This is a genomic window from Bradyrhizobium sp. SZCCHNRI1009 (genome assembly GCF_032487575.1).
GTDB lineage: Bacteria > Pseudomonadota > Alphaproteobacteria > Rhizobiales > Xanthobacteraceae > Bradyrhizobium.
Genome location: NZ_JAUEUL010000001.1, coordinates 169,252 through 226,922, shown reverse-complemented (window position 1 = coordinate 226,922; position 57,671 = coordinate 169,252). Strand labels below are relative to the sequence as shown.

Sequence of the window (57,671 nt, the reverse complement as noted above, 5' to 3'; positions counted from 1 at the left end):
TACCGCGTGATCTGTCGTGGGATGTCACTGCCAGTTGCCTGCCTCATGACGGCCGGTGGTTGTGGGTCCCGGCGTTCGCCGGGACGACACTGTTGGGTGAGGCCGCAACGCCGGCCACGCGAATAGTTCCCCTCAACTGATCGTCGCGCCGCCGTCGATCACCATGGTCTGGCCCGTCATGAAATTGCCGGCGGCGGAGCCGAGGAAAACCGCCGCGCCGGCGATCTCGTCGGGGATGCCGATGCGGAGCAGCGGCGAGCGCGCGGTGGAGGCCTTGAGGTTGTCCGGATTGTCCCACAGCGCTTTGGCAAAATCGGTCTTGATCAGGCCGGGCGCGATGCAGTTCACGCGCACATTGTGCGGGCCGTATTCGCAGGCGAGGTTGCGCGCGAGCTGCATGTCGGCAGCCTTGGAGATCGCGTAGGCACCGAGGATGGTCGAGCCCTTCAGGCCGCCGATCGACGACACGATGATGATCGAGCCGTCCTTGCGCGCGATCATCTGCGGCACGACCATGCTGATCAGCCAGTTGTTGGCGACGATGTTGTTGTCGAGGATCTTCCGGAACTGATCGTCGGAGATGCCGGCGAGCGGCCCGTAGTAAGGATTCGACGCCGCGTTGCAGACCAGCACGTCGATCTTGCCGTAGATGCGGTTGGCCTCGTCGACCAGGTTCTGCAGGTTCTCCTTGCTGGAGATATTGGCGGCGACGGCCGCCGCCGTGCCTGCACCGAAGCGGTCATTGAGCTCCTTGGCGACGGCATCGCAGACATCGGCCTTGCGCGACGAGATCACCACCTTGGCGCCATGCTCGGCCATGCGCTCGGCGATGGCGAGCCCGATGCCGCGGGTCGATCCGGTGATGACGGCGACCTTGCCGGTCATGTCGAACAGGGTCATGGGGAGTCCTCCTGGGTTGAGTTGTTATGAGTTGCGGAATGGCAGCCGCGAGCTCGGTCGCGTAGCCCGGATGAGCGCAGCGACATCCGGGGTCTCACGCGCTGCAACGGTGAACCCGGATGTCGCTGCGCTCGTCCGGGCTACGAAGTTCACTACGCCAGCTTGCTCGTCGTCACCTCCGGCCCGGCCGGCTGGTGCATCGCGCGGTGCGCGGCATCGGCGATCCATGGCTGCTGGTTGACCATCGGCAACCGCCAAGTGCTGATGTCGCCAGCCACGATGTGGTCGAGCCGGGTCACCGAGCAGTTGTCGATGTCGAAAGCCAGCCCCTTCTCGACCAGGCCGCCGAGCGCGAGGCCCACCGCAGCCTTGATGGTGCCGCCATGGCCGACGGCGATGACGTCGCGGCCGGCTTCCGAAACGGTGATACGAGCAATCGCCGCGGTGACGCGGGTGTACAGATCCATGTAGCTCTCGCCGCCCGGCGCCGGCTCATCGATGGCGGCGAACCAGTGGCTGCCCGCGGGACGGCTGGCCAGGAACGCGGCGCGGTTCATGCCCTGCCATTGTCCGAGATGCTGCTCGGCAAAAGCGGCCTCCCTGACCATCGCTGCGGGACGCGGGAAGCCGGCGGCCCAGATCGCCTCGGCGGTCTGATGCGTGCGCATCAGATTGCTCGCATACCACGCCGCACTGCGCGGCAGGATTTTTGCGACCGCCTCGAACACCTCGCGATCGGAGGTATCGCAGGCGATGTCGGACTGGCCGTAGATATTGCCGCCGTCGCTGCGCACCGGCGCGTGACGCACCCACCACCAGCGCGTGGTGACGACAGAAGGTTTCGTTGCATCAACCGACATCGCTCAACCCTTCCCTCCGCTCGTCTCCCGCTGTACGTGAAGGCCCAGATCGTCTCAAGCCGCTTGGCGATCTCAGCACGTTTGAAACTGCGTTTGAATTCCGTTGCGCGGCACGCAACTGATCACAATTGAAGCAGGAGGAAACATGGGCCGCCTCGAAGGCAAATCCGTCATCATCACCGGCGCCGGCAGCGGCATCGGCCGCGCCGCATCGCTGATGTTCACCAGGGAAGGCGCGCGGCTGATCGCGGTCGATCGCAGCGAAGGCGTCAAGGAGACGGTCGAGCTCGTCAAGCAGCAGGGCGGCATCGCGGAGGCCGTGATGGCCGACGCCGGTTCGGAAGCCGACGTGAGCGGCTTCATCGATCGCGCCGTTGCCACCTACGGCAAGCTCGACGTCATCTGGGCCAATGCCGGCATCTCCGGCGGCTTGATCCCGATTGCCGAACAGACCGTCGAGCACTGGCAGGAGATCCTGCGCATCAATCTGATCGGCCCGTTCCTCGCGGTGAAATACGCGATGCCGCACATGGTGCGGCAGCAGCGCGGCGCCATCGTCTGCACGGCCTCCGTTGCGGGCCTGAAGTCCGGCGCCTCGGGCCATCCCTATGCGGCGAGCAAGGCGGGCGTCATCAGCCTGGTGCAGACCACGGCCTACTCGCTGTCCGGCACCGGCGTGCGGATCAATGCGGTCTGTCCCGGCCTGATCGAGACCGGCATGACCAAGCCGATCTTCGACGGCGCCAAGGAGCGCGGCACCGAAGGCAAGATCGGCCAGCTCAATCCGTTGAAGCGCGCCGGCCAGCCGCATGAGATCGCCGCCATGGCCCTGTTCCTCGCCAGCGACGAGGCCTCCTACGTCAACGGCCAGGCCTTTCCGGTGGACGGTGGGCTGACCGCGTCGATGCCGTATGCGGGCAAGCCGATCTAATTGAATGGCTGCCTCGCTCTCCGCTGTCGTCCCGGCGAACGCCGGGACCCATAACCACCGGCCGGAGTGAGGCAGGTAACTGACAGCGACATCCCTCGATGGATCACGCGGTATGGGTCCCCGCGTTCGCGGGGACGACACCTGTTGTTGCCGCACGACTGCGGCCCCTAAACCACGATTGCCCGCCATCCCCACCGCTGTCGTCCCCGCGAACGCGGGGACCCATACCCCCAGGGAGCGGTTTGAGGCAGGCTGACGGTTGGCTTTTGGCCCAACACATCTGCTGCGGCGTATGGATCCCGGCTCTGCGCACCGCCAGCGCGTTCACGCTGTCGATGCTTGACCGCAATGAGGATATCCAAACATGCGCGTTCATTCCCGCGACGCATCCGCGCCCGAGTGATCCCAAGAAACTCACCGCCCTCCAATCGAAGGGCGCAGGGAAGGCCAGGCGTCGGCTGACGCCTGCGGCCCGCCTGCGAAAGAAATGCAGGCGGCAGGTACCACAGGTGCAGCCGAGAACACCCGGCCTTCCCTGCGCGATGGTCTTAACGCTTATACGCAGTCTCCCTGGTGCGCCGGGCTTGTTGGCCACCATCGCCGCGCGGCGCTCAGGCCAACGCGACTTGATACCAGCATCGGGGTATCAGGACCCTGCGACTTCACGTCCGCGAACTGCCGTTCGTCCGCGTAGCAAGCTACGCTGCGACATCTCCGCGGCCACCGCCTCCCCGCCTCGCGTGTCGTGACGATCGCGCGCAACGCCCCTCTCGTTGAGGCGGGATGGCGGCCATCAAATCACAAATTCCGAAAAAGCGAAAGTAAAATCTTTCGCCTGCCCAGGCTGAACGAGGCGATCACCTTGATCACGCTCGCAAACTTTCTTTGCCGGCGCGACCGCGTCGTGTCGCAGCGGACAGCGGTCTGGTTCAAGCGCAGGCATCGGCGCTCGCTGCGATTTTTTCAGCCCACGTCTTCGAACCGCCTGCTTCGAGCCTCCGTCGAACTTCGCAAGCGGACCATTCCGGCCTCGCCGAAACCGAAGGATGGATCAGATGTCGAGATTGTCGAAACTAGCCCTGCTCACCTTGGGCGCCCTGGCGGCCGGCGCGGCCATGACGGGCGCGAGCGCGCGCGAGATCCAATGGCCGGGCTGTGAGCTGGTCTCCTGGACGGCCTGCGGCACCGATGCACAGGTGCAGCAATCGCAGCGCCGCCAGAGCCGCGATACCTCGCCGATCTACATGAAGCAGACCGATCCGCGCTACAGCGGCGCGCTGACCGCGGCCGGTGGTGGTGGCGGCGGTGGTGGTGGTGGCGGCGGTGGGCGCTGAGCCCGCACCAACGCGGGCCTGATGAGGAGCCCGGATGCGCGAAAGCGGCATCCGGGTTCAGCACTTCTGCCGGTGAAGAACCCGGATGTCGCTTCCGCTCATCCGGACTGCCAAGCTACGCCGCTCCGGCCTTCTGCGCGTAGGCCCAGGCCTGCTTGGTCATCGGCACCATGCGCTTGACGGACTCGATGGCCTTGTCGTTGGCGGCGGTGCCGTCGCGGATGCGGCCGATGATGCCCTGCAAAATGCCGGCGAGCCGGAACAGATTGTAGGCGAAGTACCAGTTGAGGTCCGGCAGCTCGGTGCCGGTGACGCCGCAATAGATCGCGGCCGCCTCCTCCATGGTCGGGATGTTCAGCGCCTTCAGGTCGACCCCGTCGAGGCCCGGCATGATCCACTGCATCAAGAGATAGGTGAAATCGGCCATGGGATCGCCGAGCGTCGACAGTTCCCAGTCGAGCACCGCGATGACGCGCGGCTCTGATGCGTGGAAGATCATGTTGTCGAGCCGGTAGTCGCCATGCACGATCGAGACGCGCTGCTGCACCGGCAAGGTGCGCGGCAACCACTCGATCAGCTTCTCCATTTCCGGCAGGTGCTCGGTCTCGGAGGCGCGATATTGCTTGGTCCAGCGATCGACCTGGCGGGCGAAGTAGTTGCCCGGCTTGCCGAACTCGGCGAGGCCGATCGCCGCCGGATCATAGCTGTGCAGCTTCGCCAAGGTCTCGATCTTGCTGGTGAAGATCGCGCGCCGCTCGGGCGCTGCGACATGCGGCAGGGTCGGATCCCAGAACACCCGGCCCTCCTCCATCGACATGATGTAGAAGGCCGCGCCGATGACGCTGTCGTCGTTGCACAGCGCATAGGCCTTGGCGACCGGAAAGCCCTGCTTGCCGAGTGCTGCGATGACGCGGAATTCGCGATCGACTGCATGCGCCGACGGCAGCAGCTTGCCGAACGGCTTTCGCCTGAGCACGTAGGAACGCGCCGGCGTGTTCAGGCGATAGGTCGGGTTCGACTGGCCGCCCTTGAACTGGAGCACGGTCAGCGGGCCCTGATAGCCTTCGACATGCTCGGCCATCCAGGCCGCGAGCTTGGCCTCGTCGAAGCGATGCCGCTCCTCGACCGGCTTGGTGCCGGAGAATTCTTCGTCCTTCTTGACGCCGTCGGCCACGACGAACTCCCTTGGTGTTACGTCTCATCCTACGAGCCGCGGCGATTGCCGTCGCTCGTTTTTTTCGTCATTGCGGGCGTCGCCTGCGATGCCCGTGAGAGGGCTCAGTTACGTAGGGTGGGCAAAGCGAAGCGTGCCCACCCTCTTGCTTCGCGCTCGACAATGGTGGGCACGCCTCCGACTGCGCGCTTTGCGCACAGCCGGAGGCCTTGCCCACCCTACGAGTTCAGTGCCGCGGCTCGTTGGCGTATTTCTTCATTTCGAGCCGGGCGATGGCGCGGTTGTGCACCTCGTCGGGGCCGTCGGCAAGACGGAGCGTGCGGATGTTGGCGTAGTCCTTGGCAAGACCCGCATCATCCGACACGCCGGCGCCGCCGAACGCCTGGATGGCGTCGTCGATGATCTTCAGCGCCATGTTGGGGGCGGCGACCTTGATCATCGCGATCTCGCCCTGCGCGGTCTTGTTGCCGACCTTGTCCATCATGTCGGCCGCCTTGAGGCACAACAGCCGGCACATCTCGATATTGGTCCGGGCCTCGCCGATGCGCTGCTCCCACACCGAATGCTCGATGATCTTCTTGCCGAACGCGGTGCGCGTCATCAGCCGGCGCACCATCTTCTCCAGCGACTCCTCGGCCTTGCCGATGGTGCGCATGCAGTGATGGATGCGGCCGGGGCCGAGGCGGCCCTGCGCGATCTCGAAGCCGCGGCCCTCGCCGAGCAGGATGTTCTCCGCAGGCACCCGCACGTTCTCGAGCAGCACCTGGGCGTGGCCGTGCGGCGCGTCGTCGAAGCCGAACACCGGCAGCATCTTCTCGACCTTGATGCCGGGTGTGTCGAGCGGCACCAGGATCTGCGACTGCTGCTGATGCTTGGCGGCCGACGGATCGGTCTTGCCCATCAGGATCGCGATCTTGCAGCGCGGATCGCCGACGCCCGACGACCACCATTTGCGGCCGTTGATGACGTAATGATCGCCGTCACGCACGATCCGCGTCTCGATATTGGTGGCATCCGACGACGCGACCGCCGGCTCCGTCATCAGGAAGGCCGAGCGGATCTCGCCGTCCATCAGCGGGCGCAACCATTTGCGCTTCTGCTCCTTGGTGCCGTAGCGGATGAACACCTCCATGTTGCCGGTGTCCGGCGCCGAGCAGTTGAACACCTCGGAGGCCCACGAAATGCGGCCCATCTCCTCGGACAGCAGCGCATATTCGAGATTGGACAGACCGGCGCCGCGGAACTCGTCGTCCTCATGTGGCGACGGCGGCATGAACATGTTCCACAGCCCTTCGGCCTTCGCCTTGGCCTTGAGGTCCTCCAGGATCGGGATCACCTTCCAGCGATCGCCCTCGGCGTCCTGCTGCTTGTAGATCGGCACCGCCGGGCGGACATGCTTGGTCATGAAGCTGCGCACGCGCTCCAGCCATTCCTGCTGCTTCGCCGACATCGTGAAGTCCATGGGACTCTCCTTGGGTGTTTCCTCTGAAATTTTGGCCGCAGTGTCGGCCCGCCCACGGCGTCCGTGCAAGTGTGATCTTGCGCAACACGACCGCGCGAACCGTCGCTGCAGCGCCGAAATGTCGCCCCACGGAAGAACCGTGATTGACATTGCGGCCGTCTCAAACAATAGTTTCATACAATTGTTTGAAACGCAACTCCCCGCTTCATCGTTCGGGAGGACGAGCATGGCGACCGACCAGACCCGGACTGCGATCCTGATCGCCGCCGAGCGGCTCTATGCCGAACGCGGCTTCTCCGACGTGACCTTGCGCGACATCGTGGCGGAGGCGAACGTCAATCTCGCCGCGGTGAACTATCATTTCGGCTCCAAGGACGAGCTGATCGCCGAACTGTTCGTGACGCGCTCGATCGCGCTCAACCGCGAGCGCCTGCGCGAATTGCGTGAAGCCGAGGATGCCGGCGGCGGCCGCGCCGACATCTCCGACATCCTGCGCGCCCTCGTCGGCCCGATCCTGCGCGGCTGCCTCGGCCCTGAGAACCAGCGCTCGGCGGTGGCGCAGTTCATGATCCGCGCCTCGATCGAATCGGTGCCGCCAATTCGCCGTATCAAGACCAAGGAAATCGACCATCTGCGGAAGTTCGCAAGCGCAATGCAGCGCGCCCTGCCCGACAGCTCCGAGGTCGATCTGTTCTGGGGCCTGCATTTTGCGCTCGCCATGGCGCATCACACCATCCGCGAGAGTGAGCGCCTCACCAAGCTCTCCGACGGTCAATGCGACCTCGACGATGTCGAGGATGTGATCGCGCGGGTGGTGCGCGGCGCCGTGCTCGGCTTGACCGCGCGCGATCAGGCGGCAAAGTCGAAGGTCAAGATTGCAGCGCGCAGCCCGTAGCCGGGATCCCACCATCCACCATGGAGTCCACTCGTGACGTACCGACCGCACCTGTTACTCGCCTTCGTCGCGTCCACGCTCGTGATGGTGACCGCCAGCGAGCCGGTGCTGGCCCGCGGCGCCGCCGCCAGCATCATGAACTCGCCGGGCTATCAGCGCCGTCTGCAGGAATCGCGGCAGCAGCTCGGCGCGCCACCGCCGGCCGCGTACGTGGCAGAGCCGCGCTACCGTGCGCCGCGGCACAAGGCGAAGCGGCACCGTCATCACAGCCACAATTAGGAGCAAACTCTCTCCACGGGTCGTCCCGGCGAACGCCGGGACCCATACCGCATGATCCGTCTTGAGGCACGCGGAGAGATATCGAGAGTCAGCACGCCGGCCGGTGGTTATGGGTCCCGGCGTTCGCCGGGACGACACCGGAGAATGACGCGACTAGCGGTGCCCTACACGACGCCCTGCTGCTTCAACGCCGCGATCTTCGCCTCGTCATAGCCCAGCCCCGACAGCACGTCCTGGGTATGCTCGCCGAGCAGCGGCGGCGCGCGATATTCGGTGATCGGGGTGCCCGAGAAGGTCAGCGCGTTGCGGATCAGGGACAGCTGCGGCTCGAACGGGTGCTCGACCTTCACCTCCATGCCGCGCGAGCGGACATGCGGATCGGCGAACACGTGCGCAAAATCGTTGACCGGCCCGCATGGCACGCCGGCCTTCTCCAGCTCCTCCAGCCAATGCGCCACCGAGTTCTTCAGGAACAGGCCGGCGAAGATCGCCATGATCTCCTTGCCGTTGACGACGCGGTCGTTGTTCCTGACGAATTTCGGATCGGTGGCGAGCTGGGGCGAGCCGAGCACGGCGCAGGTGCGCGCGAATTGCGCGTCGTTGCCGACCACCAGCATCAATTCGCCGTCGGTGCAGCGGAACACGCCGGCCGGCATGCCGCCATTGCCCCAGGTGCCGCGGCGCGGCGGCGACTTGCCGTTGACCAGGAAGATCTGGGCGTAGTGCGACAGCGACGCGATCACGGTGTCGAACAGGCAGACGTCGATGTGCTGGCCGCCGCCGCCATTGACGTCGCGGTGATACAGCGCCGAAAGGATGCCGATCGAGGTGTTCATGCCGGTCATGTAGTCGACGATCGAGGGACCGACCTTCATCGGCCCCGCCCCCGGTTCGCCGTCCATGTGGCCGGTCACGCTCATCAGCCCGCCCATGGCCTGGAAGATCGCATCATAGCCGGCGCGCGGTGAATACGGCCCGGTCTGGCCGAAGCCGGTCACCGAACAGTAGATCACGTCGGGATTGATCGCCTTGATGGCCTCGTAGTCGAGGCCGTAGCGCTTGAGATCGCCGACCTTGTAGTTCTCCATGAACACGTCGCAGTCCTTGGCGAGCGCGCGGATGATCTCCTGCCCCTCCGGCGAGGCGATGTTGACCGTGACGGACTTCTTGTTGCGGTTGGCGCAGATGTAGAAGGAATTGTTGTTGTTGGCCTTGCCGTCGGGATCCCTGAGGTAGGGCGGACCGAACGCGCGCGCGTCGTCGCCGGTGCCGGGCCGCTCGATCTTGATCACCTCGGCGCCGAGATCGGCCAGCATCTGCGCGGACAGCGGTCCGGCCAGGACGCGGGTCAGATCGAGAATCTTGATGCCAGAAAGCGGCAGGGCCGACATGGAGTTCCTCCGGGAGTTCTTATTCCTTGGCGCGGACATGCCCTGGCGAGGGCCCCGCCCGTCACTCGCCGATACACCATTTCGCGACTCGGAGCACTGCGCTGGCGGCATGCCGCCTTGCCCGGCACAGGACGTCACCCCGAGCACCGCGCCCCGGGCGACCCAAATCCTGGGCGGTGGAAACTCGTCGCCGCTCCAAGACGGCCGCTCCGGCGCGGACATTGCCGGATTCGCGACGGCCAGCCACTTTCTTGCTTCATTTTGTGTGCGACCGGAGTCCAGACACATCCGGACACAGGGAACAAGGAGCCGTTAAGCGTTACAGCCACAGCTGGAGGCAGGTTTGATGTCTTACCCTCTGGAGCACGCCATGACGTCGATCTCTGCCTCCTCGATGAGCGGCTTTTCCCCGCTCGACCTGCTCAAGCAGGAGCTCAGCAAGGAAGTCTCGGCCGGCAAGGTCAGCTCGACCGACCAGACCGCCCTGTCGTCGGCGCTCGACGACATCGATTCCGCGTTGAAGAGCGGCAGCGGCAGCTCGTCCTCGTCGTCGACCTCCAGCACACCGCCCTCGCCCAAGGAGATGCAGTCGAAGATCGACGATCTCATCCAGAGCGAGGTCGACAGCGGCAAGCTGACGTCGGACCAGGCAAGCGAGCTGAAGAACGTGTTCGCCAACGCCTTCTCCGGCGGCCCGGGCGGCGCGGGTGGTGCCGGTGGCCCGCCACCCGGTCCGCCGCCGAGCGACGACAGCAGCAGCGACACCACCTCAAGCACCTCGTCCTCGTCGTCGTCATCGTCCTCGTCCCAGGTCGAGGAGCTCCTGAAGAAGCTGCTCGAGGCGCTGCAGAGCTCGAACAGCAGCACGACCTCGTCCTACGGCGCCAGCGGCACCAGTTCGTCGAGCTCGACCAGCAAGTCGCTGGTGGTGGACTTCTCGGCGTGACCGAACGAAGACGCGCCGCGTAGTCCGCACGGCCTGTGGCGCACCGTCTTCTCATCCTGGTCATTGCGAGGCAGCCGGGTTCTCCCAGCCAGCGCGTGAGCCCCGCATGTCGCTACGCTCATGCGGGCTACGGGGCTTCACTCCGGCGCGTTGAATGTCCGCGCAAAATACACCGGCGCGGCCGCCGCCTTCAGGCGGTAGAGCTGGGCCGGCCGGTTCGGTCCCTTGCGCATCTTGGCGACCGGCTCGATCAGGTCGGCCGAGAGCATGCGGGTGCGGAAGGCGCTCTTCTCCAGCGGACGATCGAGCACGATCTCGTAGGTCCGCTGCAGCTCGGGCAAGGTGAACTCCTCCGGCATCAGATAGGCCGGCAGCGAGGTGTACTCGACCTTGTTGCGCAGCCGCCGCACGGCGGCCTGCAGGATCTCGGCATGATCGAAGGCGAGCTTCGGCTTCACGCTCATGCCCGCGAGCGGAAACCATTGCGCATCGGCCGCGAGCGCGGCCTCCGCTGCTGACGCCGGGATCAGCGCGAAATAGGCGTGCGTCGCCGACCAGCCGCGCGGGTCACGGTGCGCGCTGCCCCAGCTGCCGAGCTGCTCCAGATAGGGACTGACGACGCCGGTCTTCTCGGCGAGCTTGCGCCGCGCGCAGGCTTCGAGATCGGCGTCCTTGGCCACGTCGACGAAGCCGCCTGGCAATGCAAAGGCGTCCGGGAACGGCTCCCCCTCGCCCTGGCCACGCCGCACCAGCAGCACGTGCAGCGCCTCCAGCCGGATCGTGAAGATGACGATGTCCACCGTCGTTAGCGGCCGCGGAAAATCCAGTCCGCCCGCTCTCGCGGCCGCTCCGCCGCCCTGCCCCTGCCGTGTTGCCATACCGCCCGCCCCCGAATTCGTCCCTTGACACTAGCATACTTAGTTGTACTGTCCAACTTACTAAGTTGGCGTGACACACTTATGCCATTCAACGTCAGGAGGCCGCCATGTTCGGCTTACGCTTCATCAAGGCCCAACCCACCACCTATCTCCTCAAGTACCGCGCCGGCAGCGTGGTCGAGGAAGGCGCCGGGCTCTCCACCTTCTATTATGGGCCCGCGACCTCGCTGGTCGCGATTCCGATCGGCAGCCGCGATGCCGCCTTCATCTTCCAGCAGATCGCCCGCGACTTTCAGACGCTGACGATCCAGGGCCAGGTGACCTACCGCATCGGCGAGCCGAGGAAGGCGGCCGCGATGCTGAACTTCACGCTCAAGCGCGACGGCAAGACCTACGAGTCCGATGACCCGGAGGAGCTGCCGCAGCGCGTGCTCGGCGCGGTCGAGGTGCTGGCGCAGCAGGCGGTCAAGGACATGACCCTGAAGGAAGCGCTGCGCGCCTCCGACCGCATCGCCGAGGCGATCGCGGCCGGATTGAAGCGCCGCGCCGACATCGATGCGCTGGGCCTGGACATCCTCGGCGTCGCCGTGCGCGCGGTGAAGCCGACGCCGGAGACTGCCAAGGCGCTGGAGGCCGAAGCGCGCGAGGCGATCCTGAAGACCGCTGACGAAGCCATCTTCGCGCGGCGCAATTTCGCCGTCGAGCGCGAGCGGGCGATCCGCGAGAGCGAGCTCGACACGGAGATCGCGGTCGAGCAGAAGAAGCGCTCGATCCGCGAGACGCAGATGGATGCCGAGGCCAGCGTCGCCGCAAAAAAGAACGAGCTGCGCGAGGCCGGCATGGTCGCCGATATCGGGCTCGAGGCCAAGCGCAAGGATTTCGTGTCGCTGAATGCGGCGAACACCCGCACTTTGGCGGATGCCGAAGCCTATCGCGTCGGCGCGCTGATGAAGATCTTCGAGGGCGTCGACACCCGCGTGATCCAGGCGCTGGCCGCGACCGGCATGCAGCCGGGCCAGTTGATCGCGCAGGCGTTCTCGGGCCTCGCCGAAAAGGCCGAGAAGATCGGGCAGCTCAACGTCTCGCCGGAGCTGCTGAACAGCCTGATGCAGAAGCCCGCGGAGGCGCCCCGTGTCCGGCAATGACCGCAAGGTGGTCTTGGTCGTCCGGAGAACGCGGCTCGAGGAGCTGATCGCAAGGTTCCTCACCGCGGACCAGGCCCGCTTCTATGTCGAGCATCTCGGCGCCGACTTCTCCGACTACGAGCGCGAGCACGCGGCCTACCAGGCCGCGCGCGCCACGGCGACGCAGACGCTGGAGCGCTGGGGCCGCTACCAGATCGTCGACCGCGGCTTCCTGCCGAACTTCATCTTCGGCCCCGCCGACATCGTCGCGGCGCTCGGCCCCGACGGGCTCGTCGCCAACACCATGAAATATCTCGACGGCCAGCCGCTGCTCGGACTGAACCCCGACGCTCAGCGCCATGACGGCGTGCTGCTGCCGTTCGCGCCGGAGGACCTCGCGAGCCTGCTGCCCGAGGTCGCCGCCGACAAGCGCGCCGCCAAGGCCGTGACCATGGCGCGCGCGAGTCTCGCCGACGGCCAGGCGCTGCATGCGGTCAACGACCTCTTCATCGGCGCGCGTACCCACGTTTCCGCCCGCTATGAGATCGCAACGCGCGACGGTCAGGAACGGCAGTCGTCGAGCGGACTGATCGTCGCCACCGGGCTCGGCTCGACCGCCTGGTTCAAGAGCATCGTCACCGGCGCGCTGGCCATAGCCGGCCGTTACGGCGGCCACGGCGACGGCGACTACACCGCCCTGCCCTGGGACGCCCGGAGCTTGCGCTTCGCCGTGCGCGAGCCGTTTCCGAGCAGGACGTCGCAGACCTCCCTGGTCTGCGGCGGGCTGAACGGCGCCGAAACCTTGCGCCTGCGCTCGCTGATGCCCGAGAACGGCGTGATCTTCTCCGACGGCATCGAGGCGGACAATCTCGATTTCAATGCCGGAACGGAAGCGGTGATCGGGATTGCGGAGCGGCAGGGACGGCTGATCGTGTGAACCGATACCGAACGCCGCTGCAGTTCGCTGCTGGATGGTGGGCACGCCGCCGCCTTCGGCGGCCGCTTTGCCCACCCTACGATCCTCATTTCCTCGCGAACACGAGCACGCCGTTCGCCGGGATCGTCACATCAGCCGAGCTCGGCTGGCCGTGCAGCGGCGGGCCGCCGGCGGTGACGGAGCCATTGTTGCCGACGACGCCCGGGTTGACCCAGTTGTCGTAGACGTCGCTGTTGAACACCTCGAGCCAGGTGCCGCCTGCCGGAAAACCGATGGCGTAGTCGCGCCATGGCGTCTCGCTCAGGCTCACGATCACCATGACGTCGTCGCCCTGGCCATCCCAGCGGTGGAAGGCAAGCACGCGGTTGCCGTCATGGACGTGGACGATGGCGCAGCCCTCCGCGGTCAGCGCCGGATGGGTGCGGCGGATCGCGGTCAGCTCTGACGTGAAGCGCATCGCATCCGCGGTGATCTTGTCCTCGCCGTCGAGCAGCGCCCAACTGATCGTCGTGTCCGGGCTCGGCGTGTCGCTCCATTGCTTGTCCTCGAACAGCTCCTGGCCCATGAACAGCATCGGGATGCCCGGCGCGGTCAGCAACAGGCCGGTGGCGACGCGGCTGCGGCTGCGCGCATACCAGCAGCGACTGTCGACGGGATCAGCGAGGCGCGGAATGCGCGGCTCGCGGCCGGCATAGACGATGTCGTGGTTCTCGATCGAGTTGACCGCGCGCCAGCGCTTGTCGAGGCTGAGATCGGCGATCGCCGCGGCGATCGGCTGCATCGGGACGACAGCGCCCGCGCCGCCGGCCGCGCTCGCGATGGCGCCGCGCACCGACAACCGCAGGCCGTCGCTCCAGGTCGCGTCGAAGCCGGCGCCGCCCTGCGCGATGTCCCTCACCACCCACCGGTTGACCGGCCAGTATTCCGCGATCTGGATCGCATCCGGCTTCTCGGCGCGCAGCGCCTCGGTGAGCTGCTGGCAGGTCGCCCAGCCGCCGAAGCGGTCCATCACGCTGACCTCGTCGAAGCGCAGGCCGTCGGCGTGATACTCGCGATACAGCATGATGGCATTGTCGACGAGGTATTGCCGCACGTCGGCGTTCCAATAGGCAAACACCTGGCCGCCGGCCCAGCCCTGGTCGGTGAAATACAGGCTGCGGTTGGGATCGCCATAGGCCTGGCGGTCGAAGAACCAGATGCTGTTCTCGTCGAACCCGCCGCCGGCGTGGTTGTAGACGACGTCGAACAGCACGGCGATGCCATGGACATGGCAGACATCGATCAGCGCGCGCAGCTGGTCGTCGCAATGACGCACCGCGCCGATATCGGCGTAAGGCGCGGCGCCGGCAGCCGTCAGGATTTCGTTGGTCCGTGCGAAATAGGCGGCGAGATGCGCCTCTTCGTGCTCGCCATATTCGGTTTCCGGGCTGAACAGGTCGGTGCCGTTGTAGCCCATGCTGAACATGGTCGGGAATTCCTGCACCGGCAGCAGCTCGATGGCGTTGACGCCGAGCTTCGCCAGATGCGGCACGCGCTCGATGACGTCGAAGAAGCAGCCGTCGGGATTGCCCGCCTTCATGTCGAAGGTGCCGACATGGAGCTGATAGATCACGAGCTCGTTGTTGGGCGGCGGCGTGAAGTCGGTGTCGTGCCAGGGAAACGCGCCGGGATTGCGTAGCACCGAGTGCGCCTGGGGAAACGGCGGATCGACGGTGAGCAGCCGCGCATGCGGATCGCGCTTGTAGCCGGACGAGCCCTCACCCTCGACGAAATACATGTAGGCGTCGCCGTCCTTGAGCGACGGCACGAAGATCGCCCAATGGCCGTTGCCGATCGGCGCGAGACGGCAGTTCGCATCCTGCGCCCAGTCGTTGAACGGGCCGGAGACGTAGACCGCCTTGGCATGCGGCGCGAACACGCGGAACGTGGCGCCGCCGGTCACCAGGGTGCCACCCATCGGAGCCTGGAGAAGATGCATTTGCCTGAGCGATATCCGTAGGCCTTCGGGAAACGGCGGCAGCGTAACAGGTTCGAGCAGCATATCCACGGCCGGCCCTCCGCTCAGAACAGCCGCGCGCCGTTCGGCACGGCCTTATCGGGCTGGAACAGCACGACGTTGCCCTGCTCATCGGGAAAGCCGAGCGTCAGGACCTCGGACATGAACTTGCCGATCTGACGCGGCGGGAAGTTGACGACGCCGGCGACCTGGCGGCCGACCAGGGTGGCCGGATCATACAGCGCCGCGATCTGCGCGCTGGAGCGCTTCGTGCCGATACCGGGCCCGAAATCGATCGTCAGCTTCAGCGACGGCTTCTTCGCCTCCGGATAGGGCTCGGCCGCGACGATGGTGCCGACGCGGATGTCGACGGCCAGGAACTGGTCAAAGCCGATCCCTGCTGCCGCCGGTGCTGTCGGATCGTGGGAGAGATGCATGGCGGCCTCATCAAACGCGGGACCGCGCGGGAAGGCTTGCGATCCCGACGCGGTTTGGGCCGGAATCTTTAATGGCCATACGGGCTCCTGACAATGCACCCGCCCGGCGACGGCACGGCATATGGACGATTGGCTGCGTTGGTGTGGCGGGCCGGTCGCAGGCTGAGAAGCCTCCAATCTCTGGCGAGCAAGCGGGGTACCGGCTTTCTGCATCGCCGAGCGGAGTTCCGTGAATCGCCATGGCGTGCTGCTACCCGCCACATCGTCGCATGCGCGCGTTTCCCCGTCCTGCAGCATGCCCGCCGCCGAGCGCAATGACCCTGACACGTCACCTGTAATGTCGCAGTTCGTTCGCTTTTGCCTCCAGACGCAGCACGGAGGCTCAGCCTGCCCGCGAATAGCGGACATCGTCAGCACCCGTCGCCAGGCACAACCTGCCTGCCGCGCGTTGCTGCCTCACTGCTCTTGCGCTCTTGGGATGGTCCTGGCCGGCGCTTCTGACAGGCGAGCTAGGCGGCGCGCCGCCCGCGCGAAAGAGTTTCGGATGGGAGCTCACCGAACATGTCGCGATAGTCTCTTGCGAAGTGTCCGAGATTTCCGAAGCCGCAATTGAAGGCGACTGCAGAGACGGAGGTACGCTGATTGGGCCCCTCGAGCATCTGCTTTGCCTGTCGCAATCGCACCGTTTTCGCAAACGCCATCGGCGAATATCCGCGGCTCTTCTTGAACGCAGCATAGAGCGCGCGGACGCTGACGCCCGTCTGCGAAGCCAGCCCCTCGATCGTGATGGCGCGGTCCCAAGAGGCCTCGATATATTCCTCGGCCAGCCGAACGATCCGCGGCACGACGTCCTTTTCGGCTCTCTCCAACAGCTCGCTGAAATTGTGGCGGTGAGCCGACAGGAAGGAAACGATGAGAGCCTGCTCCAGTTCGACGAGGACCGCGCGTGGCAGCTCTGTCGCCGTCGCATCCAACTGATGAGCGAGGAACATCGCCAGATCGCGCAGGACCAGAGCGTTCGGCTGAAACGCCGCGGCAATCGGATCAAACTTGAGAACACCGGCCGGCTTTGCACCGAGCAGCGTCGTCAGTGTCTGCTCCAACGCCCTCGCGCTTATTCGAAGAATGAGCTGCTCATAACCTGGCTCGAACACAATCCTGTTGGCTTCGCCCGGCGCAACTATGCAGGATTGCCGCTCGGTTATCGCGACCGCCGTGCGATTTAGAACGGTCAAAGCGCTGCCTTTGAGGCCGATTTGCAGGCGCGCGAAGTCGCTCTCCGGGAACTTTACGACCGACCTTCCCCCACCATATGCACAGAAGCCAAGGCCGATATTCGCAAGCTGAAGGTAGTTTCCTACCCCCTGGAATTCATTTGCGTTGGTGACTGCGAAGCCAGTTGCCCCATAGACCGTACGCAACGCGTGCTCCATCGCCTCCGGATCGTCTGTACGAATGACGGGAGCGCGGCTCAGCAGGCTTACGGATCGGTCAAGGTTCATCCAAAGATAGTATCTCAGATTGACCGAACTCAAACCTGGGAAAAACCCGGTCAGCGGCGCGGTGTCGCAGCTCGATCTTCGTGAAAGCCGATATAGCTTTTGAGGCTGTCCCAGCGCTCTTGAGAATGGTGTGGCCGACGCGTCTGTCAGGCGAGCTAGGCGGCGCGCCGCGCGCGCGACAGAGTTTCGGATGGAAGCTCACCGAACACGTCGCGATAGTCTCTTGCGAAGTGTCCGAGATTTCCGAAACCGCAATTGAAGGCGACTGCAGAGACGGAGGTACGCTGATTTGGCAGCGAGAGCATCTGTTTTGCCCGACGCAATCGCACCGTCTTCGCAAACGCCATCGGCGAATATCCGCGGCTCTTCTTGAACGCAGCATAGAGCGCACGGACGCTGACGCCTGTCTGCGAAGCCAGCTCCTCGATCGTGATGGCGCGGTCCCAAGAGGCCTCGATATATTCCTCGGCCAGTCGAACGATCCGCGGGGTGACATCTCTTTCGCCTCTCTTCAACAGCTCGCTGAAATTGTGGCGGTGAGCCGACAGGAAGGAAACGATGAGAGCCTGCTCCAGTTCGACGAGCACCGTGCGTGGCAGCTCTGTCGCCGCCGCATCCAACTGATGAGCGAGGAACATCGCCAGATCGCGCAAGACCAGAGCGTTCGGCTGAACCGCTGCGGCAATGGGATCAAACTTGAGAACACCGGCTGGCTTTGCACCGAGCAGCATCGTCAATGTCTGCTCCAACGCCCTCGCGCTTATTCGAAGAATGAGCTGCTCATAACCTGGCTCGAACACAATCTTGTTGGCTTCGCCCGGCGCAACTATGCAGGACTGCCGCTCGTTTATTGCGATCGCCGTGCGATTTAGAACGGTCAAAGCGCTGCCTTTGAGGCCGATTTGCAGGCGCGCGAAGTCGCTCTCCGGGAACTCGACGAGCGACCTTGCCCCGCTATATGCACAAAAGCCGAGACCGATGCTCCCGAGCTGAAGATAGTTGCCAACCCCCTGGAATTCATCTGCGTTGGTGACTGCGAATCCGGTTGCCCCGTAGCCCGTCCGCAACGCGTGCTCCATCGCCTCCGGATCGTCTGTACGAATGACGGGAGCGCGGCTCAGCGGGCTCACGGATCGCTCCAAGTCCATCGAAGGATCAGTCCTCGCTTATAAGGCTCGTGTCAAAATACTGGAGCGCAAGTCTTCCGGACTGATCCAAGTCAACATCGGAAAAGCTCCCGTCGGGCGGCCGGCGGCCGGGCGCAACAGTTCGATCACGTCCCCGATTTATCGCATGTTATTTTGAAGGCGGTAATTGGCTAATGATGCAGCAAATCCTGAGCGATGTTTGCAGAGTTTGGACTTGAGAATGACTTCAGAATCGCCGCGCGACGCGCTTCAATCTCGTTGAGAGGGGCAAGGCGGCCGTCTCTCCAGAATGCGGCGGCAAGCGAGGAGGCGAACGTGGCGGCAAAGGCCGAGCAGAACTCCACCATGAAGTCAAAGCTCGCTGCGCGCATCCTGGCAGCGGCAGCCAAGGGTGAACGTGACCCGAACAAGCTGAGAACCGCGGCACTTTTGGGAGACGATGATGTTCGGAACACTGACACACTTCCCATGGGACACAGTCCTCATGATTGGCTCTCAAGCTCAAGCCGGTCTCGCTCGCCACCTGCTCGACGGCTTTGAGGCGCAATGGGATCAGCAGAGCAAGACAAGCGCCACCCAACCGTCGACGCTGGGCGCTTGAGATACCCGATCTTGCGAAGCAGGTCACCGAGACGATGGACTTATGACTTCGTCACAACGCGAACCTGGCAACGTCCACACGCCTGTCGATATGAGTCGGTATGGAGTGAGTTCTGTCATGCTTATCAAGACGGTCACGTTGCATTCTATCACTTATCTTGTAGGCATTACCAGTTCAGTGGCAGTACACCATGCCATCCCCTCGCCAGGCACAGCGACCATCTTCCAATCTGGCACCACTGCAATACGTTATCAGCAGATCGCCAATCGCTCGACCAAAGGCGATAAGTTGCCGATCTGGCAAGCAACGCGTCAACTCAACAACAAAGCACCCGTACAGAGGCCAGCATACACCGTGCCAATTTCCAAATTCGGAAACGACTGTAAACCGCCAATTGATGTCCCTGGCCGCTGCTTTGCAGACGCCGGAGGGTACCGCAAGGTTGCGTCGTCCGCTCCCGCCCCAATTCGCGGCATACCGATTGCATCGAACCAAATCGGTCCTGCCGCGGCGGATCTGGTGTAGTCGTGGTGCAAAGATGACCAATATTCGAGGCGGCGACCTGTCCAATCCTGCAGTATTGAAATCGCTAAGTAGAATCCGCACAGCAAAGCTGCGCCTCGATCGGCCGACGTCGTGCCAGTCCCTAGAGGCCGACCTGTTGTCGCAGATCGCGCTTTGCGACGTTCTGTTGGACGAGATTCAATCGGTCGCTTGCAGCCTAAAGCTGGCGAGAGCCGTACCCGGTGAGCCGATGCCTGGTCGCAACCGGGCGCGGCTGCGATACCGTTCCTCAAAACATGATGGGCAGCGACGGCGCGCGGCGCAGCGATGTTGCGTGCCATCGAAGTTTCGTTCAGTCGCCACGTAGCGCGGATGGGCGCAGCGACATCCCGGTTCACCGACACGACACGTGAGGCCCCGCACGTCGGCTGGCGCCGACGTGTCCCACGGGCCGGCTGTCGCTCATGCGGGCTACGCGCCGCACCGAGATCCGCATGAGAAACGCACCGTCTCTCCTCCGTGATTGGCGCGGCGGTCGTGCATCAAGCTGTCATTGCACCTGCATAGTGGCCACGCCGCCGCCTTCGGCGGCCGCTTTGCCAATCCTGCGCAAGGACGTAACTACACATTCTCCAAATGGCACGCCACCCACTGGTCCTCGCCTTTCAGCCGCAGCTCGGGAGCCTCTACGCGGCAGCGGTCGAAGGCCAGGGGGCAGCGGGTGTTGAAGCGGCAGCCTTTGGGCGGGTTGACCGGGCTCGGAACGTCGCCCTTGAGGATGATCGGTGTGCGCTCGGCGCCGGGTTCGGGAATGGGCACGGCTGACAGCAGCGCCTTGGTGTAGGGATGACCCGGTGTGGCAAAGATCTGCCGCCTTGGCGCCATCTCGACGATCTTGCCGAGATACATCACCGCCACGCGGTGCGTCATGTGCTCGACGATCGCGAGGTCGTGGCTGATGAACAGCAGCGCCAGGCCGAACTCGCGCTGCAGATCCTGCAGCAGGTTGACGATCTGCGCCTTGACGGAGACGTCGAGCGCGGACACCGCCTCGTCGCAGACGATGAGATCGGGCTTGGCGGCGAGCGCCCGTGCAATGCCGATGCGCTGGCGCTGGCCGCCGGAGAATTCGTGCGGCCGGCGGTTCACGGCGTCGCGCGGCAGCCGGACGATCTCCATCAGCTCGGCGATGCGCGCGTCGCGCTCCGCGGCGGTCTTCGCGAGGCCGAAATTGTTGATCGGCTCGGCCAGGATGTCGCGGATCCGCATCCGCGGATTGAGGCTGGAGAACGGATCCTGGAAAACGACCTGGACGCGGCGGCGCATCTCGCGCAGGCTGCCAGGGGGAAGATCGTCGATGCGCTGGCCGTCGAGCACGATCTGGCCGGCGGTGACGTCGAACAGCCGCAGGATGGCGCGGCCGACCGTCGACTTGCCGCAGCCGGATTCGCCGACCAGGGAGAGCGTCTCGCCGCGCGCGATCTCGAATGACACGCCGTCGACCGCATGCACCTTGCTCTTGCTGCGGCCGAACAGCCCGCCGGAGATCGGGAAGTGCTTCTTGAGGTCGTTGACCTGGAGCAGCGGCATGGTCATGCGGCAGCCTGCTCCTTGGCGGCGAAATGACAGGCGGCGATGTGGTGCGCGGCCTTCTGCTCCAGCCCCGGCGCATATTGACGGCACAGGTCGGTCGCGAGCGCGCAGCGGCCGGCGAACACGCAGCCTTCGATGCGCTGCTTCAAATCCGGCACTTGGCCAGGAATCTCGGCGAGGCGTTTCGTCTCGCCCGACAGCGACGAGCCGAGCTTGGGCAGCGCGCCGAGCAGGCCCTGCGTGTAGGGGTGGCGGGGGGTGCGGAACAGCTCCTTCACCGGCGCCTCCTCGACCTTGCGCCCGGCATACATCACCATCACGCGCTCGGCGACCTCGGCGACGACGCCGAGATCATGGGTGATCAGGATGATCGCGGCGCCGACGCGCTGCTTCAGCTCCAGCATCAGCTTGAGGATCTGCGCCTGGATGGTGACGTCGAGCGCGGTGGTCGGCTCATCCGCGATCAGGAGCTTTGGATTGCAGGCCAACGCCATCGCGATCATCACGCGCTGGCGCATGCCGCCGGACAGCTGGTGCGGATATTCGCGCACGCGCCGTGCCGGCTCAGGGATTCCGACCAGCGTCAGCATCTCCACCGCGCGCGCCTCGGCTTGCGCCTGGTCGAGCCCCTGGTGCAGCCGCAGAGTCTCGCCGATCTGGCGGCCGACGGTCAGCACCGGGTTGAGGCTGGTCATCGGCTCCTGGAAGATCATCGAGATGTCGTTGCCGCGGAGCTGACGCATCTCGCGGTCGGACAGCGTCAGGATGTCCCGGCCCTCGAGCAGAATCGAGCCCGCGATCTTGCCCGGCGGCTCCGGAATCAGCCGCATCATCGACATCGAGGTGACGGACTTGCCGCAGCCGGATTCGCCGACGATGGCGAGCGTCTCGCCCGGGTTGACGTGGAAGGAGACGCCGTCGACGGCACGGTTGATGCCGGTCGGCGTACGGAAATGGACCTGGAGGTTCTCGACCTCGAGCAGCGGCATCAGATCGGCTCCCGGCCGCGGTTTGGGGCCTCATGCGGAGACATAGGGGCCTCATGGTTCGAGACGCGTCGCGCATTGCGACTGCCGAATATCACGACCAACTCGGCGCGGCGCTCCTCACCATGAGGCGTTAGCGCCGAGGCCGGTGCTGCACATCGGCGACGAGCAGCGTCGCCATGTGAAATGCTCCCACCCCTCACCCTGAGGAGCCCGCCGAAGGCGCGTGTCTCGAAGGGCCAGGCCCCTGCTCGGACCTCGTGGCTCGCCCGCCTCACTCCGCTGCTCATGGTGATTTGGCCATGCGCGGATCGAGCGCGTCGCGCAGGCCGTCGCCAACGAGGTTGACGGCGAGCACGGTCACCGACAGGAACGCGGCCGGGAAGAACACGATGTAGGGCTTGACCTGCCACAGCGCGCGGCCCTCGGCCATGATGTTGCCCCAGGACGGGATGGTGGGCGGCGTGCCGGCGCCGATGAAGGACAGGATCGCCTCGGTGATCATCGCGCTGGCGCAGATGTAGGTCGCCTGCACCAGCATCGGCGCCATGGTGTTCGGCAGGATGTGGCGCAGGATGACCATCGGCGTGCGCGTGCCCGACGCGACCGCGCCGTCGACATAGGGCTGCTCGCGCAGGGACAACACGACGCCGCGCACGAGTCGTGCGACGCGCGGAATCTCGGCGATGGTGATGGCGAGGATGACATTGCCGACGCTGCCTCGCGTGAGCGCCATCAGCGCTACCGCGAGCAGGATCGGCGGGATCGACATCAACCCGTCCATGCAGCGCATCAGCACGCCGTCGGCCCAGCGCAGGAAGCCGGCGACGAGACCGATCGAAAGGCCGATCAGCGATGCCGCCAGCGCCACCGACAGCCCGACCGTGAGCGAGACGCGCGTGCCATAGAGCACGCGCGAATAGACGTCGCGTCCCAGCGCATCGGTGCCGAACCAGAAATCCGCCGACGGCAGCCGCGTGCGCTTGGCCGGCGCGATCGCGGTCGGATCGACGGTGAACAGGAACGGCGCGAACACGCCGATGATGACGAGCAGCAACAGCAGCGCGCCGCCGATCGCGACCGTCGGATGGTTGCGCAGGAAGCCGATGGCGCCGCGCCGGATCTTTGGCGCGACCATCAGGTCCGGCAGAACAGGCGCGAGGACGAGGCCCGGCGGCGGCGATGTTGATGTCGTGACGGTCAATAGCGGATCCTCGGGTCGACCAGGGTGTAGGTGATGTCGATCAGGAGATTGACGAGCACGTAGACGAAGCTGAACAAGAGCACGATGCCCTGGATCACCGGATAGTCACGGCGCAGGATGGCATCGATGGTGAGACGGCCGAGACCGGGAATCGCGAACACGCTCTCGGTGACGACGGCGCCGCCGATCAGGAGCGCGATGCCGATGCCCACGACGGTGACGATCGGCACCGCCGCGTTCTTCAGCGCGTGAATGAACAGGATGCCGCCCTGCCCCAGGCCCTTGGCGCGCGCGGTGCGGATGTAGTCCTGCTGCAGCACTTCGAGCATCGCGGCGCGGGTGATGCGCGCGATCAGCGCGATGTAGACGCAGCCGAGCGCGACCGCCGGCAGGATCAGGTTCTGCAGCCACGGCCAGAATCCTTGGGACAGCGGCGTGTAGCCCTGCACCGGCAGCCAATCGAACTTCAGCGCAAAGACATAGGCGAGGATGTAGCCGACCACGAACACCGGCACCGAGAAGCCGAACACGGCGAACGCCATGATGATCCGGTCGATCCAGGTGCCGGCCTTCCACGCGGCGATGACGCCGAGCGGCACGGCGATGATGATGGTGAGACACAGCGTCACCATCATCAGCGACAAGGTCGGCTCGATGCGCTGGGCGATCATCGAAGCCACCGGGAGATTGGTGAAGATCGAGGTGCCCAGATCAAAGTGCAGCAGGCGCCACACCCAGCTTCCGAACTGGACCAGGAAAGGCTGGTCCAGCCCGAGATTGGCGCGGATGCGCTCGACATCGGCCGGGCTCGCCTGGTCGCCCGCGATCACCGCGGCGGGATCGCCCGGCGCGATGTAGAGCAGGCTGAAGACGAACAGCGCGACGATCGCCATCACCGGCAAGGTCGACAGCACGCGTCGGAGCGCATAAGCGAGCATGGATGTCAGTGCCTATGCGGTCTTCGACACGCCCCAGAACAGCGGGATCGGCCCCTTGGTCACGCCGGAGACGGTCTTGCGCCACGCGGTGTAGCCGAGGAAGAAGCCGGTCGGCGCGAACACGACGTCGTCGAGCGCGGCCTTGTTGATGCGCGCGGCGACGGTCTTCTCCTCGTCCAACGACTTGGCGTTGAACCAGTTGGTGATCTCCTTCTCCACCGGCTCGCTGTTCGGCCAGCCGAACCACGCCTTGTCGCCATTGGCGCGCAACGCGTTGTAGGCCGCCGGGTTGATGCAGTCGGCGCCGGCGTGCCAGGTGTGGAACATGTGCCAGCCGCCCTGCGCGGGCGGCGTCTTCAGCGCCCGGCGCGCGCCGACCGTACCCCAATCGGTCGCGACGAAATCCACGTTCATGCCGAGCTTCTTGAGCAGATCCGCGGTGACGTCGCCGAACGCCTTCGTGATCGGCTGATCCTGCGCGACGAGGCAGGTGATCGGTTCGCCCTTGTAGCCGGCCTCCTCCAGCAGCTTCTTGGCTTTCGCCAGGTCGCGCTTGCCCTTCAGGATGTCACCGCCCTCCTCGGTGTAGAGCGGCGTGCCGGGTGTGAACACGCCGGGCAGCGGCTTCCACAGCGCATTGTCGTCGCCGACCAGCGCGCGCATGTAGTCCTCCTGGCTCATTGCCATGAGGATGGCCTGCCGCGCCTTCACATTGTTGAAGGGCGGATACAGATGATTGATGCGGAACGCACCGACATTGCCGAGGGGATCGCCGATGTCGACGCCGATGTTCTTGTTGCCCTTCAGCACCGGCACGAGATCGGTGATCGGGTTCTCCCACCAGTCGACCTCGCCGTTCTGCAGCGCGGCCGCGGCCGTCGCCGGATCCGGCATGATCACCCATTCGACGCGGTCGACCAGCACCTGCTTGCCGCCGGCGAGCCACAGCGGCTTCTCCTGGCGCGGCAGGTAGTCGGCGAACTTCTCGAACACGGCTTTCGCACCCGGCACCCACTCGCCCTTGGCAAATTTGAACGGGCCGGAGCCGACATATTCGGAGATCTGCTTGAACGGATCAGTCTGCGCGATGCGCTCGGGCATCACGAAGGCGCACGGCGCGTTGCCCTTGCCGAGCGCGAACAGCATCTTCGGATAAGGCTGCTTCAGCACCCATTTGAAGGTCTTGTCGTCGACCGCCGTGAGCTCGTTCTGGATCGCCTTGAGCATCAGGCCCATCGGATCGCGCGCCGACCAGCGCGTGAGGCTGGCGACGACGTCCTTGGCGAGCACCGGCTCGCCGTCGTGGAATTTGAGGCCGGGACGCAGCTTGAAGGTCCAGGTCAGGCCGTCGGAGGACACCTCCTCCGATTCCACCATCTGGCGCTGCGGCACGAACTGATCGTCGATGCCGTACAGCGTATCCCACACCATCGCGGCTGCGTTGCGCACGACATATTGGGTGCCCCAGATCGGATCGAAATTGGCGAGATTGGCCTGTGGCACAAAACGCAAGGTGCGTGCGGCAGCGCCTTGGGCGATCGCCGGCGCCGCAAATCCCGTCAGCGCCAGACCACCCGCGCCCGCCAATCCCTTCAATACCGTTCTGCGATCCATGTTCTCTCCTGATGCAACATGCCCAAGTTCAATTGCCGAAATTGTAAGCAAGGCCCATGCCACGCGTGTGGAGCGCGTTCATTTGAACGCAAATGAGGCATGGGGCGCAAGCCTATCGAAGCCCGGGCGAGCGCAGCGACCCCGGGTTCTCCGAGACTCCTCGTGTGAACCCGCATGTCGCTGCGCTCATGCGGGCTACGGACTTGCGCGCGATTGCCGAACGCATCATGCCTTCCGCACCGGCGAGCCGTCGGCCATCAGCGTCTCGCCCTTGCGCTCGACGATCATGCCGTAAGCGTGCGGCTGGCGATGGACGTCGAAGTTGAAGATCGTCTGCTTGTAGGATCTGCACAAATCGAGGTCACAGCGTGCCAGCGCGATCTCGTCGCCCTTGGTGGCGCAGGCCGCGACGATCTCGCCTGAAGGGGCGATGATGCAGCTGCCGGCGATGTGGTCGATGCCCTCCTCGACGCCGCCCTTGGCGACGCCAATCACCCAGGTGCCGTTCTGATAGGCACCCGACTGCATCACGAGGCGGTTGTGAAACAGCGAAAGGTCGTCATGCTCCGGCGCCGGCGGATTATGCACCGGCGTGTTGTAGCCGATCAGCACCATCTCGACGCCCTGCAGGCCCATCACGCGATAGGTCTCGGGCCAGCGGCGGTCGTTGCAGATCGCCATGCCGATGACGCCGCCAAAGGCGTTGGCGACGCCAAAGCTCTTGCCCGGTTCGAAATAGCGCTTTTCCAGATGCTGGAACTTGCGCCACGGTTCGTGCTCGGCATGTCCCGGCAGATGCACCTTGCGGTATTTCGAGACGACGGTGCCCGTCTTGTCGACAAGAATGGCGGTGTTGTAGCGGTGCACGATGCCGTCCTCGACCGCGAGCTCGGCATAGCCTAAGCAGAAGCCGATGCGCAGATCCTTCGCGAGCGCGAACAAGACTTGCGTCTCCGGCCCCGGCATCTCGCGCTCGAAATATTGATCGATCTCGGCCTGATCGGCCATGTACCAGCGCGGGAAGAACGTCGTCAGCGCGAACTCGGGATAGACGATCAGGTCGCAGCCATTGGCGTGCGCCTGCCGCATCAACGCCATCAGTCGCGCAACCACCGCGGTCCGTGTTTCGCTCTTGGCAATCGGGCCGAGCTGACCAATGGCGACGTTGACGAAGCGCGGCATGTTTCCGTTCCTTATTTCGGAACTAAGTGGTCGTTCCGTGGCGCGCAGCTCTTGCACCGATCATGCCATGCTTGCTCAGTCGCGCAAGCCCGGCGCGTAGCCGAACGCCACCGCCGGCTCGGCCGCGGTCTCGACCCACACGCTCTTCACCTGCGTGTATTCGTACAGCGCCTCGATGCCGGAGGAGCGGCCATGGCCGCTGTTGTTGTAGCCGCCGAACGGCGAAGCGACGTTGATGGTCTTGTACGCATTGATCCAGAACGTGCCGGCCTTGACCTGTGCTGCGACGCGATGCGCGCGCGCGACGTCCCTGGTCCACACCGCGCCCGCGAGGCCGAACTCGCTGTCATTGGCGATCGCGATCGCCTCCGCCTCGGTATCGAAACGGATCGCGGCGACGACGGGTCCGAACACCTCCTTGCGCGCGATGCCCATGGCGTTGGTGACGTTCTTGAGCACGGTCGGCCTGACGAAATATCCGCCGTCCTGCGCCACGCCATCTGCGCCAGCGACGATCTCCGCGCCCTCGGCTGCGCCTTCGGCGATCAATGACAGCACATGGTCATATTGCCTGGCGTTGTTGATCGGCCCGATCTCGGTGTCCGCCGACAGCGGATCGCCGCATCTGATCTTCGTAGCGCCTTGCGCGACCAGATCGACGAAGCGGTCATACACCGCGCTCTGCACCAGCAGCCTGGAGCCGGCGACGCAGCTCTGGCCGGCACCGCCGAAGATCGCGGCCTGCGCGCCGATGGCGGCGCGTTCGAGGTCCGCATCGGCGAACACGATGTTGGCCGACTTGCCGCCGAGCTCGAGCACCGACGGCAGCAGCCTGCGCGCCGCGGCCTCGCCGATCAGCCGCCCCGTCGGCACCGAGCCGACGAACACGACCTTCTTCACGGCGGGCTGCGCCAGCGCCGCCTGCCCCGTCGTGTGGCCGAGACCCGCGAGCACGTTGACGACGCCCTTCGGCAATCCGGCACGTTCGGCGATCCCCGCCAGCGCCAGCGAGGTCAGCGGCGTCAGCTCCGACGGCTTCAGCAGCACGGCGTTGCCCATGCTGATCGCCGGTGCGATCTGCCAACCCGCGGTGAAGACCGGCGCGTTCCACGGCGTGATCTGCAGCACCACGCCCATCGGCTCGCGGCGCGTGTAGTTGAGATGGCTCGACGGCACCGGGATGACGTCGCCGTGGAATTTGTCGGCCCAGCCGGCATAGTACTCGAACATCTCCGCGACCTTGGCGACTTCGCCTTTGGTATCGCGGATCGGCTTGCCGGCGGACAGCGCTTCCAGATGCGCCAGCGGCTCGGCCGCGGCGAGGATCGCCCGCGCCACCGCCTGCATCACGCGGCCGCGGCCCGCGGCGGTCAGCTTCGCCCACTCCGCCTGCCCCGCCACGGCAGCAGAAGCTGCCTTGGCCGCGACGTCGGCGCCGGCATCGGCATAGGTGAACAGCAATCGGCCGGTGGCGGGATCGTTGACCGAGACCGTCGCGCCTTCGCCGACGATGACGTCGCCGCCGACATGGGAGCCGACGGCTTTCAGATCCGGCCATAACGGCAGCGCTGCGGCGCGCAGGCGGGGATCGATGAAATGGGTCATGGCGGTACGCTCACGGCTTCGGCATCGGGCCGAGCTGCAGCTCGACGATGCGGTTGAAATCATCGGCGTCGGCGATGCTCGCGGCGCTGTCCGCCCAGATGCGCGCGGTATCGCTTGCGATCGGCAGCGACAGTCCGAGTTCACCGATGAACTGCGCCGCCAGCCTGACGTCCTTGCGCATCAACTGCATGGTGAAGCCGGAATCGAAGGCGCCGTTGAGAATCCAATTGGGCACGTTGACGAGCGTGACGCCGGAGCGGCCGGAGCCGGCATTCAGGCCTTCGAGCAGCCGCCCGGCATCGACACCCGCCGCATCAGCGATGCGCAGCGCCTCCGCGGCGGTCAGCAGATGGGCGGCGCAGAGCAGATTGTTGACGATCTTGGCAACGTTGCCGGCGCCGACGCCGCCGACATGGACGCGCTTGGCGCTCATCCGCTCCAGCACCGGCAGCACACGCGCGAGGTCGTCCTCATCGGCCCCGATCACCATGGTCATGGTGCCCGTCGCCGCCCCCTTTGGGCCACCGCTGACGGGCGCATCGACGAAGCCCATGCCGCGCGCCTTGAGAACGGCCGCAAGCCGGCGCGAGGTCTCGGGATGCGAGGTCGAGGTATCGACGATGACGACGCCCACCCTGGCATGCGCGAGGATGCCGCCGGCGCCTTCCACGACATCGGCGACAATCCCGGCGGTCGGCAGCGACAGGATCACGATGTCGGCGGCGGCGATCACGCCGCCGATGCCGTCGGCAACAGTGATGCCCTCGGCCGCCAGCGCCGAGCGCGTCGCGGCGAGCGTGTCGTAGCCGGTGACGGCAAAGCCGGCGCTCTTCAGCGTCAGCGCCATGCCGCGCCCCATCCTGCCAAGTCCGATGATGCCAACAGCGGTCACGAAGCCTCCTGCCAAATTTGCCTTGCCAGCGTAGCCGCGCGATTCCAGGGCAGACATCAGCACCCTCCGTCGCTAGTGTTGACTTCAAGTCAACGCTGTCGGAAGCCATGTCCGCCCTGCTCGATCACCACCGCCTGCAATATCTGCACGAGACGATCCGCCTCGGCTCGGTGCGCGCCGCCGCCGAAGCGCTCGACGTCAACGCGTCGGTGATCAGCCGGCAGATCGCGCTGCTGGAGAACGAGCTCGGCCTCACTTTGCTCGAGCGCCTCAGCCGCGGCATCCGCGCCACCGCGGCCGGCGCGCTGCTGGTCGAGCGCTTCCGGCAATGGCAGGCCGACCAGGCCGACACCGTCGCCAAGCTGCGCGAATTGCAGGGCCTCAAGCGCGGCCATGTCGACATCGTGCTCGGCGAGGGTTTCGTCAGCGATCTCATGTCCGGCCCGCTCAGCCGGTTCTGGCAGCGCCATCCCGACCTCACGATGTCGTTCGACCTCGCCGGCACCAATGAGGTCGTCAATGCCGTTGCCGAGGATCGCCATCACATCGGCCTGGTGTTCAATCCATCAGCCGATCCGCGCATCCGGATCGCCACCGCGAGCCGCCAACCGCTCTGCGCGATCATGCCGCCGGATCACGCGCTGGCGCGGCTCGGCCGTCCCTTGCGCCTGCGCGAGCTCGCCGACCACCCGCTCGGCCTGATGCATGCAAGCTACGGCACGCGTCAGATCGTGGCGATGGCGGAGGCCGCCGAGCGCATCGCTCTGTCGCCGAAGCTCACCACCAGCTCGATCAACGTGCTCCGCCACTTCGTCAAGGGCGGCCTCGGCCTGACGCTCCTGCCCGCCTTCGCGATCGCCGCCGATCTTGCCGACGGCTCGCTCGCCGCGGTGCCGGTCGACAACCACCTGCTGTCGTCGAGCGAAGCCTGCGTCATCACCCGGCGCGGCCGCGAGCTGCCGCATGCCGCCAGCCATCTGCTGCGCTTTCTCAGCGGCCAGATGCGGGCGTTCCGGGTCGGCGGAGCCGCCGGCAAGACCAGGACACGCGGCGCCGGACGTTGATCCGCGCCGATCATCACGGATCGTTTCCGGTTGCGCTGGCACAGGGGTTGAGATTGGATGTTGCAATTTCGGGAGTCGATCTCATGCGCCACGTTCTCGCGATCGCTTTCGGCCTGTCGGCGGCGACAGCAGCTCAGGCCGAGACCTGCCAGCTCATCGGCAACCAGATCCTGTGCGACGACGGGACGTCGGGGCAGCGGATCGGCAACAATACCTATTGGAACGACGGCTCCTCGTCGCAGCAGATCGGGCGCTTCACCAACAACAACGACGGCAGCAGCTCGCAGCAGATCGGCAATCACACCTACTACAGCGATGGCACGTCGGCGCATACGATCGGAAACACGACCTATTTCAGCGACGGCAGGACGTGCCGGCGGATGGGCAATCGCGTCGCTTGCGACTGATCGGCCGGACCGGCTGGGGAGTCTGCACCGACGACCAGGGAAACCGACGTCCCCAGAAGATTGGGACTGCGACATCGCGTGAGCGCCCCATGACGAGGATCGCTTCTGGTCGGATGACGGAGTGGCCGCGGAAGCCTTGGAGCGGGTGAAGGGAATCGAACCCTCGTATTCAGCTTGGAAGGCTGCTGCTCTACCATTGAGCTACACCCGCATCGGGGCGTTCCCTAACATGGTCCGCGGCGGCTCTCAACCTCTTCGCCACGGGGTCTGGAGGCGGATGCATCGGGATCCGCGGTTGGAACGGCCGGAATCGAGCGGAATCCGCGACCCGAGCCGCAGCGCAGCACGACGGCGGCGGCTGGTGGGTTCCGTAATCGGCCCCCCTACCCTCGCGGCCCGGACCGTCCTATATTCCGGTCACCATCAACAACGAAAGGAGGTGATCCAGTGTCTTTCACCAAGCGCTGTCACCTCGCTGGGATCGCCCGCTGAGCGGCTCTTCATGAGCGACGTGTGAGCGCGTGATTCGTCAGCGTCTCAGCGCCATCGCGGCTCGGCAACGGGGCGGTCTCGGCCCTGGACCAGCGAGTTCAAGAACGGAAGCGCGGCGGGTCTCACGGCCCGCCGCGTTTTTTTATGGCAGCTCCGCCTTCTCGCCGGCCGGCGCCGCCGGCGGGCTGCGGACGAACCGCCGCGCCAGGAAGCCGCCGAAGCCGAGCATCCAGAAATACTGCACGTACTCCGGGGCAAGCGCCGCGATGACGATGCCCGGCACGAACACGATCACGGGAAAGATCGCGCCGGCGATCTCGGCATGGCGGCCACCGGGAAGCGCGAGCCACCACAGCGCGGCGTTCAGCGACGCAATGATCGTCAGATGCAGGCCATAGAGGACGGCCACCGCGCTGCTCAGCCTGTAGCCGCCGTAGAGCCCGTTGGTCACCGGCAGCAGCACGATCGACAACAGGAAGAACAGATTCAGGATGACCACGGGCCGGCCCGCGAACGGCTGCCGGGCCAGCCGCCGGTGGTGGCTGATCCAGAACACGCCGGCGATGATGAAGCTGAGGACCAGCCCGGCGAGCCGCCCGGAATAGGTGTGCACCAAGTCGATCCAACCGGGCATATGCGCGAAATTGGGCTTCGGCAGGTCGTAGGCGAGAAGCGTCATCGCAACACCGAAGATGGTGTTGGAGAGCGATTCCAGCCGGCGCATCTCGAACAGGTCGGACTGAGGCTCTGTCATGTCGAATCGGAAGCAACTGCAGCGAGGAACGGAGATGAAGGCTCACGTTCTATAGCAGCTCTGGCGCCGCACCGCCCGACTTCGCTGCCGCCCTTGGGCGGCAGGCTGTCACGTCACTCGCCGCCGGCCTCCAGACCCACCGGCCCTCGAGCGTCAGCGCTCACCGGCAGGCATAGGTGTGGCCATCGAAGCCGCGATAGCTGTGCGTCGCCGGATTGTAGCTGCGGAATTGGACGCAGGCCGGCAGTCCCGCGGTGCGCAGTCGCGGCCTGCCCTCCGCCTGCAGCCGGGCCGAGGCCGGGGTTGCGGTGCCAGGCCTTGCCATCACGATCATCGGCCGGCTGGCGACCATCCGCGATGTCCTGCCGGCATCCTTGACCGCAGCATCCCTGGCGGCCACCACAACGGCCTGCGCCTGGGCCGCCTTGCCGGATGACGGCTTGGCCGATGATGCCCCGGCTGGGGATGGCGTCGTCGCGGGCGGATTGGCCGCGGCCGTTCTGGGAGAGGACGGCTTGGCAGAAGACGACTTGGCAGAGGGCGGCTTGGTCGCTGGCGCCGCCATCGATGGCGATTTCACGGACGGCTTGGTCAGGGAAGGCTTGCCGGCGACTGGCTCTGCTGCCGCAGCCTTCTGAACCGCATCCTGCTTGTCCGTAACTGCGGCCTGCTTCGGCTCAGCCGACGCGGTGGGTATCGTCGCAACCGCTTCCGCAGCCGCGGCAGGCTTGACCTCGGGACCGGCCGGAATGTCGGCGCTGGCCGCCTGGCTCGGAACGGATGGCGCGGGATCGACCGACGCGGTCTTGTCGTCGGCTGGGGTCTTGTCCTCGGCGACGGGCGCCTCGACCGGCTTCTTGATCAGCTTCTTGCAGTCCAGCGGGAACACCAGCTCGCCCGATGCCGTCAACCCGATCGGCTCGCATCCGCCGAACGGCCCGCTCTCCTTGCCCTGATCCTTGGCCACCTCGCCTGCGGGTGGTGAGGAGCCGCCGGGCTCGGCGCTTCGCGCAAGCGAAACGCCAACCACAACCTGAAATAGAACAACGCCGCACAACAATCCGGCCCGGCCGGCCTTCTGCCCCAATGTACGCATGACACGCTCGCTCGACGCATGAACTCCGGCAAGGCCATCACGCCATTGAGGCAAGTCTGTGAAGGCAAGCCGCGGATTCCCGCTGCGATCTCAATTCGATGGCATTGTGTCCTGTTTGCACGACCAACGGTGCCGCAGGAATCCCTCAATGCGGTTGCAATCGGAGCCTACCAGGGTCGCCTGCGTGCAGTGACCGTCGGGAATTGACGGCCGCCGCCAGATGCGAGCGTCCGGACAGAACCCTTGAGCGCAACCGGCTATCGTCCCGACATCGACTGCCTGCGCGGCTTCGCAGTGATCTCGGTGATCGCGTTCCACTACGACATCTCGCCGTTTCGCAGCGGCTATGTCGGCGTCGACATCTTCTTCGTCATCTCGGGCTTCCTGATCACGCGGATCATTCATGCGGAGGTGCAGACCGGAACGTTCTCGTTCGCGGCGTTCTACCGGCGCCGTGCCCGGCGCATCCTGCCGGCGGCCCTGGCGATGCTGTGCGTGACCCTGCTCGCCGCCAGCGTGATCCTGTTGCCTGGGGACGCGGTGTCGGTGGCGCAGCAGGCGCTGGCCGTGCTCGTCTTCTGCTCCAACGTCCTGCTGTGGTCGCAGCAGGGCTATTTCGACGCCGCCGCCATCACCAAGCCGCTGCTGCACACCTGGTCGCTCGGGGTCGAGGAGCAGTACTATCTGCTGTTTCCCATGCTGGCGCTCGCCGCCTTCGCGCTGCGGCGGCCGCTGATGCTTGCGAGCTTCGCCGGGATCTGCGCGACCTCGTTCCTGCTCTGCGTGATTCAGACCCGGCTGCAGCCCGCCGCCGCGTTCTTTCTGTTGCCGGCCCGGGTCTGGGAGCTCGCGCTGGGCGCGCTGCTGGCCGTGGAAGCCCTGCCGGCGCCGCACTGCCAGTGGCTCAGTATCACTGTGGCCGCACTGGGCTGGATCGCGCTCGGCGCCGCCGTCAACCTGTTCTCGCCGCACACGCCCTATCCCGGCACGGCCGCGCTGCTGCCGTGCCTCGGCGCCGCCGCCGTGATCTGGGCCAATCCGTCCCCGAGCAAGGCCGTGCTGACCGCGGTCAAGCCGATGATCGCGGTCGGGCTGTGGTCCTACTCGCTCTATCTCTGGCACTGGCCCGTCGTCTCGCTGGCGACGGCGGTCTGGGGTCCGCCGAGCTCGATTCAGCACAAGCTGGCGCTGCTCGGCGCCTGCACCGCGATGGCGCTGACGAGCTTCTATCTGATCGAGCAGCCGGCGAGGCAGGCGCAGTCGCCGGTCACGGTGCGCGCGCTGGTCGCGAGCGCATCGGTCGTGCTGCTGGCCTCACTCGCGATCATCGGGCTTGCCGGATTTCCCGCCCGCTTCTCGCCGCAGGAGCGGACGCTGGCGGAATTCATCAGCTACGACCATCAGTCCGCCTATGAGAGCGGCACCTGCTTCCTCGATCCGGGCCAGACCTTCGAGGCGTTGCAGCCGTCGTGCCTTGCCAAAGGCCCGCGCCCGCGCATCCTGGTGTGGGGCGACAGCCACGCCGCTCACCTCATCCCTGGCCTGAAGCGAGCCCTGCCCCAGGCCTCGTTGCTGCGCGCCAGCCTCGCGCAATGCGTTCCTCACGCCGAAGCAGGCCAGTCCGCCGCCTGTGCGGATTTCAACCGCCGGCTGCCACTTCTGGTGCGCGAGCTCACACCCGACATCGTCGTTCTCTCGGGCAATTGGACGCGCACCGCGATGACGCCGGCCGCACAGGCGAGCCTGCTCGCCACGATCAAGGCGATCACGGACAACGGCAGCAAGGTGGTGGTGGTCGGGCCGAGCCCGCAGTTCGACCGCCCACTGCCGCATCTGCTGATTGCCGCGAAGCGCTTCGGCGTCTCGACCGACGGGCACATGCTGGATGGTCTCGGCGAGGTCGACGGCTTCATGCGTGTTCTGCTGAAGGATTCAGCGCGGACCGACTACGTCTCGCTGCTCGCGCTGCTGTGCCCGGCCGGAGATTGCGTGCTCCAGACCCCCGACGGCGCGCCGCTCGCCTGGGACGGTGGCCATCTCACGGCGCAGGGTTCGGAGCTCGCAGGGCCACGGATCGTCGCGGCGTCGCCGGCATTGGCCGCGGCCGCAAGCGCGCCGCAACTGACGGCGAACAGCGCCAACTAGTCGTCCGACAGGAATCTCGCAAACACCGGCGCGGCGCGCTCGCCCATGCGCTCGGCCCCTGCCACGGTGAAATGGCCGGCATCCTGGAACAGCCACACGCCATGCTCGACGACCGGGCAATCCTGGTCGCAATAGACCTCCGAGGGCCTGAGCAGTGTCACCTTGGCGAGCGGCCTGATCGCCTCCGACAGAACGGCGTCGATCACGCGGTTGGTCGCGATCGCCTCGCTCTTCGGCACGGCATCGCACGGCTTGGCGGGTGCGTGCCAGCGCGGCCCCGGCAGCATGCGCAACTGATCGAAGGCGCAATTCACCGGACGGACCTGGCCGCCGACGACGAGGAAATGCCGGCCGGGCCGGTCGAGCAGACGGATAGTCTCGGCGAGATGACCGGCGACCGCGGCGTTGCGGGTCCGCGCCGCCGGCCCATCACCGAGATCGAGATAATACTGCCATGCCTGCCCGATCACGACGAAATCGGCCGGCGACTGCCGGATCCGCGGCAGCTCGCTGTCGCGCAGCTCGGCGCAGACCTGGGCGCGAGGTCCCTCGGCGGTGAGCCCCGCGAGGGTGGGACATCCGCTCATGGTGGAGACGTGCCCGATCATGCCGCGCGCCTTCAGCGTCGCATCGAGCGCGGCGACATATTGCTGAACGTAGGAATCGCCGAGCAGCTCGACGCCGCGCGTGCCCTCGAGATCGCCGAACGCGCACAGCCGGCCGACGGCGCGGCCGCATTTGTTGAGGCCGAAGCCCTGCAGCTGGAACAGCGCGAGCTGATCGTCGGGCAGCCGCGACACGACGCCGTTGGCGCGGAAAGTGACGTGGGTGAGCGCGGCACCGACGATAAGCACCGTCGCAAAGCTCGCCACCTGCGCGACGCGCGGCCACGGCAGCCGCCGCAGCGGCCGCTCGACGATGGCGAACATCAGCGTGGTCAGCACCGCCATCAGCGCGAGCTGCGCTGCCAGTCCGGCCGCGGTCTGCGCCGCATCGCCGAAGATGAAGCGGACGAAGAAGATCACCGGCCAGTGCACGAGATAGAGCGAATAGGAGGCGGCGCCGATGGCGCGCACCGGGCGAGCCATCACCAGCGACGTCGGGGCATTGGCCGCAATGATGACGGCCGTGGCGATGCAGGGCAGCAGCGCGGCGACGCCTGCCTGGGACTGATAGTAGCCGATGAGGAGAAGGCTGCCGAACAACAGAACATCACCGCAGGCGGCGGCGAGAGAGCGGGCGCGCGGCGACGCTGCCAGGCGAGCCTCGAGCGGAATGGCGAGCGCGCCGATGGCGAATTCGAACACCCGGAATGGCGTCAGGAAGAACACGGCGTCCGGATCGCGCGATGACCAGAGTGCGGCCGCGGCAAGGGACAACAACCCGATCGCGGCAATGGCGCGGAACACATGTCGGCGCGTGCCGAGCCACATCAGCAGCAGCGGCGCCAGCGCGTAGAATTGGACCTCCGCCGACAGCGACCACAGGTGCAGCAGCGGCAACTCATCCGCGCTCGGCGCGAAATAGGCGCTGGCCTCGCGCCAATACTGGATGTTGGCGATGGAGAGCAGCCCATGCGTCGCCTCCTTGGCGAGCTGGCGCAGGGCTTCCGGCGACAGGAACAGCCAGCCGACCGCGAACGTGGCCGCAATGGTTACAACCAGCGCCGGCAGGATGCGCCTTGCCCGCCGCAGATAGAACTCCGACAGCGAGAAGCGCCGGGCGCCGACATCGCGCAGGATCTGCCCGGTGATGAGATAGCCGGAGATGACGAAGAAGATGTCGACGCCGGCATAGCCGGCCGAGAAGCCGGTGATCCTCAGGTGGAAGAGGATGACGATGACGACGGCGATCGCCCGGAGGGCATCGATGTCAGCCCGATGACTGCGTTCCAATGTCGTCCACTCCGCGCATTCCTCGAGGCGGACGAGTTGCGCAGACACGGATGGCAACAGCAGGAAACAGTCATGACGTCATCGGACCCATCCGATGACACCGCGCCGGCGGCGGCGTGGCGGACGTGAAGGGGGTCTGCCGAAGTCGGCCGCAAGTTCGGCAATCCGTTGAACGATCGGCTTGAATACGGCAATCTGGCGGCGCTGAGGGACAATGCGGGGCTGAGGGCGGTGATGAACCTGTTGCGAAGAGAATGGCGGGCAGCGTTCGCGGGAATAGCCGTCGCGGCGCTGCTGGCGGCGACCACCGCAGCCTCGGCGCAAGCCGAGACGCCGGCTCCCGGCGCCGCAGCGCCTGCTCCCGCTCAGACCACGGTCGAGCGCAACGCCAAGGGCGTTGCCGGCAAGCCGATCCAGGTCGGCATCTATCTCAACGTCCAGTCCGACTGCTCATCCGGGCCCCTTCCCGCCATCCGCCTGGTGACGCCGCCGGGCAACGGCACCGTCACGATCAAGCGCGGCAAGGTCAGTGCCACCAACTACAAGCAATGCCTCGCCCTGGAAGTGCCGGGCTTCATCGCCTTCTACCAATCGAAGGCCGATTTCGCCGGCACCGACACGGTGACGCTCGAGGTCAAGTTCCCGCAGGGCCGCACCGAAGTGCAGCGGATCATCATCAACGTCGGCGTCGGGCCGGCGGGGCAGAAGATCTGAGCCGCAACGCATCGACGGCGCGACGACGCCTCCAGCGATGAAGCCGCCTCCAGCCATGAAAAAGGGCCGCCTCATCGGCGGCCCTTTTGCTCGTCCGACGCCGGCCGGGATCAGACGTGGACCTGCGTCTGGGCGTGGCTGTTGTCGAGGATCATCTTGATGACGTCGTCGCCGCCCGTGAGGTTGGTGCCGGTGTCCTTGATGGTCGCCACATTGGTCCAGCCGGAGCCGGTATTGACCTGCAGCGTCAGGTCGCCGTTGTTCAGCACGCCGCTGCCATTGGCCGAGGCGAGGCTGGAGTGCCCGCCGCCGTCGACGAAGCGCACCGCGTCGGCGTGGTTGCCGGACACGCTCGCCAGCAGGCCGGAGAGGTCGATGACGTCGCCGGAGGTGCCCGTCTGGAAGTCCAGGATGGTGTCGAGGCCGCCGCCGGCCAGGTCACCGGCGTTCCACTTGAACGTATCCGAACCGCCGTTGCCGGTGAGCTGGTCGGAGCCGGCGCCGCCGATGAGAACGTCAGCGCTGCCCGACCCGATGATCGTATCATTGTAGTTCGATCCGATCACGCCTTCCATATTCTTGTAGCTGTCCGTGCCGAGACCGGGAATGGACACGTTCGTGGCGGTCGAGCTCTGAGTCAGCGTCAACGTAAAGCCGGCCGTCGCGTCGGAGAAATCGAGCAGGTCGATCCCTGCCCCGCCGTCGATGGTGTCGTTGCCGCCACCGCCGCGGATGATGTCGTCGCCGTCGCCGCCATTGATCGTGTTGGCAGCACTGCTGCCGATCAGGATGTCGTCGCCCGAGCCACCGGTCACGCGCTCGATGTTGGCGATCGAGCTGAAGCCGGTGGCGGTGCCGGCTCCGAGATTGACCGTCACGTCCTCGCTGGTGATATAGGTCAGCGTGTCACTGCTGCTGCCGCCGAGATCGGCGGTCACCGCCTCGATATTGCTGAGCTTGGTTCCGTTGACGTCGGTGATGACGCCGCCGGCCAACGTGACGTAGATCAGATCCTGCGACGACGTCCCCTCGATGACGAACGTATCAGTGCCAGTGCCGCCGTCGACGATGTCGACGCCGTCATTGACGCCCCAGTAGAAGGTGTCGTTGCCCGAGCCGCCGATCGTGACGTCGTTGCCGCTGCCGCCCCGGATCGAGTCGTTGCCGGCGCCGCCATTGATGTAGTCGTTGCCGGCGCCGCCGAGCAGCGTGTCGTTGCCGCCGAGGCCGTAGATGCCGTCATCGTCGGCGCCGCCATTGAAGTTGTTGCCGCCGCTCGACCCGATCATCACGTCGTAGCCACCGTTGGCGTTGGCCTCGAGCGGGTTGTCGACCGTGGCGGTGATCGCGTCGCCGTCATTGGCGCTGTAGCCGGACAGCCAAGGTGCCGAGCCGGTCACATAGGACTTGTCCGACAGCGAGTTGATGGTGAGATTGAAGGCGCCATTGTCGAGCGCGTTGAAGGCCAGATAGGTCGACACGGACGACACCGAATCGGTGGCCGTGACCTTGTAGACGTACAGGCCCGCGTCGTTGTTGTTCGGATCTCCGGTGAACTGATTGCCGGTCCGGTGGATCCAGCTGTCGTCGCCGGTCGAGCTGTAGACGAGGCTGTAGGTGTAGGTGACCGTCCCCGTTCCGCCTGAGAACAGCGTCGCCGCATCCAGGCTGATGACGTTCGGCGAGTCGGTGTTCTTCGACAGCGCATAGCGTCCATCGGCACTCGTGGTGTCCACAACCGACAGCGGCGCGGGCTCATTCGTGCCGTTGATGGTCACGTCGATGACCTGGCTGGCCGTGCCGTCGACCGACTTCACCGTCAGCGTGTCGTGCTTGACGTCGCCATTGTTGAGCGCCTGCACGTTGGCCGCCGAGTTGTTCAGCGTATAGCCCCAGGCTCCGGTCGCCGCATTGAAGGTGAAGGTGCCATACGTCCCTGCCAGCGACGCCGGCGTCTGGAACTGGGCTTCGCCGCTGTCGACGTCGGCAACCCTCAGGGTGCCGCCGGCCGTGAGCGTGCCGTCCTCCTTGACCGTCCCGCTTGCCGTGCCGGTGATCGACGCCGCATCGTTGACGCCGTTCACCGTGACGGTGACGGTCTGCATCGTCGTCCCGCCATGGCCGTCGTCGATCTTCACCGTGTAGACCTGATCGATGTGGTCGCTGGCGCGCAGCGACTGGATGTCGGCGTCGTTGACGCTGAACGTCCAGTTGATCTTATGACCGGTATTGTCGACCGTGGCGTTGAACGAGCCGTAGTAGTTGCTGCCCGCCGGGGTCGTGGTGGTCACCGTCTGGGCGTCGCCGTCCACATCGGTGAAGGCGATCGCGCCGGACGCCTTCTCTACGCCCGGCGTCAGGGCCGTGCTCGGTTGCACCGAAATGTCGTCGATGACCGCGCCGCCCGCGCTCGCGAACTTGATGGTGGTCGACGTCGAGGTTGCCGTGAACTGGTAGGTCTGCTCCGTCCAGCCGAAGTTCCAGGCGCTCGTCGTCAGAATGGTCGTTCCGTCGACAGCCGATGTCACGGCCGTGCCGTAGGTCATCACGTAGAAGTCGACGGTATAGGTCATGCCGACGACGGTGCTGATGGTCTGGCTCATCGAGCTCGATGCGCCGTAGAAATCGGCCGAGCCGCCGTCGGTGCGGCCGCCCACGACGGTGACGGCATGGGCGCCCCCGACCGTCCACGCATCCAGCGTGTAGAAGTTGCCGTTGTAGTAGCCGAACGAACCGTTCTGGATCAGGTTGCCGGTCGGCGCCGCATACGAGGCGTCCTCGGTGACGCTTGCCGTGGTCGTTCCCGCCCCGAAGGTCGGCGCGTGGTTCGGCGCGGTGACCGAGCCGGTCTGGCCGCTGGTCACGTTCTCGGCAAAGCCCTGGCCGTCGGTGTAGGTGACGTTGGCCGAGATCTTGTGGCCGACGTCATCGGATCCCAGCGTGTAGGTCGAGCCCGTTGCGCCGTTGATGACGGCGCCGTCCCGCAGCCAGTGATAGACGACGTTCGACGCGGCGCCATCCGGATCGCTGCCGAGATTGGCGGTCAGCGTCTGGCCCTGCGTCGCCGTGCCCGACACGGTCACCGCCGCAGCGCCGTCGTTGACCGGCGTGATCGTCAGCGTGAAAGCGTCCGAGGCAGCATACTCGCCGTCGCTGGCATAGACAGTGACGTTGACCGCGCCGGCGAAATTCGCCGGCGGGGTGCCGCTGAACGTGCCCGTCGTCGCGTCGAAGTGCAGCCACGCCGGCAGAGCGCTGCCGTCGCTCAGGTTCGCCGACAAGGTCAGCGGACCATTGCTGCCGTCGAAGCGTCCATCGACGTCGGCGAAGGTGTTGGACGGGATGGCGAAGCTGAACGGCTGGTCTTCCGCCGAGCTGCGGTCGGCCAGCGCGTTCTGCAGGGTCGGCGCGTCATTGTTGCCGATGATCTGGATCGTCACCGTCTTGGCGGTGCCGTCCTCGGTGTAGACCGTGAAGCTGTCGGTCAGCGTGGTCTGGTTTTCCTTCAGCGCCTGGACGGTCGGATTGTTGTTGTAGAGCCCGTAGGTCCACTTGCCGTCGCTGCCGATGTCGAACCAGCCGTAGCCATTGGCCGTGTTCGAAGAGGCCGCCTGCCACACGTCGTTGTGACCGTCGACGTCGGTCGAGTTGAGGTCGCCGCGGGCGATGCCGTAGAGCGGGCTGCTCTGGCTGTTGGCGATGCCGCCCTCCTCGGCGATCGTGCCGGTGGCGTCGCCGCTGATCACGGCCGCGTCGTTGACGCCGGTGACCGTGATCTTCAGCGTCGCGGTGTTCGACACCGCGCCCGACGGATCCTTGTCGGTATAGGTGAAGGTGTCGACGGCGTTGACGCCTGCGGCCAGCGCGTCGGCCTTGTCGGCCACGTAGGTGTAGGAGCCGTCCGAATTCAGCGTCAGATGGCCGTAGGCGCCCTCGATCGAGGTGCCGATGCCCGTGCCCTGCGTCACGCTGCCGGTGCCGGCAACGACACCGGAGACGACCAGCGAGGACGTCCCGCTATCGACGTCGCTGTCGGCGACCGAGCCGCCGGTCGTACCGCGGACGACGCCATTCGCAGCCGCGATGTTGAGCGTGCCATCCTCGAGCACCGCGTTGGTGTCGGAGTTCGCCACCGGCGGGTGATTGGCGGGGATGACCTCGACGCTCACCGTCTGCGTGGCACTCAGATTGCCGCCGCCGACATTGCCGTTGTCGTTGATGGTGATCGTGACCGACCCCGGATGGTCGCTGTTCGGCGTGAAGACGGCGGAGGCCAGATAGGTGTTCAGATCGCTGATCTTGAACCCGCTCATCGTGAGCGTCTGGCTGGCGTCGAAGACGCCGAGAGACGGGATCGAGAACGTCCCGCCGGAGATATCGAACCTCACGGACTCGACGACATCGCCGTCCGCGTCGGAGAAGGTGATCGCGTTGGCGCCGGTGAAAGCGAACGCGGCACCTTCATTGGCGGTCACGTGCGTCGGGGCGTGGACCTCGGGTACATCGTTCACCGGCGCCACGTTGATCGTCAGCGTGCCGGTGTCCGTCTGTCCGGCCGCGTCACGCACCGTGTAGTCCACGGTGTCCGCGCCGTAGAAGTCGGCCTTCGGCTTGTAGACATAGGTGCCGTCGGCATTGAAGTGGATGGTGCCGCCCTTGGCCGTCGCGAAGTCGCCCCCCACCACGCTCAGCGTGTCGCCGGTGTCCGGGTCGCGATCGTTGTGCAGAACGCCCTGTGCGGGATCGGACACGGTCAGCGTCGTGTCCTCGTTCACGCTGGCCGTGTCGTCCACAGCCGTGGGCGCATCCTCGATCGGGTTGATGTTGATGGTGATCGTCTGCGTCGCGCTGAGATTGCCGCCGCTGCCGATATTGCCGTTGTCGTTGATGGTGATCGTGACCGATCCCGTCGTGTCGTTGTCGGCTGAGGGCGTGAACACGGCCGACGCCAGGTAGGTGTTCAGGTCGCTGATCTTGAACCCGCTCATCGTGAGCGTCTGGCTGGCGTCGAAGACGCCGAGCGACGGCACCGAGAGCGTGCCGCCGGAGATGTCGAACCGCACGAACTCGACGACGTCGCCGTCCGCATCGGAGAAGGTGAACGCGTTCGCGCCGGTGAAGGCGAATGGCGTATCCTCGTTCGTCGTCACCTGCGCCGGCGCATGGATCTGCGGCGCGTCGTTGACCGGGGTCACCGTGACGTCGATCGTCTGCAGCGCGGTGTTGGCGACATCGGTATGGACGTTGCCGTCCGACAACGTGGCGTGGTCGGTGACCTCGGCGACGACCGACAATGAGAACGTGCCGTTGTAGTTTGCGGGCGGCGTGACCTGCAGCGGATGGCTGTCGAACGCGGCAATCGCTGCGGCGTCGTCGATCACCCATTTGCCGGCGTCGGCGCCGGTTCCGGCATGGCCGACCGAGAAGGTCGCCCCGGCCGGATAGCCCGAAATCAGCAGCCGCACGCTTTCCGAGCCGTCGGTATCGGTGACGGCGGCGCTGATGAGCTTCAGGTCGATCGTCTGATCCTCGGCGCCCGAGGCCGGGCCGAGGTCCATGAAGCTCAGCGTCAGCGAGTCGGCCTTCGGCGCGACGTCGACCGTGACATGCGCGGTCGCGGTGCCGCCATCGCCGTCGCTGACCGTGTAGTCGAAGCCGGCAACGCCGGAGAAGTTCTTGTCCGCCGTGAACACCGGGTTGCCGTTGCTCAGCGACACCGAGCCATGCGTCGCGTTCGACACGCCGGTGACGGTCAAGGTGTTGTTGTCGACGTCGGTGTCGTTGTTGAGAAGGCTGAGCAGCGCGTTGACCGTGAGCGGGCTGTCTTCGCTCGCTTGCACCACATCGTCGTGCGCCACCGGCGGCGTGTTGAAGACGCCGGTCAGCGTGCGCGTACCGTCGGTGAAGGCAAAGCTCTCGTAGTTGGTAAACGTGTCGGTCAGGCCGTTGTGGGTGACCTGCACGCCGATCAGCGTCACGCCGTCCGCCGCGAACACCTTGGTGTAGGTCGCGTCGGCAAACTTGAAACCGAACTTGACGGTGTCGCTGTCGGCGCCGCCGTCGGACACGACGCTGGTGTTGCCGGCAAACCGGGCGAGATCCAGCGTGTCGTTGCCGGAGCCGCCGTTGAACACGATGGTCGACGGCGCGATCGCGGTGCCGCTGATATCGGTGATCGTCACCGTGTCGCTGGCGGTGCCGCCGGTGATGGTGATGCGCTCGATCTCGTCGGCGCGGATGGTCGCGCCGTTCGGACCGTCGTAGCGCACCAGAATGTCGGTGGCGTTGCTTGCCGAGGGGTCGTTCAGCGTCGGATTGATCTCGGTGCCGGTCGAGGTCTTGCCGATGGTGAAATTGCGGGCATTGGCATCGCCGGTGATCGCGAGCACGTCGTAGTTCGGATAGGCCGCGCCGGACTCCGAGCCGCCGTCGACGACGTCGCTGCCGTCGCCAACGGTGTACAGGAAGGTGTCGTTGCCGGCGCCGCCGAACAGCCGGTCGTCGCCTGCCCCGCCCTTGATGACATCGTTGCCAGCACCGCCATACAGCGCATCGGCGCCGCTGCCGCCGACCAGGATGTCGTCGCCGCCGGAACCGTGGGCCTCGGTCACGCCGCCCAGCTTGTCGGTGCCGACGACCTTGTCGGTCACCGAGGCACGGTCGGTCACGCTGTGGGCGCCGACCGTCTCGCCGAGGACCGTCGCCGAGCTTTCGCCGAGATTGACGAACACCGGCGAATTCGGCGCGTCATAGCGCGTCGTCGTCACGGTGCCTGCGGCATCGACCCGGATGGTGAAATTGTTGGTGAAGACGTCGTGGTCGCGATCCTCGACCGCGAACGCGAAGTTGAGGTCGAGATACTGATCGGCCGCGCTCGGGGTCCCGATCGGCGCGGGGTGATCGAGCGGCTGCAGCAGGGTGAAGTTGTAGGAGCCGGTGCCGGCTTCCGACAGCGTTACCGTGAACACCGCCGCATCGGCGGCGTTGCCCGTCACCAGGCCGTTCTGGCCGATATAGCTGCCACCGCTCATGCGATAGGCGGTCAGCGTCGTATGATCCGCCGACATCACATAGGTCAGGCCGAAGCCGAGCGAGGTCAGCCCGGAGAGCTGGTAATTGGCCGCATCGTAGACGCGGACCGGCGACGCGCCGAAGAAGGTCACCGACGGACCGGAGCTGTCGCCGTCGGCTCCGTAGGTGATGCGCAGATCGACCGCGCCGGTCGAGACATTACCGGCCGCCTCCGAGACCGCGACAATGTCGACATCCTGCGACTGCGGGGCATCGTCGTTGACGGTGATGATGATCTGGTCGTGCAGCGCGACGGAATCGCCGTCCGAATCGGTGGCGGTCACCGCGGTCGACAGATCGAGCGTGAGCGCGTTGTCATGGCCGGTGCCGACGTGGTCCAGCGCGCCCTTCAGACGGAACGAATACTGCCCGGTGTTGGGGTCGACCTGGAACTCGAAGATCGTAACGCCGCCGGCCTTGGCGATCAGCGTGTTGTCGACGCCGATGCTGTAGGTCAGCGCTACGCCGCCCGACGTCAGCGACAGCAGCTCGGGCGCGAGGTTGGTCTTCTCGACCGTATAGGTGCCGGGCTTGTCGGCGCCGAACGACACCAGCGAGCTCAGATTGCCTGTGAAGTAGGAGTCGTTGCCGTTGCCGTCCCCGTTGAGGTCGCCGCCATGGTTGCCGGTGGCGGTCACCACCGTGCCGTTCGGCAGCTCGCTCTCGTAGACACTGGCTCTCAGCACCGCCGCGGTCGCGACAGGCGTGTCGTCGTCGATCGTCACCGCGAACGAGGAGCTGGCGCTGTCGCCATCCGCATCGGTGGCGGTGAAGCCGAAGCTCAGCTTGACGTCGTTCTCGTTCTGGCCGGCCGGATGATCGACATGCTTCAGCAGCGTGAAGCTGTAGCTGCCCGCGCCGGAATCATCGAGCGAGACCTTGAACACCTGGTTGGCCGCCGATGGCGGATTGCCGTTGGTCGGATTGCTGCCGGTGTAGCCATAGACCGTATTGCCGACGACCCAGAGCTTGACCTGGACGCCCTCGACCGTCAGCAGACCGGCGTCCGAGGTGGCGTTCTGGCCGTTGGTGATGCCGCTGAACGCGACCGCGCGGTTCACGCTGCCGCTGTTGTTGTCGTCGGCGCCCCAGGAGATCGCCAGCGAGCCGTTGGCCGTGACATTGGCGCCGGCGACGTCGCCAGTCGCCGCTCCGGTGTTGCCGCCGGAAAGACCATCCTCGTCGACGGTCCCGGCGTCAGCCGTGCCGATCGCAGGCCGGCCGTTGTCGTCATTGATGGTGACAGTGAAGTTGCCGCCCGAGGCGGTGTCGCCGTCGGCGTCGGTCGCGGTGAAGCCGAGCTTCAGCGACAGCGCGTTGGTCTGGCCCGAGCCGACGTGATCGACATTGTCCAGGAGCTCGAAGGTATAGCTGCCCGAGCCATCGTCGGACAGCGTGATGTGGAACACCTTGCGGTCGTTCGTCGTGAGCTGGCCGCCATTGTCGTTGGCGACGCCCCAGATCTCGGTGTCCGACACGCGGATGAACTGCACCGCCGTGCCGTTCGAGGTCAGGGTCGGGCTGCCCGCGCCGGTGGTCTTGACCACATCGCCGGTATGGATCGCGCTGTCGAACGCCACGCTGCGATTGGCCGCGCCCGAATTGTTGTCGTCGGCGCCCCAATTGATGTTGAGCGCGACATTGGCCGCAGTCTGGGTCTGGAACACCTCGGCGCCGGCTGATCCCGTGGTGTTCTCGGTCAGCGTCGCGGCGGCCGCCGAACCGAGCACCGGCACGTCGTCCTTGACCGAAACGGTGAAGCTGTTGCTGGACGTGTCGCCGTCGCCGTCGGTCGCCGTGAAGCTGAAGGACAGCTTGACGATGTTCTCGCCGCTGCCGGCGGGGTGATCCAGGGTGCCGAGCAGCTTGAAGCTGTAGGATCCGTCGTTCTGGTCGCTCAGCGACACTTCGAACACACGGGTGCCGTGCGCGAGATCGCTGCCGGTGTAGCCGACCAGCACGCCGTTCTCGAAGCTGTACTTCACCGTCTGGCCGTCCGACGTCAGCGTCAGGTTGTGGCCCGCGCTGTCCTCGGCGTCGACATTCGCGCCGGCGCTGGTGTAGCGGAAGGTGACCGAACGGTCGCCGAGCCCGCCGCCCGCGGTCTTGTTGCTGTTGTCGGAGCCCCAGTTGATGTTGAGGTCGCCGCTGACCGAGGTCGACTCCTTGGAGGAATCGGTGCCGCTCGGCAGATCGTCCTCGTCGACGGTCCTGGCGTCGCCGGCCGCCGCCGCCGGCGCGGTGTCGAGCACGGTGACCTTGAAGCTGCTGGTGACGCTGTCGCCATCGGAATCGGTGGCCTTGAAGCCGAACGTCAGCGGCAGGCTGGTGCCGTTCTGGCCGGACGCCGGATGGTCGATGTTGTCGTACAGCGTGAACTTGTAGCTACCGTCGCCGCTGTCGGACAGCTGGATGGTGAAGACGGTGCGGTGATCCGCGGTGACCGCCGTCAGCAAGGTGCCGTCGCCGGAGATCGTGTAGCTGATCGCCGAGCCGTCGGAGGTCAGGCCCGTGGCGCCGGCGACGGTGGTAAAGGCCACCGCGCGGTTGTGCCCGACACCCGTATTGTTGTCGTCGGCGCCCCAGGAAATGGCGAGGCTGCCGGTCTGGACCGTCGAGTTCGACGCATCCGGGTGGCTCGTGTCGTAACCGTCGGTCGGCAGATTGGCCTCGCTGACGGTCTCGTCCTCGGCGCAGCCGACGGTCGGCACGTCGTCGGTCACCGCGACCGTGAAGCTGCTGGTGGCGCTGTCGCCGTCGGAATCGGTGGCCTTGAAACCGAAGCTCAGCGCCAGGCTGTCGGTGCCCGACTTGCCGTGGTCGAGGTTGTCGAGCAGCGTGAACTTGTAGCTGCCGTCGCCGTCATCGCTCAGCGTGACGGTGAACACCGTGCGGTGATCGGTAGTGACCGCGCTCAGCGTGGTGCCGTCGGATGAGACCACATAGCTGATTGCATAGCCGTTCGACGTCAGCCCTGCCGGTGCGGTCGTGTCGAAGAACGCCACCGAGCGGTTGTTGGTCGCGCCGGAATCATTGTCGTCGGCGCCCCAGGAAATCGCGAGATGCCCGGTCTGCACGGTCGAGTACGGCGAATCCGGGAACAAGACGTCGTAGAGATCGGTCGGCAGGTTGGATTCGCTGACCGTCTCGCTCTCGGCGTGCCCGATCGTCGGGACGTCGTCGACGACGGTGACGGTAAAGGTGCTGCTGCTCGCATCGCCGTCGGAATCGGTCGCCGTGTAGTCGAAGGTCAGCTTGACGACGTTGCTGCCCTGCCCCGCCGGATGATCGAGATTGCCGAGCAGCTTGAATGTGTAGGTGCCGGTGCCGTCGTCATCGAGCGAGACCTCGAACACGCGCTGACCGGAATTGAGGCTGTTGCCGGTGTAACCGACCAGCACGCCATGATCGAAGGCGTATTTCACCTGCTGACCGTCCGACGTCAGGCCGCTGAGACCGACATCGCTGCCGTTGGTCACATGGACGTCGGCGGCGGCGTTGGACGTGTTGGTGAAGCGGACCGAGCGATCGGCTGCGCCGTTGTCGTTGTTGTCGGCACCCCATTTGATGTTGAGCGCGCCGGTCACCTGGGGATCATGGCTGCCGCCATCATGACCGCCGAAATCGGGGCCGCAATCGCCGCCGCCGGCGTTGAGATCGGCTTCGTTGATGCTCTTGGCCGTCCCGGTATGCGCCTCCGGGCTGTCGTCGTTGACGCTGACCTTGAACGTGCCGCCGATCTGATCGCCGTCGGAATCGGTGGCGACGTATTTCAGAGTCAGCGCAATGCTGTCCTCGGTGTTGGGCACCGGGTGGTCGAGATTGTCGAGCAGCGTGAAGGTGTAGGAGCCCGAATCGAGATCGGACAGCTTCACCGTGAACACGGCGGCATTGGCCTTGTTGCTGGTCCAGTTGCCGTTGCCGTCGATGTAATGCTGTCCGTCGAAGCGGTAGGCCGCGATCAGCGTGCCGCCTTCGCTGACGGCGTAGGACAACGCGACGCCGTTCGACGTCAGGTGCTGCGCGGCGAGCGAGGAGGTGGCGTCGGAGGCGAAGGTGACGGCGCGGTCGCCGTTCACCGGTGACGCACCGGTGATCCCGACATTGCCGAGATTGTTGGCGCTGTCGGCGCCCCAGGAGATGCCGAGAGCACCCGTTGCGACGGTGTTCTGGCCGGGAACGTCGCCAGGCCCGCCGGCGAGCCCGGTCGGTAGCCCGTCCTCATCGACCACGCCGGTCGCAATCTCCCGGTTCAGCACCGGCGCGTCGTCGTTGATCTTGATCTTGAAAGTGTCGGAGACCGCATCGCCATCCGAATCCGTGGCGACGAAGCCGAGGGTGAGCGTGACGTCGTCCTCGGTATTGTGGCCCGGATGATCGATGTTGTCGATCAGCGTGAAGCTGTAGGACCCCTGCCCCTGGTCGGACAGCGACACCGTGAACACCGCGGCCTTGGCCGGATCGCCGGTTGCATGGCCCTGGCCGTCGACATAGGTGTGATGGGCTTCATCGTAGCGGTAGGCCGTCAGCAGCGTGCCATCGGCTGACACGGTGTAGCTCAGCGCCACGCCGTTCGACGTCAGATGCTGTGCGGAGAGCGTCGAGATCACGTCGGAGGCGAAGGTGACGGCGCGGTCGCCATTGACCGGGGCGCCATCGATGCCGCCGTCGACATGGCTGTTGGCGCTGTCGGCGCCCCAGCGGATGCCGAGGAAATCGGTCACCGTCAGATTGGCGCCCGCAGCGTCCTTGCCGTCCGAATAGGAGTTGCCGGGATTGCCGAGACCGTCCTCGTCGACCACCGAGTAGCTGACGCGCTCGCCGAACACCGGGGCGTCGTCATTGACCTCGACATTGAAGCTGCCGTGGATCGCATCGCCGTCGGAATCGGTGGCGACGAAGCTGAAATTCAGCCCCTGATTATCCTCGCTGCCGTGGACCGAGTGATCGAGATTGCCGGTGAGATTGAAGGTGTAGGAGCCGTTGTCCTGGTCCGACAGCGACACGGTGAACACCGTGGCGCTGGCGAGGTCCTCCGTCGGCTTGCCGTTCGCGTCGACATAGGTCTCGTGGGCGGCGTCGTAGCGATAGGCGGTCAGTAGCGTGCCGTTCTCGGAAACCTGATAGCTCAGCGCCGTTCCGTTCGACGTCAGCCCCAGCTCCTCGAGCGAGGACACGGCGTCGGCAGCGAAAGTCACGGCGCGATCACCCTTGACCGGGGCGCCATCGATGCCGCCGTCGACATGGCTGTTGGCGCTATCGGCGCCCCACAGGATCGCGAGCGACCTGGTCACCGTCAGATCGGCGCCCACGACGTCGCTGCCTTGCGGATAGCTGTCGCCGGCATTGCCGAGGCCGTCCTCGTCGACCACGCCGGCGCTCGGCGCATCGCCGAACACCGGGGCGTCGTCATTGACCTTCACCGTGAAGCTGTCGGTGACCGCGTCACCGTCCGAGTCGGTGGCGACGAAGCCGATATTGAGCGTGATGTCGTCCTCGGTGCCGTGCACCGGGTGATCGAGATTGCCTTTCAGCTCGAAGGTGTAGGAGCCGTGGTCCTGATCGGACAGCGACACGGTGAACACCGTCGCATGGGCCGAATCCGTCGGCTTGCCATCCGCGCCGACATAGGTCTCGTGCTCGGCGTCGTAGCGATAGGCCGTCAGCAGCGTGCCGCTCTCGGACACGACATAGGTGAGACCGAAGCCGTTCGATGTGAGATTCTGGGCGTCGAGCGTCGCGACCACGTCGGCCGCGAAGGTCACGGCGCGGTCGCCGTTGACCGGCGTGCCATCGATGCCGCCATCGACATGGCTGTTGGCGCTGTCGGCGCCCCAGCGGATGCCGAGCGTATCGGTGACCTTCAGGTCTTCGCCATAGGCGTCGCCGTCGTCCTTGTAGCTGTTGCCGGCGTTGCCGAGGCCGTCCTCGTCGACCACCGAATAGCTCGGCTTCTCGCCGAAGGTCGGCGCGTCGTCATTGACCTTCACCGTGAAGGTGTCGGTGATCGCATCGCCATCGGAATCGGTCGCGACGAATCCGATGTTGAGGGTGATGTCGTCCTCGGTGCCGTGCACCGGGTGATCCAGGTTGCCCGACAGCGCGAAAGTGTAGGAGCCGTGGCCCTGGTCTGACAGCGACACCGTGAACACCACGGCGCCCGACAGACCCTCGCCTTCCAGCGGCTTGCCGTTGGCGTCGACATAGGTCTCGTGCGCGGCATCGTAGCGATAGGCGGTCAGCACGGTGCCGTTCGCCGACACGTCATAGCGCAGGGCAAAGCCGTCGGAGGTGAGATCCTGCGCCTCGAGCGAGGCCACCACGTTCGCGGCGAAGGTGACGGCGCGGTCGCCGTTGACCGGCGTGCCGTTGATGCCGCCGTCGACATTGTTGTTGGCGTCGTCGGAGCCCCAGCGGATTCCGAGCGTATCGGTGACCGTCAGGTCCTCGCCATAGGCATCGTGGCTGTCGGCGTAGCTGTTGCCGGCGTTGCCGAGGCCGTCTTCGTCGACCACCGAATAGCTCGGCTTCTCGCCGAAGCTCGGGCCGTCATCGGCGACGTTGACGGTGAAGGCGCTGTTGACGGGGTCGCCGTCGGCGTCGGTCGCGACCACCTTGAAGGTCAGCGGCAGCGACGCGTCGTTGGCGCCGTTGTGGTCGATGTTGTCGGACAGCGTGAAGGTGGCGCTGCCGGAGCCGGTGTCGGACAGCGACACGCTGAAGATGGTGCGCGCGCCCTCGCCCTCACCTGCCGTCGCGATGATCTCGGTGCCGTTGGCCGACAGCGTGTAGGAGATGGCCTCGCCGTTCGAGGTCAGGCCCAGCGCCTGCAGGGTCGCGATCTCGGACGCGTCGAACACCAGCGAGCGGTCGCCGTCGACCACGGTGCCGTTGGAGCCGCCATCGACCTTGCTGTTGCCGTTGTCGGCACCCCAGCCGATGTGGAGGTCCACGCTCGCGGTGGTCGGCTCGAAGCCGTCGCCGCCCGAGGGCTTGGCGTCGCCCACGATTTTGGCGCCGAGCTCGCTCTCCCCGCCGCCCTCACTGCCGCCGCCGGTGTGCTCGGCGACATTGATCGCCTCGACGGTGCCGGCGACCGGCGAATCGTCGTTGATGCCGATCACGATCGTCACCGGCGCGGTGTCGCCGCTGCCGTCGATGGCGATGACGTTGAAGGTGAGGTTCAGCGTGTCTTCGGTGCCGAAGACCGGATGATCGAGCGGCAGCAGCAGCGTGACCGTATAGGTGCCAGCAATCGTCGAGTTGGCGTCGAGCGTGACGGTGAAGACGTGATTGGCGGTAATCGATGGATCGCTGCCGATATAGCCGATCAGCTCAGGCTGGCCGTTGACGGTGGTGATTGCAAAATGCACCTCCTGGCCGCCGGAGGTCAGTCCGGCGAGACCGGGCTGCGACGCCGCGAACGCAAAGGCGCGGCCGATCACGTCGGTGCCGAAGTCGACGTTGAGCGAACCGGTGAAGCTCGTCGCCACGCCGCCGATGTCGCCGCTGCCGCCGGGCCGGCCCTCGGACAGTCCGTCCTCATTGAGCACGACGCCGTCGGCAACGCCGGCGATCGGCGTCGGATTCGGCGTGACCGGCCTGTCGCCGAATTGAGCGCCGATGTCTTCGGCTCCCAGCAGCCCCAGCGGCGTGCCGACAGTCAGCGGGTCGACCTTGAACGTTCCGAAGTTCGCGCCGGCAGGCACGCCCGGCGCTCCGGGCGTCCCCGCGGCCGGCAGCACCGACTGGTCGGTGGTGATCGGAAACAGTTCGGCAAACTGATCGCCATTGATGATTCGATCGGGGCCGACTTCGAAGCTGACGTCCTTCAGCGGGGCGCCGTTGGTGTCGAAAACCGGGTCGATCGAGACCGTCGACTGATTATCGAACAGGATGATCAGGCGGTTGCCGATCTTGACGAAGGTCAGCCGCTCGCTGGCAATGTCGCTGAAATCGATCTGGTTCGAGCCGTCGAGATGGACCGTGACGGCTTGGTTGCCCTGTGGCTTCCCGATCTTGAGGTGCTTGGCCGAGGCGCTGGATGGCTGCGTGGACGTGCCGGTCAACTGGGCCAGCAGGACAGGAGCATTCATGCGCCAAAACCTCCAAATATGGGGCGCTTTGGTGGCGCCCCATTTCTATCGTTAAACTATTATTAAACGAGAATACGGGTCAATATTACCGGTTCTTGTTAATCAGACTTTAGGGACTTTGGGTAAATGCAGTCAAGTGCAGCGGCATTTGCGAAGGTAAACAAGGCTGTGCCTATGCTTCCGCCTAAGGGGCGGAGCTGCCTGAACGACAAGAATAAATGGAGGCGAGGCCTGCAGAATTACTGCCAATTCGCAGTTATTCAATCGCGCAATACTCGGGGAACACCACGCACGCTGTTGGGAATAAGAGCTTGCCGCCATCAAACGGCCGAAATGGAACCGGCCTCTCGCGAATTATTTGCGAAAGGCAGGAATTATTCTTGAAGAGGATTGAAGTCGCGGCAGATTGCCTCAGATGCGACTGACGACGCAGGCCACCGGTTCGTATTTGCGGAAATACAACAAAGCCTGGTCACCGATGCCATCGAGCCACACCCCGCGGCCCGCATAGCGATAGCCGTCGCCCATCGGGACGAGACGAACTGGAATCGCGCGATGGGGATGGAGGTAGAGCTGTGCGGTGACGATCTCGCCCGGCGCAAGCACGGGGCGTGAGCGCAGCATGTAGCTGCCGCCATTCTCGCAGGCGATCGAAAACGCCGCGCCCGGCAGCATCACCGCGTGAGCCTGCGCGCGGCCGATGAATCCACCGATCGCCGCCAGAGCCAATGCCCCGCAAATCATCACTTGTTTGATATTCACCCCGGCCCCCTGCTCGCCAGCTTCCCTGCGCGCATTAAGACCGTAAATGATCTCGGCTACAAGTCGTCCGCCTGCGACATTCAGAGCAGCAGCGGCCGACCCGGATCCCGGCCGCCGCCGATATCGGCTTCCGCCGCCGGCGCGATGTCGCTCTCGCTCTCGTGGTGCGGCCGCTCGGCATAGGGCGCCGCGAACAGGCTGACGCCGCGATGATCGATGGCAAACAGCGGCATGAAGGACTGCAGATCGCGGCCTTCCATCAGAGCGGCCCGCCGGTTGTCGAGCATGGACCATTTGCCGTCGAGCCGCACGGCGACGACGGCGTGATCCTGCCGCACGGCGAGGTCGCGGACCAGCAGCAGCTTGAGATCCGATTCGGGCGTTCCCGCCGCCAGCAGCAGCGCGTATTTGGCGATCGCGTAATCCTCGCAGTCGCCGAGGCCGCTGCGCAAGGTCTGCAATGGCGAACTCCAGACGTCCGGCACGCCGTGTTGCTGGTCGTCGCTGACGTAGCGCACCGCCTGGTTGACGCCGCGATTGATCATTTCCGCGCGCGCGCGGCCGTCGCCAGCCGCAGCCGCCGACCGCGTCAGCGCGACGAAGATCCGCTCCGACGCCGAGCAGCGTGCGTCGTCGCCGTTGCAACGTTCGACCGAGATCCGCTCGCTTGCCATCGCGCCCTGGATGCCGCGCCATTTCACCCACAGCACGCCCTCGGGGGCACGGAACGTCATCAGGCCGAACGGCTCGTCGCTTGGCATCGCGACCGCTGGTGCCTGCGGGGCGTCGCTGACGACTCCGGCGCGCCCGGATGCATCGGTCGATGCGACTTCCACGGGTCCAGAGGCGGAGCGACGCAGGCCGTCATGCTTGGCGAGCACGGCATTGATTGTGAAGAAACGGACGGGCGGCGGCACCGGCAGCGCGCTATCCGCAGTGCCCTGCGCAGACCTGCGGTTTGAAGTCTCGGCAAATGCGGCGCCGGCGCAACCGGCCCCCACCGACAAGGCAAGCACAAGCCCCAGCGCACGCGGGAGAACCCGCGGCCGATCGATCCGCAACATCAGTGACGCCCCGTATGCTCCGGGGCATCGGCCGACGTCATCGCGTCGATCCCTGTCCCGGTCGTTGTCGGATCAGGGATAGGGCCGGCGCTGCTTCGGGCCGGTTAAACCGCAATGATGTTCGCCGCCAAGCTGCGAACGCGACTAATCAAGGCCAACCGAACCGTGTCGCATTTGAACGATTCAGATTCTGGTAACGCTGCCCGCCGCTCGGGGCGGGCCCGGATGAGCGCAGCGGCGCCGGTGGCACGCATGCCTTCGCGGAGCCCGTACCCAGCGCGGGCACCCTGCTCCTTGCTCAGCGCTCGCGCAGCGCCTCGTCACGCAGCATGCGCGCGGGCTTGACCAGATAGTCCAGCACCGACTTCTTGCCCGTCAGAATCTCGACGGTCGCGACCATGCCCGGGAGGATCGGAAGCGGCTGCTGGGCGGTGCCGAGATGGTTCTTCTCGGTGCGCACCATCACGCGATAGAAGGTCTCGCCGCGCTCGTTCTTGTCGCCCTTCTCGTCGGTGATCGTGTCGGCGCTGATGCGCTCGACGCGCCCGTGCAACGAGCCGTACACAGACGAATCATAGGCGCTGAGCTTGACCACCGCCTCGTGGTTGGGGCGGATGAAGGCGATGTCCTGCGGACGGATGCGGCCCTCGACCAGCAGCGTGTCGTCGAGCGGCGTGATCTCCATCAGGCTGGCGCCCGGCGCGACCACGGCGCCGATGGTGGTGACGTTGAGCTTGTTGACGATGCCGCGCACCGGCGAGCGCAATTCGGTGCGCCGTACCCGGTCCTGCGCCGACTTGATGTTCTCGTCGAGCACGGCGAGATCGCCGCGGGATTTCGCGAGATCGTCTTCGGCCTGGGCGCGAAAGGCGGTGACGATGTTGAGCCGGCGCGAGCGCGCCTCCTGCACCGCGGCCTCGGTCTTCACGATGCTCGCCTGCACCACCGCGAGCTGCCCGCGCATGTCGGTGGCCTGGCGGTCGGCACGCAGCATCTCGATCTCGGGCACCACCTTCTGGTCATAGAGCTTGCGGGTCAGACCCAGCTCGCGATTGAGCAGCGCCAGCGTCTCCGAGAAGCGCTTCTCGGTCGCCCTGAGCTCGTCGATCTCCTTGCTCTTCTGCTGCTCCTGCTGCTGCACCACGTCGACATCCTGCGCGAGCTTGCGCGCATGCGCATCGAACACGGCGCGCTCGCTCTGGACCGCGCGCGGGGCGTCGGCGACGAGGTCATCGGGAAACTCGACCGGGCTGCGGCCCTCGGTCTCCGCCGCGAGCCGGATCACCCGGGCGGCCATCGCGCCGCGGCGCTCGCGGATCTCGCCGAACTGCGAAGCAAAATTGGTGTCCTCGATCCGCGCCAGCGGCTGATCCTTGTCGACGATCGCGCCTTCCTGCACCAGGAGATCGGCGATGATGCCGCCTTCCAGCGACTGCACCACCTGGGTCTGGCGCGACGGCACGACCTTGCCATTGCCGCGCTTGACCTCGTCGAGCACGGCGAAATGCGCCCAGATCAGGAAGGTGAAGAACAGGCCGAGCGAAGCGAGCAGCAGCATCCGCGCTGTCTTCGGCGTGCGCAGCTCGACGGCAGCGCGGATGTCGTTGGAGAACGCGAAATCGCTGTGCGCCATGTCACCTCGTCCCCTGGACCGGCTTCGCGGTGTGGCTCGCGGCCGGCGCCGCCGCGGGCGGCTGCGGACGCAGCATGGTGAGGATCTGCGCGGTCGGCCCGTCGGCGACGATCTTGCCGGAGTCGAACACCAGGATGCGGTCGACGAGGGACAACAACGACGGCCGGTGGGTCGAGACGATGATGGACATCTCGCCCTTGGCCAGCAACTTCAGGCGCTCGAGGAATTCGCCCTCGCTGCGAACGTCGAAATGCGCGGTCGGCTCGTCGAGGAACAGCACGCGCGGCTTGCGGATCAGGACGCGCGCAAGCCCGATCGCCTGCTTCTGCCCGCCCGACAGGCTGCGGCCGCCTTCGGCGATCATCATCTCATAGCCCTGCGGGTGGCCGGCGATGAAGGTCTCGACGCCGGCGAGCCGCGCCGCCTCCAGCACCTCCTCATCGGTCGCGGCGGGACGGCCGAGCGTGATGTTGTCGCGCAGCTTGCCGTAGAACAAGTCGGTATCCTGCAGCACGAAGCCGATGCCGGCGCGCAGATCGGCGGGGTCGTATTGCTGGATGTCGATCCCGTCGATCAGGATGCTGCCTTCGGTCGGCGGATAGAACGCGGTGGCAAGTCGCCCCACCGTGGTCTTGCCGGAGCCGACGCGGCCGATGATGCCGATCTTCTCGCCGGGCTTGATGTCGAAGGAGACGTTGTCGAGCGCCTTGGTCTGGCTTCCCGGGTAGGAGAAGCTGACATTCTTGAACTGGATGCGGCCCTGGTTGATCTCGCGCGCGACGTAGATCTTCTCCGGCGGACGCTCGCGGTCCAGCGACATCAGCCGGTCGATCGAGCGCAACGCCGACGTCGTCTGGGTGAAGCGCGTCATCAGTCCGGCGATGCCTGCGATCGGACCGAGCACGCGACCCGACAGCATGTTGGCCGCCACCAGCGCGCCGACCGAGAGCTTGCCGTCGAGGATCAGGAACACGCCGACGACGACCAGCAAAAGGCTGCAGAACTGGCTCGCGACGCTCGCCGCGGTCATCGCCATCGACGCCCAGAACTGGACGTCCTCGCTGGAGCGCGCCTGCGCCGCCACCGAACGCTCCCAGACCGTCTGCACCCGGCTCTCGCCGGCCACCGCGCGGACCGTCTCCATCCCGTTGAGCGATTCCACCAG

The 57,671-nt window shown here is 65.8% G+C and carries 39 protein-coding genes and 1 tRNA gene (1 of these 40 running past the window's edge); 12 read left to right on the top strand and 28 right to left on the bottom strand.

Annotation, left to right across the window (positions count from 1 at the left end; translation table 11 throughout):
• Window positions 1-132: 132 nt before the first annotated feature.
• Window positions 133-900 (bottom strand): SDR family oxidoreductase, encoded by a 768-nt coding sequence (locus tag QX010_RS01030; RefSeq protein ID WP_315800985.1) that lies wholly within the window; start codon window positions 898-900, stop codon window positions 133-135.
• A 152-nt stretch (window positions 901-1,052) separates the two neighbouring features.
• Window positions 1,053-1,760 (bottom strand): histidine phosphatase family protein, encoded by a 708-nt coding sequence (locus tag QX010_RS01025; protein WP_316177093.1) that lies wholly within the window; start codon window positions 1,758-1,760, stop codon window positions 1,053-1,055.
• A 145-nt stretch (window positions 1,761-1,905) separates the two neighbouring features.
• Between QX010_RS01025 and QX010_RS01020 the strand changes: the two genes are divergently transcribed.
• A complete protein-coding gene (locus QX010_RS01020) occupies window positions 1,906-2,691 on the top strand; it encodes an SDR family oxidoreductase (protein WP_315800987.1) in 786 nt (261 codons plus the stop codon).
• A gap of 1,055 nt (window positions 2,692-3,746) precedes the next feature.
• On the top strand, window positions 3,747-4,025 hold the full coding sequence (locus QX010_RS01015) for a hypothetical protein (RefSeq protein WP_316177091.1): 279 nt from the start codon (window positions 3,747-3,749) through the stop codon (window positions 4,023-4,025).
• Window positions 4,026-4,140: 115 nt separating this feature from the next.
• Here the strand turns inward: QX010_RS01015 and QX010_RS01010 are convergent, their stop codons facing one another.
• Together QX010_RS01010 and QX010_RS01005 are read right to left on the bottom strand one after the other, a co-directional pair.
• Window positions 4,141-5,199: a phosphotransferase family protein gene (locus tag QX010_RS01010; protein ID WP_316177090.1), complete on the bottom strand. Its 1,059-nt coding sequence runs from the start codon at window positions 5,197-5,199 to the stop codon at window positions 4,141-4,143.
• Window positions 5,200-5,425: 226 nt separating this feature from the next.
• A complete protein-coding gene (locus tag QX010_RS01005; RefSeq protein WP_316177088.1) occupies window positions 5,426-6,661 on the bottom strand; it encodes an acyl-CoA dehydrogenase family protein in 1,236 nt (411 codons plus the stop codon).
• Between the two features lie 226 nt (window positions 6,662-6,887).
• Between QX010_RS01005 and QX010_RS01000 the strand changes: the two genes are divergently transcribed.
• Together QX010_RS01000 and QX010_RS00995 are read left to right on the top strand one after the other, a co-directional pair.
• A complete protein-coding gene (locus QX010_RS01000; protein WP_315800991.1) occupies window positions 6,888-7,556 on the top strand; it encodes a TetR/AcrR family transcriptional regulator in 669 nt (222 codons plus the stop codon).
• 33 nt (window positions 7,557-7,589) lie between these two features.
• The gene (locus QX010_RS00995; protein WP_316177086.1) at window positions 7,590-7,835 is read left to right on the top strand and encodes a hypothetical protein; all 246 of its coding nucleotides are present in this window, start codon (window positions 7,590-7,592) and stop codon (window positions 7,833-7,835) included.
• A gap of 164 nt (window positions 7,836-7,999) precedes the next feature.
• On the opposite strand, the gene QX010_RS00990 is transcribed toward QX010_RS00995, so the two are convergent.
• Complete coding sequence (locus tag QX010_RS00990) at window positions 8,000-9,226, bottom strand: CaiB/BaiF CoA-transferase family protein (protein ID WP_315800993.1); 1,227 nt, start codon at window positions 9,224-9,226, stop codon at window positions 8,000-8,002.
• 370 nt (window positions 9,227-9,596) lie between these two features.
• Between QX010_RS00990 and QX010_RS00985 the strand changes: the two genes are divergently transcribed.
• On the top strand, window positions 9,597-10,172 hold the full coding sequence (locus QX010_RS00985; RefSeq protein WP_316177084.1) for a hypothetical protein: 576 nt from the start codon (window positions 9,597-9,599) through the stop codon (window positions 10,170-10,172).
• Window positions 10,173-10,309: 137 nt separating this feature from the next.
• Here QX010_RS00985 and QX010_RS00980 read toward each other — a convergent pair whose 3' ends face one another.
• Entirely contained in the window at window positions 10,310-11,050 is a 741-nt protein-coding gene (locus QX010_RS00980; protein ID WP_316177083.1) for an NUDIX hydrolase, read from the bottom strand.
• 107 nt (window positions 11,051-11,157) lie between these two features.
• Here QX010_RS00980 and QX010_RS00975 point away from each other — a divergent pair, with 107 nt between their 5' ends.
• Both QX010_RS00975 and QX010_RS00970 read left to right on the top strand, forming a co-directional pair.
• On the top strand, window positions 11,158-12,195 hold the full coding sequence (locus QX010_RS00975; protein WP_315800996.1) for an SPFH domain-containing protein: 1,038 nt from the start codon (window positions 11,158-11,160) through the stop codon (window positions 12,193-12,195).
• Complete coding sequence (locus QX010_RS00970) at window positions 12,182-13,111, top strand: sugar kinase (protein WP_316177081.1); 930 nt, start codon at window positions 12,182-12,184, stop codon at window positions 13,109-13,111. The genes QX010_RS00975 and QX010_RS00970 overlap by 14 nt, the downstream gene beginning before the upstream one ends.
• 85 nt (window positions 13,112-13,196) lie before the next feature.
• Here the strand turns inward: QX010_RS00970 and QX010_RS00965 are convergent, their stop codons facing one another.
• From QX010_RS00965 to QX010_RS00945, 5 genes are all read right to left on the bottom strand, one after another.
• Window positions 13,197-15,152, bottom strand: coding sequence for an alpha amylase C-terminal domain-containing protein (locus QX010_RS00965; protein ID WP_316177650.1), 1,956 nt, complete (start codon window positions 15,150-15,152; stop codon window positions 13,197-13,199).
• A 20-nt stretch (window positions 15,153-15,172) separates the two neighbouring features.
• Window positions 15,173-15,544: a tRNA-binding protein gene (locus tag QX010_RS00960; RefSeq protein WP_315800998.1), complete on the bottom strand. Its 372-nt coding sequence runs from the start codon at window positions 15,542-15,544 to the stop codon at window positions 15,173-15,175.
• Between the two features lie 509 nt (window positions 15,545-16,053).
• A complete protein-coding gene (locus QX010_RS00955; protein WP_316177079.1) occupies window positions 16,054-17,046 on the bottom strand; it encodes an AraC family transcriptional regulator in 993 nt (330 codons plus the stop codon).
• 155 nt (window positions 17,047-17,201) lie between these two features.
• Window positions 17,202-18,176, bottom strand: a complete 975-nt coding sequence (locus QX010_RS00950) for an AraC family transcriptional regulator (RefSeq protein WP_316177077.1) — start codon at window positions 18,174-18,176, stop codon at window positions 17,202-17,204.
• 188 nt (window positions 18,177-18,364) lie between these two features.
• Window positions 18,365-18,565, bottom strand: coding sequence for a hypothetical protein (locus tag QX010_RS00945; RefSeq protein ID WP_316177076.1), 201 nt, complete (start codon window positions 18,563-18,565; stop codon window positions 18,365-18,367).
• 347 nt (window positions 18,566-18,912) lie between these two features.
• Between QX010_RS00945 and QX010_RS00940 the strand changes: the two genes are divergently transcribed.
• A complete protein-coding gene (locus QX010_RS00940) occupies window positions 18,913-19,320 on the top strand; it encodes a hypothetical protein (RefSeq protein WP_315801002.1) in 408 nt (135 codons plus the stop codon).
• Between the two features lie 600 nt (window positions 19,321-19,920).
• Here the strand turns inward: QX010_RS00940 and QX010_RS00935 are convergent.
• The 8 genes from QX010_RS00935 to QX010_RS00900 all read right to left on the bottom strand — a co-directional run bounded on the left by QX010_RS00935 (window position 19,921) and on the right by QX010_RS00900 (window position 29,313).
• The gene (locus QX010_RS00935; protein ID WP_316177074.1) at window positions 19,921-20,895 is read right to left on the bottom strand and encodes an oligopeptide/dipeptide ABC transporter ATP-binding protein; all 975 of its coding nucleotides are present in this window, start codon (window positions 20,893-20,895) and stop codon (window positions 19,921-19,923) included.
• Complete coding sequence (locus QX010_RS00930) at window positions 20,892-21,881, bottom strand: ABC transporter ATP-binding protein (RefSeq protein WP_315801004.1); 990 nt, start codon at window positions 21,879-21,881, stop codon at window positions 20,892-20,894. Before QX010_RS00930 ends, QX010_RS00935 begins: the two co-directional genes overlap by 4 nt.
• 283 nt (window positions 21,882-22,164) lie before the next feature.
• Window positions 22,165-23,082, bottom strand: a complete 918-nt coding sequence (locus QX010_RS00925; protein WP_315801005.1) for an ABC transporter permease — start codon at window positions 23,080-23,082, stop codon at window positions 22,165-22,167.
• Window positions 23,079-24,020 carry an ABC transporter permease gene (locus QX010_RS00920; protein WP_316177072.1) on the bottom strand — a complete coding sequence of 314 codons (942 nt, stop codon included), beginning with the start codon at window positions 24,018-24,020 and terminating at the stop codon, window positions 23,079-23,081. The genes QX010_RS00925 and QX010_RS00920 overlap by 4 nt, the downstream gene beginning before the upstream one ends.
• A 12-nt stretch (window positions 24,021-24,032) precedes the next feature.
• The gene (locus QX010_RS00915; protein ID WP_316177071.1) at window positions 24,033-25,634 is read right to left on the bottom strand and encodes an ABC transporter substrate-binding protein; all 1,602 of its coding nucleotides are present in this window, start codon (window positions 25,632-25,634) and stop codon (window positions 24,033-24,035) included.
• 225 nt (window positions 25,635-25,859) lie between these two features.
• Window positions 25,860-26,816, bottom strand: a complete 957-nt coding sequence (locus QX010_RS00910; RefSeq protein WP_316177069.1) for an N-carbamoyl-D-amino-acid hydrolase — start codon at window positions 26,814-26,816, stop codon at window positions 25,860-25,862.
• A gap of 75 nt (window positions 26,817-26,891) precedes the next feature.
• The gene (locus QX010_RS00905; protein WP_316177067.1) at window positions 26,892-28,421 is read right to left on the bottom strand and encodes an aldehyde dehydrogenase family protein; all 1,530 of its coding nucleotides are present in this window, start codon (window positions 28,419-28,421) and stop codon (window positions 26,892-26,894) included.
• Window positions 28,422-28,431: 10 nt separating this feature from the next.
• The gene (locus tag QX010_RS00900) at window positions 28,432-29,313 is read right to left on the bottom strand and encodes an NAD(P)-dependent oxidoreductase (RefSeq protein ID WP_316177065.1); all 882 of its coding nucleotides are present in this window, start codon (window positions 29,311-29,313) and stop codon (window positions 28,432-28,434) included.
• A 107-nt stretch (window positions 29,314-29,420) separates the two neighbouring features.
• On the opposite strand from QX010_RS00900, the gene QX010_RS00895 reads away from it, so the two are divergent.
• Window positions 29,421-30,377: a LysR family transcriptional regulator gene (locus QX010_RS00895; protein WP_316177063.1), complete on the top strand. Its 957-nt coding sequence runs from the start codon at window positions 29,421-29,423 to the stop codon at window positions 30,375-30,377.
• A gap of 83 nt (window positions 30,378-30,460) precedes the next feature.
• On the top strand, window positions 30,461-30,784 hold the full coding sequence (locus tag QX010_RS00890) for a hypothetical protein (protein ID WP_316177061.1): 324 nt from the start codon (window positions 30,461-30,463) through the stop codon (window positions 30,782-30,784).
• Window positions 30,785-30,921: 137 nt separating this feature from the next.
• Here QX010_RS00890 and QX010_RS00885 read toward each other — a convergent pair.
• The 3 genes from QX010_RS00885 to QX010_RS00875 all read right to left on the bottom strand — a co-directional run bounded on the left by QX010_RS00885 (window position 30,922) and on the right by QX010_RS00875 (window position 32,997).
• Window positions 30,922-30,995: transfer RNA gene (locus QX010_RS00885), tRNA-Gly, on the bottom strand.
• Window positions 30,996-31,418: 423 nt separating this feature from the next.
• A complete protein-coding gene (locus QX010_RS00880; RefSeq protein WP_316177059.1) occupies window positions 31,419-32,030 on the bottom strand; it encodes a TMEM175 family protein in 612 nt (203 codons plus the stop codon).
• Window positions 32,031-32,190: 160 nt separating this feature from the next.
• On the bottom strand, window positions 32,191-32,997 hold the full coding sequence (locus QX010_RS00875; RefSeq protein WP_316177057.1) for a hypothetical protein: 807 nt from the start codon (window positions 32,995-32,997) through the stop codon (window positions 32,191-32,193).
• A 372-nt stretch (window positions 32,998-33,369) separates the two neighbouring features.
• Here QX010_RS00875 and QX010_RS00870 point away from each other — a divergent pair, with 372 nt between their 5' ends.
• The gene (locus tag QX010_RS00870; protein WP_316177055.1) at window positions 33,370-35,271 is read left to right on the top strand and encodes an acyltransferase family protein; all 1,902 of its coding nucleotides are present in this window, start codon (window positions 33,370-33,372) and stop codon (window positions 35,269-35,271) included.
• Here QX010_RS00870 and QX010_RS00865 read toward each other — a convergent pair.
• On the bottom strand, window positions 35,268-37,166 hold the full coding sequence (locus QX010_RS00865; RefSeq protein WP_316177053.1) for an acyltransferase family protein: 1,899 nt from the start codon (window positions 37,164-37,166) through the stop codon (window positions 35,268-35,270). The two genes, QX010_RS00870 and QX010_RS00865, sit on opposite strands and share 4 nt — an antisense overlap.
• A gap of 234 nt (window positions 37,167-37,400) precedes the next feature.
• Here QX010_RS00865 and QX010_RS00860 point away from each other — a divergent pair, with 234 nt between their 5' ends.
• Entirely contained in the window at window positions 37,401-37,880 is a 480-nt protein-coding gene (locus QX010_RS00860; RefSeq protein ID WP_315801373.1) for a hypothetical protein, read from the top strand.
• Between the two features lie 110 nt (window positions 37,881-37,990).
• Here the strand turns inward: QX010_RS00860 and QX010_RS00855 are convergent, their stop codons facing one another.
• The 5 genes from QX010_RS00855 to QX010_RS00835 form a co-directional block, all read right to left on the bottom strand.
• A complete protein-coding gene (locus QX010_RS00855; RefSeq protein ID WP_316177051.1) occupies window positions 37,991-53,047 on the bottom strand; it encodes a VCBS domain-containing protein in 15,057 nt (5,018 codons plus the stop codon).
• 411 nt (window positions 53,048-53,458) lie between these two features.
• A complete protein-coding gene (locus QX010_RS00850) occupies window positions 53,459-53,776 on the bottom strand; it encodes a hypothetical protein (RefSeq protein WP_316177050.1) in 318 nt (105 codons plus the stop codon).
• Between the two features lie 113 nt (window positions 53,777-53,889).
• Window positions 53,890-54,570 (bottom strand): transglutaminase-like cysteine peptidase, encoded by a 681-nt coding sequence (locus QX010_RS00845; RefSeq protein WP_316177048.1) that lies wholly within the window; start codon window positions 54,568-54,570, stop codon window positions 53,890-53,892.
• A gap of 601 nt (window positions 54,571-55,171) precedes the next feature.
• The gene (locus QX010_RS00840) at window positions 55,172-56,506 is read right to left on the bottom strand and encodes an HlyD family type I secretion periplasmic adaptor subunit (RefSeq protein ID WP_316177046.1); all 1,335 of its coding nucleotides are present in this window, start codon (window positions 56,504-56,506) and stop codon (window positions 55,172-55,174) included.
• A 1-nt stretch (window position 56,507) separates the two neighbouring features.
• Window positions 56,508-57,671, bottom strand: the 3' portion of a protein-coding gene (locus tag QX010_RS00835) for a type I secretion system permease/ATPase (protein WP_410051411.1). 1,020 nt of this gene lie beyond the right edge of the window; only the last 1,164 of its 2,184 coding nucleotides appear in the window; its start codon lies off the right edge, out of view; its stop codon occupies window positions 56,508-56,510.

Excerpts from the sequence above, each read along its gene's own strand:
- QX010_RS00855 (WP_316177051.1), bottom strand. The coding sequence starts at position 53,047 with ATGAATGCTCCTGTCCTGCTGGCCCAGTTGACCGGCACGTCCACGCAG.
- QX010_RS00860 (WP_315801373.1), top strand. The coding sequence starts at position 37,401 with ATGAACCTGTTGCGAAGAGAATGGCGGGCAGCGTTCGCGGGAATAGCC.
- QX010_RS00965 (WP_316177650.1), bottom strand. The coding sequence starts at position 15,152 with ATGCTGCTCGAACCTGTTACGCTGCCGCCGTTTCCCGAAGGCCTACGG.
- QX010_RS00930 (WP_315801004.1), bottom strand. The coding sequence starts at position 21,881 with ATGCCGCTGCTCGAGGTCGAGAACCTCCAGGTCCATTTCCGTACGCCG.
- QX010_RS00985 (WP_316177084.1), top strand. The coding sequence starts at position 9,597 with ATGACGTCGATCTCTGCCTCCTCGATGAGCGGCTTTTCCCCGCTCGAC.
- QX010_RS01005 (WP_316177088.1), bottom strand. The coding sequence starts at position 6,661 with ATGGACTTCACGATGTCGGCGAAGCAGCAGGAATGGCTGGAGCGCGTG.
- QX010_RS00895 (WP_316177063.1), top strand. The coding sequence starts at position 29,421 with ATGTCCGCCCTGCTCGATCACCACCGCCTGCAATATCTGCACGAGACG.
- QX010_RS00935 (WP_316177074.1), bottom strand. The coding sequence starts at position 20,895 with ATGACCATGCCGCTGCTCCAGGTCAACGACCTCAAGAAGCACTTCCCG.
- QX010_RS01025 (WP_316177093.1), bottom strand. The coding sequence starts at position 1,760 with ATGTCGGTTGATGCAACGAAACCTTCTGTCGTCACCACGCGCTGGTGG.
- QX010_RS00915 (WP_316177071.1), bottom strand. The coding sequence starts at position 25,634 with ATGGATCGCAGAACGGTATTGAAGGGATTGGCGGGCGCGGGTGGTCTG.
- QX010_RS00840 (WP_316177046.1), bottom strand. The coding sequence starts at position 56,506 with ATGGCGCACAGCGATTTCGCGTTCTCCAACGACATCCGCGCTGCCGTC.
- QX010_RS00910 (WP_316177069.1), bottom strand. The coding sequence starts at position 26,816 with ATGCCGCGCTTCGTCAACGTCGCCATTGGTCAGCTCGGCCCGATTGCC.
- QX010_RS01030 (WP_315800985.1), bottom strand. The coding sequence starts at position 900 with ATGACCCTGTTCGACATGACCGGCAAGGTCGCCGTCATCACCGGATCG.
- QX010_RS00975 (WP_315800996.1), top strand. The coding sequence starts at position 11,158 with ATGTTCGGCTTACGCTTCATCAAGGCCCAACCCACCACCTATCTCCTC.
- QX010_RS00955 (WP_316177079.1), bottom strand. The coding sequence starts at position 17,046 with ATGAACCTTGACCGATCCGTAAGCCTGCTGAGCCGCGCTCCCGTCATT.
- QX010_RS01000 (WP_315800991.1), top strand. The coding sequence starts at position 6,888 with ATGGCGACCGACCAGACCCGGACTGCGATCCTGATCGCCGCCGAGCGG.
- QX010_RS00920 (WP_316177072.1), bottom strand. The coding sequence starts at position 24,020 with ATGCTCGCTTATGCGCTCCGACGCGTGCTGTCGACCTTGCCGGTGATG.
- QX010_RS00890 (WP_316177061.1), top strand. The coding sequence starts at position 30,461 with ATGCGCCACGTTCTCGCGATCGCTTTCGGCCTGTCGGCGGCGACAGCA.
- QX010_RS00940 (WP_315801002.1), top strand. The coding sequence starts at position 18,913 with ATGCTTATCAAGACGGTCACGTTGCATTCTATCACTTATCTTGTAGGC.
- QX010_RS00845 (WP_316177048.1), bottom strand. The coding sequence starts at position 54,570 with ATGCCAAGCGACGAGCCGTTCGGCCTGATGACGTTCCGTGCCCCCGAG.
- QX010_RS00990 (WP_315800993.1), bottom strand. The coding sequence starts at position 9,226 with ATGTCGGCCCTGCCGCTTTCTGGCATCAAGATTCTCGATCTGACCCGC.
- QX010_RS00945 (WP_316177076.1), bottom strand. The coding sequence starts at position 18,565 with ATGCGCGCAGCGAGCTTTGACTTCATGGTGGAGTTCTGCTCGGCCTTT.
- QX010_RS01020 (WP_315800987.1), top strand. The coding sequence starts at position 1,906 with ATGGGCCGCCTCGAAGGCAAATCCGTCATCATCACCGGCGCCGGCAGC.
- QX010_RS00980 (WP_316177083.1), bottom strand. The coding sequence starts at position 11,050 with ATGGCAACACGGCAGGGGCAGGGCGGCGGAGCGGCCGCGAGAGCGGGC.
- QX010_RS01015 (WP_316177091.1), top strand. The coding sequence starts at position 3,747 with ATGTCGAGATTGTCGAAACTAGCCCTGCTCACCTTGGGCGCCCTGGCG.
- QX010_RS00905 (WP_316177067.1), bottom strand. The coding sequence starts at position 28,421 with ATGACCCATTTCATCGATCCCCGCCTGCGCGCCGCAGCGCTGCCGTTA.
- QX010_RS00960 (WP_315800998.1), bottom strand. The coding sequence starts at position 15,544 with ATGCATCTCTCCCACGATCCGACAGCACCGGCGGCAGCAGGGATCGGC.
- QX010_RS00880 (WP_316177059.1), bottom strand. The coding sequence starts at position 32,030 with ATGACAGAGCCTCAGTCCGACCTGTTCGAGATGCGCCGGCTGGAATCG.